Source organism: Pseudomonas ovata (assembly GCF_003131185.1).
In the GTDB taxonomy this organism is placed as follows: domain Bacteria; phylum Pseudomonadota; class Gammaproteobacteria; order Pseudomonadales; family Pseudomonadaceae; genus Aquipseudomonas; species Aquipseudomonas ovata.
The window spans coordinates 1-57671 of record NZ_QFFU01000003.1; the positions used below are offsets into that span (position 1 = coordinate 1).

At 61.2% G+C, this 57671-nt stretch carries 48 protein-coding genes (1 of these 48 running past the window's edge); 17 read left to right on the top strand and 31 right to left on the bottom strand.

Going from position 1 to position 57671, the window contains the following annotated elements:
• Positions 1–1407: calcium-binding protein (locus DGA31_RS05375; protein WP_161959153.1), on the top strand; the 1407-nt coding region annotated here is incomplete at its 5' end.
• A gap of 89 nt (positions 1408–1496) precedes the next feature.
• Here DGA31_RS05375 and DGA31_RS05380 read toward each other — a convergent pair.
• The 9 genes from DGA31_RS05380 to DGA31_RS05420 all read right to left on the bottom strand — a co-directional run bounded on the left by DGA31_RS05380 (position 1497) and on the right by DGA31_RS05420 (position 16521).
• Positions 1497–4418 (bottom strand): TIGR00180 family glycosyltransferase, encoded by a 2922-nt coding sequence (locus DGA31_RS05380; RefSeq protein WP_109511858.1) that lies wholly within the window; start codon positions 4416–4418, stop codon positions 1497–1499.
• An 18-nt stretch (positions 4419–4436) separates the two neighbouring features.
• Positions 4437–8015, bottom strand: coding sequence for a glycosyltransferase (locus DGA31_RS05385; RefSeq protein ID WP_109511859.1), 3579 nt, complete (start codon positions 8013–8015; stop codon positions 4437–4439).
• A gap of 80 nt (positions 8016–8095) precedes the next feature.
• Positions 8096–9685 (bottom strand): flagellar hook-associated protein 3, encoded by a 1590-nt coding sequence (locus tag DGA31_RS05390; RefSeq protein WP_109511860.1) that lies wholly within the window; start codon positions 9683–9685, stop codon positions 8096–8098.
• Positions 9686–9698: 13 nt separating this feature from the next.
• Positions 9699–11732, bottom strand: coding sequence for a flagellar hook-associated protein FlgK (gene flgK, locus DGA31_RS05395; protein WP_109511861.1), 2034 nt, complete (start codon positions 11730–11732; stop codon positions 9699–9701).
• A gap of 11 nt (positions 11733–11743) precedes the next feature.
• Entirely contained in the window at positions 11744–13027 is a 1284-nt protein-coding gene (gene flgJ, locus DGA31_RS05400) for a flagellar assembly peptidoglycan hydrolase FlgJ (protein ID WP_056838666.1), read from the bottom strand.
• Positions 13028–13037: 10 nt separating this feature from the next.
• A complete protein-coding gene (locus tag DGA31_RS05405) occupies positions 13038–14147 on the bottom strand; it encodes a flagellar basal body P-ring protein FlgI (protein WP_056838664.1) in 1110 nt (369 codons plus the stop codon).
• A gap of 13 nt (positions 14148–14160) precedes the next feature.
• On the bottom strand, positions 14161–14874 hold the full coding sequence (gene flgH / locus DGA31_RS05410; RefSeq protein WP_056838662.1) for a flagellar basal body L-ring protein FlgH: 714 nt from the start codon (positions 14872–14874) through the stop codon (positions 14161–14163).
• A 71-nt stretch (positions 14875–14945) separates the two neighbouring features.
• Entirely contained in the window at positions 14946–15734 is a 789-nt protein-coding gene (flgG, locus tag DGA31_RS05415; protein WP_056838660.1) for a flagellar basal-body rod protein FlgG, read from the bottom strand.
• A gap of 49 nt (positions 15735–15783) precedes the next feature.
• Positions 15784–16521: a flagellar basal body rod protein FlgF gene (locus DGA31_RS05420; RefSeq protein ID WP_056838657.1), complete on the bottom strand. Its 738-nt coding sequence runs from the start codon at positions 16519–16521 to the stop codon at positions 15784–15786.
• Between the two features lie 277 nt (positions 16522–16798).
• Here DGA31_RS05420 and DGA31_RS05425 point away from each other — a divergent pair, with 277 nt between their 5' ends.
• Positions 16799–17002, top strand: coding sequence for a hypothetical protein (locus DGA31_RS05425; RefSeq protein ID WP_109511862.1), 204 nt, complete (start codon positions 16799–16801; stop codon positions 17000–17002).
• A 442-nt stretch (positions 17003–17444) separates the two neighbouring features.
• Here the strand turns inward: DGA31_RS05425 and DGA31_RS05430 are convergent, their stop codons facing one another.
• The 7 genes from DGA31_RS05430 to DGA31_RS05460 form a co-directional block, all read right to left on the bottom strand.
• Complete coding sequence (locus DGA31_RS05430) at positions 17445–19238, bottom strand: flagellar hook-basal body complex protein (protein WP_109511863.1); 1794 nt, start codon at positions 19236–19238, stop codon at positions 17445–17447.
• 257 nt (positions 19239–19495) lie between these two features.
• Positions 19496–20821, bottom strand: a complete 1326-nt coding sequence (gene flgE, locus DGA31_RS05435) for a flagellar hook protein FlgE (RefSeq protein ID WP_109511864.1) — start codon at positions 20819–20821, stop codon at positions 19496–19498.
• 28 nt (positions 20822–20849) lie between these two features.
• The gene (locus DGA31_RS05440; RefSeq protein WP_109511865.1) at positions 20850–21533 is read right to left on the bottom strand and encodes a flagellar hook assembly protein FlgD; all 684 of its coding nucleotides are present in this window, start codon (positions 21531–21533) and stop codon (positions 20850–20852) included.
• Positions 21534–21547: 14 nt separating this feature from the next.
• On the bottom strand, positions 21548–21991 hold the full coding sequence (gene flgC / locus DGA31_RS05445) for a flagellar basal body rod protein FlgC (RefSeq protein ID WP_056838647.1): 444 nt from the start codon (positions 21989–21991) through the stop codon (positions 21548–21550).
• Between the two features lie 3 nt (positions 21992–21994).
• Positions 21995–22405, bottom strand: a complete 411-nt coding sequence (gene flgB / locus DGA31_RS05450; RefSeq protein ID WP_056838645.1) for a flagellar basal body rod protein FlgB — start codon at positions 22403–22405, stop codon at positions 21995–21997.
• Positions 22406–22644: 239 nt separating this feature from the next.
• Positions 22645–23472 carry a protein-glutamate O-methyltransferase CheR gene (gene cheR, locus DGA31_RS05455; protein ID WP_056838643.1) on the bottom strand — a complete coding sequence of 276 codons (828 nt, stop codon included), beginning with the start codon at positions 23470–23472 and terminating at the stop codon, positions 22645–22647.
• A 92-nt stretch (positions 23473–23564) separates the two neighbouring features.
• Entirely contained in the window at positions 23565–24497 is a 933-nt protein-coding gene (locus DGA31_RS05460; RefSeq protein WP_056838641.1) for a chemotaxis protein CheV, read from the bottom strand.
• A 79-nt stretch (positions 24498–24576) separates the two neighbouring features.
• On the opposite strand from DGA31_RS05460, the gene flgA reads away from it, so the two are divergent.
• From flgA to DGA31_RS05480, 4 genes are all read left to right on the top strand, one after another.
• Complete coding sequence (flgA, locus tag DGA31_RS05465; protein ID WP_056838639.1) at positions 24577–25335, top strand: flagellar basal body P-ring formation chaperone FlgA; 759 nt, start codon at positions 24577–24579, stop codon at positions 25333–25335.
• Positions 25336–25506: 171 nt separating this feature from the next.
• Positions 25507–25815, top strand: coding sequence for a flagellar biosynthesis anti-sigma factor FlgM (flgM, locus tag DGA31_RS05470; protein WP_056838637.1), 309 nt, complete (start codon positions 25507–25509; stop codon positions 25813–25815).
• 44 nt (positions 25816–25859) lie between these two features.
• Entirely contained in the window at positions 25860–26327 is a 468-nt protein-coding gene (locus DGA31_RS05475; RefSeq protein WP_056838635.1) for a flagella synthesis protein FlgN, read from the top strand.
• 82 nt (positions 26328–26409) lie between these two features.
• Positions 26410–27156, top strand: a complete 747-nt coding sequence (locus DGA31_RS05480) for a flagellar brake protein (protein WP_109511866.1) — start codon at positions 26410–26412, stop codon at positions 27154–27156.
• Positions 27157–27201: 45 nt separating this feature from the next.
• Here the strand turns inward: DGA31_RS05480 and DGA31_RS05485 are convergent, their stop codons facing one another.
• The 5 genes from DGA31_RS05485 to DGA31_RS05505 form a co-directional block, all read right to left on the bottom strand.
• Positions 27202–28620: an MFS transporter gene (locus tag DGA31_RS05485; RefSeq protein ID WP_109511867.1), complete on the bottom strand. Its 1419-nt coding sequence runs from the start codon at positions 28618–28620 to the stop codon at positions 27202–27204.
• A 78-nt stretch (positions 28621–28698) separates the two neighbouring features.
• Positions 28699–29940: a glutamine synthetase family protein gene (locus DGA31_RS05490; RefSeq protein ID WP_161959159.1), complete on the bottom strand. Its 1242-nt coding sequence runs from the start codon at positions 29938–29940 to the stop codon at positions 28699–28701.
• Between the two features lie 219 nt (positions 29941–30159).
• Positions 30160–30852, bottom strand: a complete 693-nt coding sequence (locus DGA31_RS05495; RefSeq protein WP_109511869.1) for a sensor histidine kinase — start codon at positions 30850–30852, stop codon at positions 30160–30162.
• A complete protein-coding gene (locus DGA31_RS05500) occupies positions 30845–32449 on the bottom strand; it encodes a tetratricopeptide repeat-containing response regulator (protein ID WP_056838625.1) in 1605 nt (534 codons plus the stop codon). Before DGA31_RS05500 ends, DGA31_RS05495 begins: the two co-directional genes overlap by 8 nt.
• Positions 32450–32724: 275 nt before the next feature.
• Positions 32725–33405: a TIGR04211 family SH3 domain-containing protein gene (locus DGA31_RS05505; RefSeq protein WP_056838623.1), complete on the bottom strand. Its 681-nt coding sequence runs from the start codon at positions 33403–33405 to the stop codon at positions 32725–32727.
• A gap of 335 nt (positions 33406–33740) precedes the next feature.
• Here DGA31_RS05505 and ppnN point away from each other — a divergent pair, with 335 nt between their 5' ends.
• Positions 33741–35114 carry a nucleotide 5'-monophosphate nucleosidase PpnN gene (gene ppnN, locus DGA31_RS05510; protein ID WP_056838621.1) on the top strand — a complete coding sequence of 458 codons (1374 nt, stop codon included), beginning with the start codon at positions 33741–33743 and terminating at the stop codon, positions 35112–35114.
• Between the two features lie 292 nt (positions 35115–35406).
• Here the strand turns inward: ppnN and DGA31_RS05515 are convergent, their stop codons facing one another.
• Positions 35407–36279 carry a helix-turn-helix domain-containing protein gene (locus DGA31_RS05515; protein WP_056838619.1) on the bottom strand — a complete coding sequence of 291 codons (873 nt, stop codon included), beginning with the start codon at positions 36277–36279 and terminating at the stop codon, positions 35407–35409.
• A gap of 167 nt (positions 36280–36446) precedes the next feature.
• Here DGA31_RS05515 and pobA point away from each other — a divergent pair, with 167 nt between their 5' ends.
• Complete coding sequence (gene pobA, locus DGA31_RS05520) at positions 36447–37631, top strand: 4-hydroxybenzoate 3-monooxygenase (protein WP_109511870.1); 1185 nt, start codon at positions 36447–36449, stop codon at positions 37629–37631.
• Between the two features lie 138 nt (positions 37632–37769).
• On the opposite strand, the gene DGA31_RS05525 is transcribed toward pobA, so the two are convergent.
• The 3 genes from DGA31_RS05525 to hpaA all read right to left on the bottom strand — a co-directional run bounded on the left by DGA31_RS05525 (position 37770) and on the right by hpaA (position 40892).
• Positions 37770–39116 (bottom strand): MFS transporter, encoded by a 1347-nt coding sequence (locus DGA31_RS05525; protein WP_109511871.1) that lies wholly within the window; start codon positions 39114–39116, stop codon positions 37770–37772.
• 175 nt (positions 39117–39291) lie between these two features.
• Positions 39292–39714: a homoprotocatechuate degradation operon regulator HpaR gene (hpaR, locus tag DGA31_RS05530; protein ID WP_056838613.1), complete on the bottom strand. Its 423-nt coding sequence runs from the start codon at positions 39712–39714 to the stop codon at positions 39292–39294.
• Positions 39715–39989: 275 nt separating this feature from the next.
• Entirely contained in the window at positions 39990–40892 is a 903-nt protein-coding gene (hpaA, locus tag DGA31_RS05535; protein WP_056838611.1) for a 4-hydroxyphenylacetate catabolism regulatory protein HpaA, read from the bottom strand.
• Positions 40893–41079: 187 nt separating this feature from the next.
• On the opposite strand from hpaA, the gene DGA31_RS05540 reads away from it, so the two are divergent.
• The 8 genes from DGA31_RS05540 to hpaI all read left to right on the top strand — a co-directional run bounded on the left by DGA31_RS05540 (position 41080) and on the right by hpaI (position 48781).
• A complete protein-coding gene (locus DGA31_RS05540) occupies positions 41080–41751 on the top strand; it encodes a fumarylacetoacetate hydrolase family protein (protein ID WP_109511872.1) in 672 nt (223 codons plus the stop codon).
• Positions 41748–42527 (top strand): fumarylacetoacetate hydrolase family protein, encoded by a 780-nt coding sequence (locus DGA31_RS05545; protein WP_056838608.1) that lies wholly within the window; start codon positions 41748–41750, stop codon positions 42525–42527. The genes DGA31_RS05540 and DGA31_RS05545 overlap by 4 nt, the downstream gene beginning before the upstream one ends.
• Before the next feature lie 5 nt (positions 42528–42532).
• Positions 42533–43993, top strand: a complete 1461-nt coding sequence (hpaE, locus tag DGA31_RS05550) for a 5-carboxymethyl-2-hydroxymuconate semialdehyde dehydrogenase (protein WP_056838606.1) — start codon at positions 42533–42535, stop codon at positions 43991–43993.
• Between the two features lie 273 nt (positions 43994–44266).
• Positions 44267–45190 (top strand): 3,4-dihydroxyphenylacetate 2,3-dioxygenase, encoded by a 924-nt coding sequence (gene hpaD, locus DGA31_RS05555; protein WP_109511873.1) that lies wholly within the window; start codon positions 44267–44269, stop codon positions 45188–45190.
• A 57-nt stretch (positions 45191–45247) separates the two neighbouring features.
• The gene (locus tag DGA31_RS05560; protein WP_056838603.1) at positions 45248–45658 is read left to right on the top strand and encodes a 5-carboxymethyl-2-hydroxymuconate Delta-isomerase; all 411 of its coding nucleotides are present in this window, start codon (positions 45248–45250) and stop codon (positions 45656–45658) included.
• 47 nt (positions 45659–45705) lie between these two features.
• Entirely contained in the window at positions 45706–47016 is a 1311-nt protein-coding gene (locus DGA31_RS05565) for an MFS transporter (protein ID WP_109511874.1), read from the top strand.
• A 12-nt stretch (positions 47017–47028) separates the two neighbouring features.
• Positions 47029–47832 (top strand): 2-oxo-hept-4-ene-1,7-dioate hydratase, encoded by an 804-nt coding sequence (hpaH, locus tag DGA31_RS05570; protein ID WP_056838599.1) that lies wholly within the window; start codon positions 47029–47031, stop codon positions 47830–47832.
• Positions 47833–47980: 148 nt separating this feature from the next.
• Entirely contained in the window at positions 47981–48781 is an 801-nt protein-coding gene (hpaI, locus tag DGA31_RS05575; protein ID WP_056838597.1) for a 4-hydroxy-2-oxoheptanedioate aldolase, read from the top strand.
• A 477-nt stretch (positions 48782–49258) separates the two neighbouring features.
• Here hpaI and DGA31_RS05580 read toward each other — a convergent pair whose 3' ends face one another.
• The 5 genes from DGA31_RS05580 to DGA31_RS05600 form a co-directional block, all read right to left on the bottom strand.
• Positions 49259–50797 (bottom strand): DHA2 family efflux MFS transporter permease subunit, encoded by a 1539-nt coding sequence (locus DGA31_RS05580; protein ID WP_109511875.1) that lies wholly within the window; start codon positions 50795–50797, stop codon positions 49259–49261.
• 75 nt (positions 50798–50872) lie between these two features.
• The gene (locus DGA31_RS05585) at positions 50873–52078 is read right to left on the bottom strand and encodes an HlyD/EmrA/EmrK family protein (protein ID WP_109512047.1); all 1206 of its coding nucleotides are present in this window, start codon (positions 52076–52078) and stop codon (positions 50873–50875) included.
• A gap of 93 nt (positions 52079–52171) precedes the next feature.
• The gene (locus DGA31_RS05590) at positions 52172–52669 is read right to left on the bottom strand and encodes a MarR family winged helix-turn-helix transcriptional regulator (RefSeq protein WP_109511876.1); all 498 of its coding nucleotides are present in this window, start codon (positions 52667–52669) and stop codon (positions 52172–52174) included.
• A 151-nt stretch (positions 52670–52820) separates the two neighbouring features.
• On the bottom strand, positions 52821–53432 hold the full coding sequence (locus tag DGA31_RS05595; RefSeq protein ID WP_056838591.1) for a MiaE family protein: 612 nt from the start codon (positions 53430–53432) through the stop codon (positions 52821–52823).
• Between the two features lie 314 nt (positions 53433–53746).
• On the bottom strand, positions 53747–54226 hold the full coding sequence (locus DGA31_RS05600; RefSeq protein ID WP_109511877.1) for a DUF1289 domain-containing protein: 480 nt from the start codon (positions 54224–54226) through the stop codon (positions 53747–53749).
• Between the two features lie 403 nt (positions 54227–54629).
• Between DGA31_RS05600 and acnB the strand changes: the two genes are divergently transcribed.
• A complete protein-coding gene (acnB, locus tag DGA31_RS05605; protein ID WP_056838588.1) occupies positions 54630–57239 on the top strand; it encodes a bifunctional aconitate hydratase 2/2-methylisocitrate dehydratase in 2610 nt (869 codons plus the stop codon).
• Between the two features lie 116 nt (positions 57240–57355).
• On the opposite strand, the gene DGA31_RS30460 is transcribed toward acnB, so the two are convergent.
• A protein-coding gene (locus DGA31_RS30460) for a methyl-accepting chemotaxis protein (protein ID WP_109511878.1) crosses the window boundary here: on the bottom strand, positions 57356–57671 show its end. The gene runs 671 nt beyond the window's last position; 316 of the gene's 987 nt are visible here — the last part of the coding sequence; its start codon lies beyond the right edge, outside the window — the gene reads right to left on this strand; it ends in the stop codon at positions 57356–57358.

Consider the following 57671-nt stretch of genomic DNA (forward strand, 5'->3'; position numbering starts at 1 on the left):
GGCAACGACGAAGTACGCGTTTCGGTACCTCATGCCAGCGCCACGCTTCTGGCTGACAACATCGAGCGCCTGACCTTTGTCGGCAGCAGCGCCTTCAAGGGCTACGGCAACGCCAGCAATAACATCATCACCGGCGACTCGGGCAATGACACCCTGTACGGCGGTGCCGGTGCCGACCAGTTCATCGGCGGGGACGGCTATGACACCGTAGGCTACCTCGACAGCAAAGTGGCCATGACCATCGACCTGAAAACCGGCATGCATTCCGGCATTGCAAGCGGTGATACCTACACCAGTATCGAAGCGATCGGCGGGTCGAATTTCAACGATATTTTCTATGCCGCCAGTTCGCCCATGGGGCTGGAAGGTGCAAGCGGCACGGACCTGGTGACCTATGTAAAATCCAACAGTGCGGTGACCATCGACCTGAACACCGGTGCCAACGCGGGTGATGCCGCAGGTGACACTTACACCGCCATTGAAATTTTCCAGGGCAGCAACTTCAACGACACGCTATCAGGTTCGCGTCTGGTAGACATTTTCGTGGGGGGTGCCGGGGCCGATAGCATTGATGGCCGCGAAGGCCTGGACAGCGCCTGGTATATCACCAGTACTGCCGGGGTCACCGTCAACCTGCAAACCCAGGTCAATACCGGTGGCGATGCCGCAGGTGATGTGCTGACCAATATCGAGCGTGTGGTAGGCAGTCACTTCAACGACACCCTGACCGGCGACGCTGCCACCAACTATCTTGAAGGGGGACTGGGCAACGATGTCATCAGGGGCGGCGATGGCAACGATTACCTTTATGGCGGGCTGACGTCGCAGATTGGTCCCTTCACACTGGCGGGCGTGAATAACGGACCACAGGCTGATGTGATATACGGCGGCAATGGTAACGACACCATTGTCACCGCTGCCGATGATCGGGGTAGCAAGGTTTACGGTGAAGCCGGCGGTGACGTCATCACTGTGGCCAGTGGCACGGCCGATGGCGGCGAAGGCAACGACCTGCTGACCGGCACGGGCCTGGACTTTTCACTGCTGGGCGGCGCCGGTGATGACAGGCTGGTACTGAAGGGCAGCGGTTTGGCCAATGGGGGTCAAGGCAATGATATGTATACCGCCGATACGGCGAAGCTGATGACGATTCAGGATGACGGCACCAGTAACGGCGACACATTAATCCTGTCGTACATCAGCTACAGTGAACTCATGATCACCAAGGCTGACAACGACCTTTACTTCCACCGATCAGGTTTTGCTGCGGGCGAAACGCCGCAAGACGGTGTACGCCTCAAGGACTGGTTTAACGGTTACAACACCATCGAAGAGTTACAGACAGCCGATGGACAGCTCGTCATGTTGACAGGCATTAACAGTGAGATCGCTTATCTGTTCGGCTGATTGACGTTGCACACCGCTGAATCATCAGCCAAGGGGATGTATCCATTACGGATACATCCCCTTTCTGCTGGCATTGACGCCAGACAGCATCAGCCTTGGGAACTGTCACCCAGGGTAAAACCACTCCCCTTGAGGGAGAGGTGTCGGTTATAGGCCGTGTCATGCTCGAACGCCGCCGGCCACTTGCTGCGCAGCGCTTCAAGTGCATCAGCCGATTGCACTACAGTGCCTGGATGCACAACCTGGACCTGAGGCGTCCACACTGTCAGGTAGCCGGCTTGTCCTGCCTTCAGACAGAGGTCCACATCGGCGAAAGCCTCGGCAAAGTCGCCCTCGTCCAATCCTCCAAGTCCCTCGAACAGCGCTTTTTCGATCATCAGGCAGCTCATGGAAACGGCCGAGTAATTCTGCTCCACCGTCAGCCGCTGCATGTAGCCTTCTGACTGCATGGGCTCGCCTACGAAAGCGGAGCCGACACTGCCATCGAAGCCAAGAATCAAGCCCGCTTGCGTCACACTGCCTTCTCGATCCACCAGCTTGGCACCCACTATGCCAACCTCGGGACGCTGGGCCTGGTTGAGCATCGACTCGATCCAGCCAACATTGACAATTCCGCTTTGAGCATCCAACAAGACTAGATATTCACCTTCGGCCTGTTGGCAAAGCTGGTTATACATGGCCACAGCGCTCATTGACTGATCGGCGCGAAATACACGAATCCGGCTGGACACTTGTTCTTGCTGATCCAACCAGGCCATAAGCGTCGGGTCGCTGCTGTTGTTATCACCAATCAACACTTCGTAACGAGGGTAACGCGTGCGTTGCAGAAGATTGTGGAGGCAGAACTGCAGGTCCGCGAGGTTATCCTGGCTATGGACAAGAATCGAAACGACAGGGCGGTGAGCATGGCGGTAGTCGATTTTCCACCCGCCTGAAGGCACCGCAATGACCTCGGCCTGATAACCACGCGTTCTCAGGTGACGGGTCATGGCTTTTTGCTCGTCATCATTAACCGCCAGCTCCGGGGCCTGACAGATCATTACCGGCTCGCTCAGATGAGCCAACCCGGCCATGCCACCCTGCTCGATCAGGCGCAGCAAGAGATCAAATTCCAGGGCCGCTGGAAAATCGCGTGAATACCCACCAGCCTCGATGAGTGCGGTACGCCTGATCAACCAATGACGTGCTACATACCCTGGCAGCCCCAACAGCAAGTCGAGGTTGAAGTCCGGGAACAGCGCGGGCTTGAGTGTGCCATCGGCCTGACGGTGAATGGCATCGACTGCGACCGCACGGCACTGATCAGCGCCGGTCAATTCGTCAGCGGCCAGCAGTAGGCCGGATGCCGTAAATTGCTCGCCTGCCATTGCCAGCATCAACCAGTCACTGGTCGCCTGCTTGACGGTCTGGTTTATGCGGTCGATGTAGTTGCTACTGCTCACTTTCACGAAGTGCAAGGTGTGCTGCAAGGTGGTGGCCGCTGGCAATTCGCTGCTGGTGAATACGATAACCTTGAAGTTGCGATAGTGGCCATTGATCAGGCTGTCGAAGGTGGCCTGTAGCTTGAAGATGTCGCCCTCAAGGTCCAGCAGCAAAATACCGATTTGCGAACCTTCTGGCCGAGTGCCTTGGCGCGCCAACAGTTGTTGCAGGCTGGCCGCTTCAGGGGTCCGCGATTTCAGCCATTCAAGCACACGCCCCGAAGGCAACTGATCAAGCAAGGAACCATTGTCATGGAAACTGACCGCTCGCAGTCGCTCATCCCAGGCGGACAGTTGCTCGATCTGCTCCACAAGGTCTTCTTCAGTGGACGATGGGTCACGCGGCTGGGTTTTCAGTTCATGGACCAGCGTGCGCACAATATCCGCATTGAAGGGATAGGTGGCGTAGGCTTGCCACAGCCTGTTGAGTAAGGATTCAGCATCCGGATTGTTCTGCAAGCCTGCCAGTTCGACTTGCCGAAGCAAAGCGGCCTCCAGTTCTTTGATTTGTCCATCGCCCGCTGGCAAGGCATGAATCAGAAACTCGAGACGGACCAGTTCGTCAAAGAAATCCTGCGTATAAAAGGGCATTTCCAGAAATTGTCGAGGCTCGAAATTCGGCTCTCCCACTTCCAAGGCCAGGTTCCAGACGGAGCTGACAATTTTTACCCGGCTTTGACGCGGGCGTGTTTTGAGGCTTTCAGCCAACACCCGAAGCCCTTCATGAAGCGAGTCTGCATCAATGTCAGGCTTGTCGACCAACACTGCGCTTACGTGCGCAACCCAGGCATCACGTTTCGACCGCGCAGTCGGATCGTTGTGCAGCACAATATCCTGCAACGCTGCCGTATCCCGGGCCAGCACGTCAGGAGGCGTCAGGTGCAGGGCGTAAGGCATGGGCAGAACGCGCACCCGCGCAGCATTGATCAGGTACAAAGTCTGGCCAATGTCCAGCATCAGATCACTGCCATCGACCGGCATTGCGTTGTACCAGGCTTGAAGTACGGGCGTACGGGTCACAGCATGGAGCAACGGTACGCTTTGCTCCATGAAACGCTCGAGCCGCTCAACCCGGCCTTCAGCATCGTGATCGTCGAGCACCTTGTGGTCACGAAGATAATAGTCGACCCGTCCCAGATGGGCTTCGTAGGTCAGGCTGTAACCCTGGGCGGCGTTGTAATCAGGATGACCGTCAAGAAACTGTACGGCCTCACTCAGCGCTTGCGGCAGCAAAAGGCTTTCGACATCGACCCACACTGCGTAGGGCGTTGCCACGGCACGCAATCCTTCGTTGACACGTGCAGCCAGGCTGGCCTGTCGCAGTGCGGGGTGATGGCAATACTCGACATGACCCAGCGCCGCTATTTCATTATCAGCGTTCATAGAGGCATCGCACACCTTGATGACCACAGGCAGATCGCAATACCAAGCCAGTGCGCGGCGCAGAAAATCCGGTTGCTCTTTGGCAATCAGTACCAAGGTCAGGCGTGGGTCCAGAGATGCAACTGCATTGCCATTATCGCTAAACATAATTCGTCCTATCGCCTATTAATCGGGCAACCAACCGCTGGCCCAATACTGCAGATTCTCGCCGCGCAGCATGAAGTCGCGTAGCACGGTCTGGCGCAGCTCATCGCCCATCCGGTAACTGGCAGCCGGATCGGACAAGTGCATGCGGATTGCGTCAAGCCACTCACGTGCACTGTTAGTCAACACACGGGTTGCCGGCAAATGCCCACGATACGCTTGCGTGTCGGAACAGACGACCGGGTAACCACAGGCCCCATACTCCAGCAGTCGCAGGTTGCTTTTGCAATCATTGAAAATATGAAGTTCCAGAGGGGCCAACGCCAGATCGAGATTCAGGCTGGCGAGCTTGGCAGGATAGTTATCCAGACTGACCGCGCTATGAAACTCGTGGATGTAGGGCCGCAACAGTTCCGGGCACATGCCAAAGAACACCCATTCGACTTCATCGGCCAGCTCACGAATGACATCGACAATCAGCTCTAGGTCACCACGATGGCTGGTTCCTCCGCCCCAGCCGATTCTGGGTTTGCCCGAGGCACGACGCACACTCTTGAGGTTGTTCCAAAGATGCGGGGCCAGCATGTTTGGCACTACCCGTATATCGTTGTGCATCCGTGACAAGGCATCGGCGAGGGGCTGGGTCGACACCACCAGCCGGTCACACATGCCAATGCCTCGGCGCAACACGCTTTCCATGTTTTCCGGCATGCTGCGGCGGTGCTCGTTCTTTTCCGGTACATCGACAATGTAATCATCGAGCTCAAAGATGCGCAGGGCATTGGAAAATACCTTCACCTGCTCGATCTCATGCAGCCTGCTTTCACTGTAACGCCCCTGGATCACGATGACATCAGGTCGCTGCTGCTCCACCTCGGCGATTGTGGGTGTTTCATAAGTCAACTTCCCAAGGATGCGCCCGGCCGTCTCCAGCTCGATCAGCGGCTGGGTGAGCCGATAGTGGCCGACGGCACCGGAGTTCACCGTCATTCCCAGAATCGAAGGCAAGTGCTGGGTACAGAACGGATTCCAGCCGGTACGCAGACCTGGTTTAAGGTCATAGGAATGTGCTTCGGTCTGCATCAGGTTGGGGTTGTAAGCCGGATCCCGGGCAAATTTAGGTAGCCACTTAAGGCACAGCGCCTTTTGCGCATTGAGGACCTGCGCTTGACGCTCAGGCGTTCGTACAGGGCCTGCTGCCTCGTCCAGCACAATCCGCGTGGCCGGGTCCCAGACCGCCAGATACCCTTGCTGGCCCGCACGCAAGCACACATCAAGGTCGTTGAGCCCCTGTGTGAAGGTCGTTTCATCCTGCGGCCCCAGCGTGTCCAGAACGTCCTTGCGAACCATCATGCAATGGCCACTCAACACGGTCCAGTTCTGGGCCGCCTTGAGCCGCTGCATGTAACCCTCGGAGTCTGGAGAGGCATGTAACGACGGTCTGCCCGCAACCCCTTCCATTCCCAGCACCCTGCCGGCGTACTCAATTCTATCTTGCGAATCGAGTATCATCGGCCCCACTACGCCCACCTCGGGGCGCTGCGCATGATTGAGCAGGCCTTGAATCCAGCTGTCCTGGCTGACGCGGGTATGCACACTCAGAAACAGCACATAGTCGCCTCGAGCCTTTTGTGTGGCCAGGTTCCAGGCTCCGGCCTCGTTATCACCATCAACTGTACTGACGATGCGCAGCTTGTCAGAGTTCATCGCGCCCATGGCGGCAAGCCAGGCAAGCGTCTGCTCACCCTGGCTGCCATGATTGACGATCAACACTTCGTAACGAGGATAGGTCGTCTTGCTGAGCAGGCTGTCCAGGCAGCGCTCAAGGGCATTAAGGTGATCACGAACGATGATGACGATCGTCACCAGCGGCTGGGTGCCGTGCTGGTACTGAACCCTGTTGAGCAACAGTCCGTCATCGTGATGAATAACGTGCGGGACACCCATACGCTGCAGATGACCGGCCGTCAGTGGCTCACTGGCCTGAATGACGGCAGGTAATGACAGCCAGTCAGCGAACGCCAGACTTGATTCGACCAGGACCTCGGCAATATGCTCGACCGCCTGCGGGCCTGCACTTTCCACGATGCGCCAGATCACATCATGCGGCGCCAATTCGCCGTATGCTGCATCGAAACCGCCAAGATCGAGCACACCGCGACGCTTGAACGCCAAGACCCGCCCGACATAAGGGTAGCTTCGCATCAGGTCCAGATTGAAGTCTGGCTTGAATACCGGATCCCTGGACTCGTCTTCATGCAAGGCACCCTCATCGCTGTAAACGCATGTGAGGCCCTGCATTTGAGCCACTCGCTCAGCCAAGATCAGCAGCGCAGGCTCAATCAGACGGTCACCGGCATGTACCAGATAGACCCAGTCCGCGTGCTCGAGCATGGCCAGCACGTCGTTAAGTTGCTGAACCCAGTTGGCCTGCAAGGGAATGTGCAAAACCTGAGGCTGCATCGGCACGGTTTCACGCCCCAGTACGACGATGGACTCGGGTGCATAGTCTTGCTTGTCAAGACTGGCGAGGGTGATTTCCAAGAAGTCCGGATCGCCGGAAAAGTCCATGACGATGGGCACGATTCGAGGACGGGTATGCCACGAAGCAATACGCTGCGGTAATAGTTTTTTTTGTGCAGGCGTGTACGTTCGACAAGCCAGCCATTGCGCATACAGTTCGGCATAGCTGTTGGCGTAAGAGCCCACCCTGTTGCGCATGATGCCCTGACGCGTGGCGGCCAACGCATAAAGGCCTACCTCGTCCCATTCACGCGGTTCAACCTGGGCCTTGTGCAAGGGTACGAACCGGGCCCAACCAAGCAATGACTCTACTTTTTCCTCGCGCACGTCGAGCATCTGCCGCAACCACCCCTTCTCAACCTGAGCGGCACTGGTGGCTTTTGCGCTGCTGCTCAATCGGTCCGGATGCAACCGTTCTGTCGCAGCGACCGTGTGCAGCGCAACAAGGTGGGTACGCCGCAACAGGCAGATGAACAGGGCAAAATCCAGAAGAGCCATGAATCCGTGACCGTCCTGAATCAATGCAGGGAGATACTCCAACACATTGTCCCTGCGCATCAGGGCGGCGCTGAAACCGCCCAGGTCATTGCTCAACAGCTTGTCGAACTCACCCAGCATGTCCACGCCATTGAAAAGCGCGTCATAGGGCACCAGGCCTGCATTCTCCATTCGCCCTGGCAGGACATAGTCATTGGCATCAATGAAGTTTCGGCGTGAAATGACCAACCCGACATCAAGGTTCTGACTCAGCGCCTGAGCCTGCCTGGCAATGCAAAACGGCAAAAGCTGATCGTCGTCACACAAAAACTTGATGTACTCCCCACCCGCCTCTTCAAGGCACTTGAGCAGGTTGCCCTGAAAGCCCAATCGTTGCGGATTGGCGACATAGCGCGCACGCGGGCTGCCAGCCTGGACAAGCTCATCGAAAACGGTCTTGATCTCGCCGGTCTGGCAGTCATCGCATACGATGATCTCCAAAGGCTCGTAAGACTGATCAAGCGCGCTTTGCAAGGCGGCCCGAAAGAAGCGGGGATTAAAAGCGGGGATAACAAGACTGACGAGAGGAGCTGAATTCACAGTGCGGACTCATGGGCTACGGGAGTCAGCAAGCGACTCCCTTGCTACCAAAAAAGGCTGAAGCGTCTGATTGCAAGGCATCAGATCTGGCTGAACAGGTTCAGCTTGGAGGCCTGGATAAAGACCTGCTGGGACGCTTGCAGCATGTTTTGCTGCAAGGTCAAACGGGTCGCGGCTTCAACGCCGTCAGACTTGGTAAAGGTCTCTGACTCGGTGACGTTGTTGCCCTTGATCATGTCGTTGGTCACCCCTTGATCAATCGCCGCCTTTTGCCGTGCACCACTGGCCGAAATCGCAGTCGCCAGTTGCTCCCTGCCACTGGCCAGGTTACCCAGTGCCGAGCTGAGCGAAGCCTGCAGCTTTTGCAGGCCCACCCCGTCATTGTCGACCTTGGTATCGAGGGCGGTAATGATGTCCGTCAGGGTGTTGAGAATGTTTTTGGTCTGGTGCGTGCCGGACTCGATGATGAACTGGTCGCCTTGCTGCGGCGTACCACTGACAGTGAACCTGGCGCCGGCGGCATTGATCTGCGGACCAAAACCACTGCCGGTGGCCACGGGCGGGTTGCTATTGCTGACCGGCGAGGCATACAGCTCATAACCACTGTTGGTGAACTTGAGAATCGCGCCACCGGTAGGAAAGGCGTTGTTGTACAGGGCTTGCTCGGCTGCCGTAGTCCCCACTGCTGCCTGGGTAATGGTTGCAGACGAGGTGTTGCCGGGACTGCGTGTCGCACTGATGCTGCTGGGTGTAGAGGTCAGTTGGTAGGTACGGTTCTGCAACGCCGTTTCGGCCGCGTCGGCACTGGCCCGCTCAGTCGCCGACAGGTTGACGTTCAGGGTCATGTCCACGCCACGGAAGATAAAACCCTGGCTGGCTGAGCTGGCGTAATCAAACTTGCCGGCCGTGGAGGCATCGGCCGTGACATCGTTACCCGCGTTATCAGTGATCAGCATCTGCGGACCATCAACGAATGACAGGGTATACGGCTGGCCCGCGACATAGCTGGCATTGTAGGTGCTGGTGGACGACACGCTGCCACTGGACAGGTTGATCTTGCCATCATCAACAGCCGGACGGGTCAGGGTTGCAGAGGTGCGCGTCGTGTTGACCGCCTGCTCGAACGCTTCCCAGCCTGTGGTGATGCTGTTAAGTACCAGGCCATCACCCACTTCCAGCGAGACGCCGTTCTGGTCGCCCTGATAGCTGTAAGTGCCATCGGAGTTACGAATGTACGGCGGCTGCGCCGAATCGGAACCGGAAAACAGATAACGACCGTTGGCATCCTGGCTGTTCATCAGGCCCATGATCTGGCTCTGCAACTGCACCAGCTCCTGGGAGTTGGCCAAACGGTCAGAGTCAGTCTGACCACCGTTACCGGAGCTGATCACCAGTTCGCTGGCACGTTGCAGCGCGGTGATGATGCTCGTCATCGCCGTTTCGGTATTGGCCGTGTTGTTGTTCACGATGGTGATGTTATTGGCGTACTGCTCAAGCATCGCATTCTGCTGAGCCAGCTGCAGCACACGCGCCGCACCTACCGGGTTATCACTGGCGGTGTTGAGCTTGGTTTCGCTGCTGACTTCTTCGCCGGTCTTGACGTACTTGGCGTAGTTACGCTGGTAATTGGCTGCCGAGGTCTCGTAAATCTGGCCGGTGGAAATGCGCATGGTCTACGACTCCTTAAAGACTGTTGATCAGCGTGCTGAACATGGTCTGCGCCGCCTTGATGATTTGCGACGAGGCCGTGTAGTACTGCTGATACTTGATCAGGCTGGCGGCTTCTTCGTCCAGCGAGACGCCGGACACCGAGTCGCGCGCCGATTTGGACTGGGCCAGCACTGCTTCGGTGGCGGTCACATCGCTTTTGCCCTGGCTGGCATAGGTGCCGACGCTGGACACGATACTGGCGTAGGACTGGGTCATGCTCACGCCGACGCTGCCATTGGCCACGCCCACGGTGCGCTCGGTCTGCAGGCCCATGACGGCTGCGGCGTTGCGGTTGTCCGAGGAGCCGGCACCGGTCAGGCTGATGCTGAAGGTGTCCTTGGGGTTGGAGGTGCCCGACAGGCTCATTTCGAACCCGAACGAACTCGCTCCCGTCCCTACGTTGAATTTCAGCGTGTTGGTCTGGCCCTGGATCACGGTACCGGTGATGGCGTTGCCACTTGGGTCCCTCACGGCCACGCCTTGGGCGTTGACCAGGCTGTAGCCCTGTACGCCGCCATTGACGTCGCCCATGACCAGGCGCATCGGCGTGGCGTCCTTGATGCCGCTCTGCAGGTTGTTCAGTTCCGTGGCGTTGTAGATGTTCGGGGTCGTGGTCAGGACCGGCTGGGTAAAGCCACCGGTGCCGCTGTTGCTGACGCCGGCAGCGGCGGTCAGGGGCGCGGCGGCGGCAATGTCCTGCGGGTCGGTCATGACCACCGAGATACCGGAGGCGCCGTTACGGGTCGGGGTCACCTTGAAGGTGTCGCCGGCGGCCATGCCGCCACCCTGCAACGACAGGGAGAAGCCCTCGAAGGTTGGCGCCGGGTTGTCGGTCAGGTTGCCGGTGCCCACGCTTTCACCATTGGGCAGGCGACGCACGGTGTAGGCGCTGCCGCTGGTAAAGGTGACTTCGTAGTCGCTGGTCGACAGGACACTGGTGTCCTTGATGGTGACATTCAGGTTGCCCGAGCCTGGGCTGTTGCCCGTCTGGCCAAGGCTGCGCTGGCCGATGGCGGCCGTCGAGTTGATGTCACTGAACAGCGCGCTGCCGAAATTGCCCTTGAGGTCGATGCCCTGGGCCAGTTGGGTGTTGACCTGATCGGCCAGCACCAGGCCGATACGGCCCAGTTCGTTGCCCGCCGGTTGCAGCACGTCGGCGCGATAGCGCAGCAGGCCACCGATGGAACCACCGGTGACCACAGTAGAGACGTCGGTCGCGCTGTTGCCGTAGGTGACCTGCACGGTGTACTGCGAAGGGTCGTTGGCGCCGGGCACTGCGCTCATCTTGAAAGACGAGCCGCCCACCACCAGCGACTGGCCGGTGCCGGTGTACACGTCGTAGCCGCCGTCGTTTTCGATGACCTTGACGCCGACCAGCTCATTGAGTTTGCGCACTGCTTCATTGCGCGAGTCGAGCAAGCTGTTGGGCGAGGTGTTGCCGCCGGAAGCCTGGGCGATCTGCTTGTTGAGGCTGGCAATGGTCGTCGTCAACTCATTGACGCCGTCGGTGTAGCTGCTGAGCTGGATATTGAGGTTGTCGTTCTGGGTGCTCAACTGCCCGGCGATGGAGTTCATGCGCGCGGCCAGCGACGACGCCTGGGTCAGGAACGCGGTGCGCTCGGCCGACTGGGTGGCGTTGCCCGACATGGTTTGCAGCTTGGTGAAGAACGACGACAGCTGCGCCGTCACACCCGTGGTGCTGTCGGACAGCAAGGTGTCGGTACGGCTGGCCTGGCTGGAATAGGCGGCGGCATCGGCCGTCAGCGCCGTGCTGTTGTGCAATTGGGTTTCCAGGTAGCCGTTGTAGATGCGACGCACATCCTGCAACGTGGTGCCGGTGCCGACATAACCGATGCCTACACCGACGCTGATCTGCACCGCTGCGGTCGTTCGCACTTGCTGGCGTGAATAGCCATCGGTGTCGATGTTGGCGGTGTTATTGCCGATGGTGTTGATCGCGGCAGTACTGGCATTCAGCCCTGAGAGCCCAATAGAAATCAGCGACATGGTTCAAGCCTTTATAAAGTCGTGGAAGAGCCCGTCACGGCGGCGTAGTTCTGGTAACTCTTCATCTGCTTAGCAATCTGGGTAATCTTGCTGGCGTAGTCCGGGTCCGTGGCATACCCGGCCTTTTGCAGCTCTTTTACAAACTGTTCCGGTTTATCGGCCGAGTTGATCACTTCTTTATAGCGACTGTTGTTCTGCAACAGGCTGACCAGGTCATGGAAGCTGTCGGCGAAGGAGTCGTAGGCGCGGAAGTTCGCCGTTTCCTTGACCATCTTGCCTTCACGGAACTCGCTGGTGATGGCGCGCGCCTCGGCGCCCTGCCATTTACCCATGGCCTTGATGCCGAACAGGTTGTGGCTGCTGCTGCCATCGCCCTGGCGCATGATCGATTTGCCCCAGCCGGTTTCCAGCGCCGCCTGGGCCACCAGCATGACCGGGTCGACGCCAATGCGAGCGGCGGCTTCCTTGGCCAGCGGCAGCATGGTCTCGACGAACTGGTCGGCATTGCTGAACGCCCGCTTGGCCGGGGCCAGCGGTGGCTGGGCCACGGTACGGGTCGACTCGATCGCCGGCGCTGCCAGGCTGGGGTCCAGGGTCCAGTCGCCATTGCCGCGGGCCACCAGTTCCTTGTGATTGCCAGCGCCGGTGGCACCGGGCACGTTGATGCGATGATTGGCCTGATCCTGGGCGGTGGCCGCCGACGGCACGATGCCGGCCAGCAGGCGGTCGGTGAGCTTGCCGGGCAGCGACAGGCGCCGTGTATTGAGCATGGCCATGTCGTTGCGGGCATGACCGGACGCGTCGGTGGCCGCCAGGGCTTGAGCCGAATTCGAGCGACTGGCCCACAACGGCTGCTGGTAGATGCCCGAGGCCAGCCCTGGACGCGGGGCTTTTTCACCGGCGGCGTCAGTGGCCTTGGTGGCGGCAGCAGGATCGAGCTGGGTGGCCGGCGCGTGATTCACGCCCTTGTCCTTGGACAACTGGCGCATCAGCACGTCCTGCAGGCCGATGCCGTTGCCACGGGTCGACAGGGTCACGGCCAGTTGCTGGTCGTACATGTCCTGGTACTGGCGGGTGGCCGCGGTGTTCATCGGATTGTCCTTGGCCAGCACTTCGTTGGCCGAACGCATGGCCTTGAGCATCTGGCTGACAAAAAGCGATTCGAACTCGCGGGCGACCTTCCTGAGGTTTTCCGGGCTGTCCTTGTCACCATTTTTCAACGAGGCCAGGCGGGTGACGTCGGTGTAGGCACCCGAATCAACCACACCGGACCCTGCGCTCTTGGGCATATCCATGGACGCCTCCTCAGATCACGATCAGGTCGGCCTGCAAGGCGCCGGCCTGTTTCAGGGCTTCAAGAATGGCCATCAGGTCGCCGGGCGCGGCGCCTACCTGGTTGACTGCACGCACGATCTCATCAAGCGTGGTGCCAGGGCCGAACTTGAACATCGGCTTCATTTCCTGCTGTGCATTCAGGCGCGAGCGCGGCACTACCGCCGTCTGGCCGCCGGACAGTGCGCCTGGCTGGCTGACGATCGGGTCTTCGGTGATGGTCACGGTCAGGCTGCCGTGGGTCACGGCGGCCGGCGAGACCTTGACGTTCTGGCCGATCACGATCGTGCCGGTGCGCGAATTGATGATCACTTTGGCAGCGGTCTGGCCCGGGTCGATTTCCAGGTTTTCCAGGATCGACAGGTAGTCGACGCGCTGACCCGGGTCCAGCGGCGCGGTCACCCGCACCGAACCTCCGTCCAGGGCCTGGGCAACGCCCGGACCCAGCAGGTCGTTAATCTTGTCGACCACGCGCTTGGCGGTGGTGAAGTCGGAACGGTTGAGGTTCAAGGTCAGCGAGTTGCCCTGGTTGAAACCGCTCGGCACCGAACGCTCGACGGTTGCGCCCCCTGGAATACGGCCAGATGACGGAACGTTGACGGTGATCTTCGAGCCGTCACGGCCTTCGGCATCGAAGCCGCCGACCACCAGGTTGCCCTGGGCCACGGCATAGACGTTGCCGTCGATACCCTTGAGGGGTGTCATCAGCAGGCTGCCACCGCGCAGGCTCTTGGAGTTACCGATCGAAGACACGGTGATGTCCACTTGCTGACCAGGCTTGGCAAACGGCGGCAGGTCGGCATAAATGGCCACGGCGGCCACGTTCTTGAGCTGCACAGTACCGGAACCAGGCGGCACCTTGATGCCGAACTGCGCCAGCATGTTGTTGAACGTCTGCAAGGTAAACGGCGTCTGGGTGGTCTGGTCACCGGTGCCGTTGAGACCCACCACCAGGCCGTAGCCGATCAACTGGTTGGTCCGCACGCCGGAGATGCTGGCAATGTCTTTCAAGCGTTCGGCCTGCGCAGCCAGAGGCGCGCAAATCAGCAAAACGGCAGTAATCAGTTTATTGAGCGTGCGCATGGCTATCCCGCGATCAGAAAGGGAACAACGGGCTGAGGAAGAACCGGTCGAACCAGCCTGGCTGGCTGGTATCGGCAAAGGCCCCAGTACCTGAATAGGTGATGCGCGCGTCCGCTACCCGCGTCGACGACACGGTGTTGTCGGTGGCGATGTCATCGGCACGGATCAGGCCGGCAATCCGCACCAGCTCATTGCCGGTGTTAAGTGTCATCCACTTTTCACCCCGCACCGAAAGGATACCGTTGGGCAGCACGTCGGCGACGGTGACGGTAACCGAACCGGTCAGGCTGTTGCTCTGCGCCGCCTTGCTGTCGCCTTCGTTGGCACGGGAGCCTTCGTAGCCGGCGCTCAGGCTCAGGTCATTGCTGCCGATCGGGTTATTGGTGGTCAGGCCGGAGCCGAACAGTGAGGTCAGGCCGACGCTGGTATTGCTTTTCTTGTTCATGTCGGAGCTGGCCGCCTTGCTGGCCGCCATGCGCTCGGACAGGGTGATGGTGATGATGTCACCGACCCGGAAAGCCTTGCGGTCGCCGTACAGGTTCTGCTCGAAGCCGGCCTGGTAGATGGCGCCATTGTTGGCCGCCGCCGACATCGGCGTGCGGGGCAGCACCGGAGCGTAATAAGGGTCATCGGGCTTGGCCGCCGGTGCTACGCAACCTGTCAACAGGGCAGCGGCGCACAGCGGAGCGATCAGCACTGGAAAACGCGAAACGGAGAAGCGTTTCATGACTCTTGAAACCTCGCGGTGAAGCCGGCGCCGGACAGGCGCCGTGTCGGATTGAGCTGATCCATCAGGGCTTAAAGGGTTTGCACCAGGTTCTGCATCATCTGGTCGGCGCTGGAAATGACCTTGGAGTTCATTTCGTAGGCACGCTGGGTGGTGATCATGTTGACCAGTTCCTCGACCGTGCTGACGTTGGAATTCTCCAGGGTGTTCTGCAACACCGGGCCCAGGCCGTTCAGGCCAGGCTGGCCGACTTGCGGCGCGCCGCTGGAAGCAGTTTCCAGGAACAGGTTGCCACCCATGGCCTGCAGGCCGGCCGGGTTGATGAAGTCGGTGGTCTGGATGTTGCCGATCACCTGTGGCGTGGCAGTAGCGCCTGCCAGGGTCACGGTGACGGTACCGTCCTGGCCCACGGTGAAGGTCTGGGCGTTTTGCGGCACAACCACTGCAGGCTCCAGGGCAAAACCGTTGGAGGTCACGATCTGGCCCGTGCTGTCCAGGTGAAAGGTGCCATCGCGGGTGTAGGCGATGGTGCCGTCAGGCTGCATGACCTGAAAAAAGCCGCGACCGTTGACCGCCAGGTCCAGCGGGTTCTCGGTGGTCTGCAGGCTGCCGGCCACGAAGCTTTTCTGGGTGCCGACGATGCGCACACCGGTACCCAGTTGCAGGCCCGATGGCAACTCGCTGTCCTGGGTCGACTGGGCACCTGGCTGACGCTTGATCTGGTACAGCAAGTCCTGGAACTCGGCGCGGTCGCGTTTGAAGCCTGTAGTCGAGACGTTGGCCAGGTTGTTGGAGATGGTCGTCAGGTTGGTGTCCTGAGCGGCCAGACCGGTCTTGGCGACGTAGAGAGCAGGAAGCATGGGGTTTCTCCTCAAGCGCCGGTTTGTCGGCGCAGGCTGTCAATGGGGGTCAGATCTGCAAGACGCGAGCCATTGCCGCATCGTCTTCTTCTGCTGTCTTCATCATTTTTACGTGCAATTCGAACTGCCGGGACAAGGCCAGGATCGAGGTCATTTCCTCGACCGCATTGACGTTGCTGGCCTGCAGAAAGCCGGACTCGACCCGTACGTTGGCATCCACCGGGGCGGCCTGGCCGCTCTTGGTGTGGATCAGGCCATCGGGGCCTTTTTCCATGGTCGAAAGGTCAGGGTTGACCAGCTTGATGCGGTCGATCTGCGCCATCACCTGCGGGCTCTCACCCAGGGCGCGGACGCTGATGGTGCCGTCGGAGCCGATTTCGATCTGCTGCTGGGGCGGCACGGCAATCGGGCCGCCGTTGCCCATGACCGGCAAACCGCTGCCGTCGCGCAGGATACCCAGCGCGTCGATGTTCATGCCGGAGGTACGGGTATAGGCTTCACCGCCATCAGCGGTCTGCACGGCAATCCAGCCATCGCCATTGACCGAGATGTCCAGGTCGCGCCCGGTCTCGATCAGGGTGCCGCTGGAAAAGTCGGTGCCGGGACGCTCGGTCAAGGCGTACGCCCGCGACGGCAGCGCCTCGCCAAACACCGGCATCGACCGGGCCTGCTCGAAATCGCGCAGAAAGCCATTGGTCGACACGTTTGCCAGGTTGTTGGCACGCGCCTTTTGCGCAACGGCGTTTTCCGAAGCACCGGTCATGGCCACGTAAAGCAACTTGTCCACAGTCTTCCTCCTCTGACAGACGTTTGCCGCCTGTAGCTGTTATGCCATTACCCAGCAAGTTTCGGACCAGTTTTTCAAAGCCGATACAAAGTTGCCTATCGGCAGCAATGACAGGGCCCTGCCGAGACGGGCCGTAACGGGGTGCGCGGCAAGGCGGCGACGAACTGCCGCCAGGCGCCAAAAAAACTTCATGGACGGCGCTTGGCGAATGCGCGAGGGGCGCTTATCGTAGTGGCCATTGTTTCAGCATTCTGAGGTTTGCCTCCTGGAGAATCGCATGCAACGCCTTTGTGGCTGGCGCCACGGCATCACCGGCCTGCTGGCCGCCAGCCTGCTCACCTGCGCCGCCCTCGCCCATGCAGCGCCTGCCCGCTATTACAAATGGCAAGGCGCCGACCGTGTGATCTGCGCCCAGACCAGCCCAGGGCATGGCTGGACACGGCTGAATGGCTTTTACGTCAAGTCCGACTGCTCGATCTGACGCCCCCGTATCACTGACACCGCGCTGCCTCACAGCAAACATGGGGCCCTGGTAGGAGCGCGCTTGCCCGCGACCGAGTGCGTAGCGCTCGCAGAAATCTGCGAAACGCTGCAAATTTACGACTGCTAACGCAGCCGGTCGCGGCTAAAGCCGCTCCTACGCCGCCCTTATGTTTGCTGCGCAACAGCGCTCCGCATTGGCGTGGGTCGCGCTTGGGCGACCGAGTGCGTAGCGCTCGCAAAATCGCGGAAACGCTGAAAATTTACGACTGCTGCGCAGCCGGTCGCGGGCAAGACGGATGGCCGCCCCCGCGCTCCTACAGGGGTGGATTCAATATTCAATAGAATCAGTGAGTTATTTGTGCCTGAGAGCGGCTTCAGCCGCTGACGGCACGAATGAGATCCGTGTTCGGCTGAAGCCGGTCCTACCGCCCAGCGTATCGCTATGTGGACTGGATCAGGGTCTGCAGCAGGTTGGTTTCGGTCGAGATCACCTTGGAGTTGCCCTGAAAAGCGGTTTGCGCCTGCACCAGCTCAACCAGCTCAGCGGTCAGGTCCACATTCGATGCCTCCAGCGAGTTGGCCACCAGACTGCCCACACCCCCCTGCCCTGGCGTCTGATAATCAGCAATGCCCGAGGCATGGGTCTGGCGCCAGCGGGTTTCGCTCTGCGGGATCAAGCCCTGCTCGTTGCTGAACCGCGCCAGCATCACCTGGCCGACGGGCCGGTACAGGCCATTGCTGAACGAAGCCTGCAACACGCCGTCACGCCCTACGCTGATGCCGGACAAAGCACCGGGCGCATGGCCGTCAACGTGCACCGAGCTGCGCGCAGTGTCGGCATTGTGCTGGGTCAGGCGGTCGATCTGGATCCGCAGGCCGTCGGGATGCGCCGTGGCACCATTGGGCGCCCACAGCGCCTCTCCACGACGTGGCTGCCACGCCGGTAGCCAGCCGTGCACCACCAGCGCATCGCCATCAAGTTCAAGCCCTGGGCTGCCGGTGACGCTGCTCAGTTGGCCACTGCTGTCGAACAACAAGCTGGCAGTCATCGGCTCGCTGCTTTGCGGGTCGACCGGATTGCGATCATTGACCAGCACATGCAGCTTCCAGCTATTGGTGCCGTCCTTGACGAAGTACTGCCGCAGGTCATGGACATTGCCCAGCGAATCATGAATCGCACTGGAAAACATCTTGCTGTAGGCCCCGACATCACTGGGACGAAACGCCGGCAAAGGACGCGTCATGAGCGGGTCGGCTTCATCGATCAGGCTCAACCCCCCGTCGAGCAATGGCAAGGCCACCTTGCCACCGTTGCCGGCAGGACTGGCCATCCATTGCCCGTTGACCTGCCGGGCAGGCTTCCAGCCACTGAGGGCAAATTCGGTGTCCGAGACCTTGCTGACCTGCTGATTGCCGCCGGCCAGCACAACGCTGCCATCGCTGTGCCGGCGCACGGCCCATTGCAGCGGCGTACTGGCCGTCGGGTCCAGCGGGTTGCGCCCGTCGACGGTGACGTACACCTCCCAGCGATCGGCATCGGTCTTGACGAAATACTGCTTGAATTCATGATCAGCCGGCGGCACGGCCGGACTGCCGGGACGAATGACCACGCCGCCGGCATCGACCAGCTCAGGCACCGCCGCCACGCCCTGGTCCTGGATCGTGCGTGTCACCACCCGCGTATAAGTGTTGGGGTCACCGGCATCGAATGGCCGCAGCGTAGCCAGCGAAGGCATGCCGGCACCGAGATTGACCGCCTGCTTGAGTTCACGACTGGCGGCCGGCTGCATGACCGAGGTGTCGATCTTCAGGTCGCTGCGCACGCCATTGATGATTGCGCCCTGGGCATCCACGCCATACCCCTGCAGACGGTTGCCGTCACTGTCGACAATGAAGTCCTCGGCATCCTTGTGAAAGGCCCCGGCGCGGGTATAGGCCAGCGAGCCCTGTTCGCTGACCACGAAAAAACCGTTGCCCTGGATACGCATGTCCAACGGCGCGCCGGCACTGCTCATGGCCACGCCAGAGCTGAAGTTCTGCGCGATATTGGCCAGGCGCACCCCGTCACCTGCAGCGTTCTGGCCGCCACCCAATTGCGCGGCCGAATACAGGGCGGCAAATTCTGCCCGGGAAGACTTGAAGCCGACCGTGCCGACGTTGGCAATATTGTTACCCGCCACTTCAAGGCGCTTGTGGGCCGCGCGCAGCCCGCTCATGGCAACATTGAATGTCATGGAAACTCCTGAGCCGCCTGGCGCGGCCGTTCATTGAGAGGCTTGAGGGTTCGCTCTTCGGCACCGGCATTCGTCACGAATCACCCGGCCTGAACACCTGCGAATTTCAGTCTCGCATCAATGAAAGTGGGAATTTCCACTGTTAAAAGTAGGAACTTTCCTGGGACTTTTAAGTTAACGACACCATCACATTTTTAATCCCCGGACGCAAAAAAGCCCCTGCAGGCAGGGGCTTTTCGAGACTCACGCAACAGACATTACATCTGGATGGTGGTCTGCAGGATGGTGCTCTGGGTGGAGATGGTCTTGGCGTTCGCCTGGTAGTTGCTTTGCGCCTTGATCAGCTCGACCAGCTCGGACGTCAGGTCGACGTTGGACTCTTCCAGCGCCTGACCGGTGACATAGCCCAGGGTACCGGTTTGTGGCGCGCCACTGACCGGCACGCCCGACGAGAACGTCTCGCGCCAGTTGGTGCCACCGGCCGCTTCCAGGCCCTGCACGTTGGCGAAGGTGGTCAGCGAGACCTGGCCGATGACTTTCGACTGGCCGTTGGTGTAGGTGGCGAACAGGCTGCCGCTGGCGTCGACGCTCATGGCGCTGACTTGCCCGGTGGCATAGCCGTTCTGGGTCTGGCTGATCAGGCCGGACGCTGCGGCAGTCTGCTTGACGTTCGTCATGTCCAGCTTGATGCCGGTGGGCGAACCGGCAGCGCCGTTGGCGGCCCAGGTCGCGGTGGTGCCGGTGCCACTCTGTACGCCGGGGACCCAGCCATTGACCTGCAAGGTGCCGTCGGCATTGAGGGTCACGGCGCCCGAGGTGACCGGTGCACCGGTGCCCGAGTTGATCAGGTTACCGCTGGAATCAAAGGTCAGCTTGGTTTCAGTCGTGGTTGTCGTCGTCGGATCGGTGATGTTGCGACCGTTGACCAGACTGTGCATCGACCAGGTGTTGACGCCGGTCTTGACGAAGTAGTTTTCCAGCTTGTGCTCGTTACCCTGGGTGTCATAGATCGGGGTGTCGTACTTGAAGTTGTACGACTTGGTGTCGGTCGCGTCGAAGGTCGACAGCGTCGGCAGGGTAGTCGAGGAGTTCAGGTTCGCGGAGTTGGTGATCTGCGACGTGGTGTTGGGCACCAGGTTCGAGGTGTCAATGCGCATCCGGCCCAGCGTACCCACACCGATCGCGCCATTGCCGTCGACGTTGTAGCCCTGCAGGTTCATGCCTTCGCTGTTGACGATGTAGCCTTCACGGTCAGTGTGGAACGCACCGGCACGGGTATAGAGCTTCTCGCCGTTGTTGGTCAGCATGAAGAAGCCGCTGCCGTTGATGGCCATGTCCAGGCTGTTGCCGGTACCAGTCGCCAGGTTGCCCTGGGTGAACTCCTGCGAGATAGCGCCGATGGCCACGCCGCTGCCGGTGCTGACGCCGCCGGAGGTGGCACGAATCGATTGGGCATACTGGTCGCGGAACTCGACACGCGACGACTTGAAGCCATTGGTGGCGACGTTGGCAATGTTGTTGCCGGTGACGTCAAGATGCTTGTTGGCCGCAAAGAGACCACTAAGACCGATATTGAAAGACATTTACAACTCCTCGCCGTCTGCCCGGCTCTTACAATCCGATGGTCTGAACTTTGGACAGGGCGATGCTGCTGCCGCCGGCCAGGTTAAGGGTCATGTCGCCGCCTGTGGTCGCGGTCGTCACACTGTTGACGGTGGCCGGCAGGTAGGTGCCCAGGGCGGTGCCCTCGCCATTGATCGACGCATTAACCTTGAAGGTGTAGTTGCCGGCCGGTGCTGCGCTGCCGTCATCCTTGATGCCGTCCCAGGTGAAGCTTTGGGTACCAACCGGCAAGGCGCCCAGGTCGACGGTGTCGGCCAGAGTGCCGCTGGCATCGTAGACACTGAGCGTGGTGCTGGTGGTGGTGGCCGGGACGACCACCGAACCGGTCAGGCCCTTGCCGGCATCAACGTGCACACTGCTGGCCTCGACAATCACCGAACGCCCGACCAGCGACGAGGCCTGCAGGGCCTGCGACGACTTGTAGATGGTGGCGATGGAATCGACCGTGCCGGTCAGGTTCTGCATGCTTTCCAGGCTGCTGAACTGCGCCAGCTGGGCCACGAACTGGGTGTTGTCCTGAGGATCCAGAGGGTTCTGGTTCTTCATCTGGGTCACCAGCAGTTGCAGGAACGCGTCCTTGCCCAGGGCACTGGTGCCGTCGTTGGTCTTGGTCTTGGTCGGGTTCTGCAGCGAATTGATGAATTTCGCCGATACATCGTTTTCAACAGCCATGGTTCATGCCCTCATTACTGACCCAGGGTCAGAACCTTCTGCATCATGGTTTTGGCGGTGTTCATGATTTCGACGTTGGTCTGGAACGAACGACTGGCGGAAATCATGTCGGCCATTTCTTCCACGACATTGACGTTGGGGTAGTAGACGTACCCGTTGCCGTCGGCAGAAGGATGATTGGGCTCGTAGCGGGCTTCAAGGTTGGAGGTGTCCTCGATGATGCCCGAGACCTGCACGCCCTGCCCGGCCTGACCCTGGTCCTGGAACAGGGAACCACCACCGATCGACTGCTGGCCTTCAAGCACGGTGGCGAACACCGGATGACGGGCACGATAGGTCTGATCCATGCTCGACGACACGGTTTCAGCGTTGGCAATGTTACTGGCAGTGGTGTTCAGACGCGTGGTCTGGGCACTCATGGCGCTGCCGGCAATGTTGAAGACATTCGATAGCGACATGAATCACTCTCCGCGCAGGGCCGATACCAGCCCTTTGAACTTACTGTTGAGCAGCGTGAAGCTGGCCTGGAACGACATGGAGTTCTGGGTGTAACTGGCCTGCTCCACTTGCGAGTCGACGGTGTTCTGGTCCAGCGACGGCGCCGACGGGGTGCGATACAGCAGCACGCCCTCGTTGTCGCTGCCGCTGCCCTGAGCCTCGATATGGCGACCGTTGGTGGTGTTCATGGCGAACTGGCCCTTGTTGACCTTCTCGGTCTCGGCCGCCAGCACGGCAGAAAAATCCAGGTCACGCGCCTTGTAGCCCGGGGTATCGGCGTTGGAAATGTTGTTGGCCAACACCTCGGCCCGCTGGGCGCGGAAATTCAGGGCTTTTTCGTGGATGCCAAGTGCTTTATCGAAATTGATGCTCATGTCGGGAAACCTTTACCGGTTGACCTGATGTACGTATCACAGACAAAGCAATCGGCATGCCATGTTGTCGAACGCCATGTTTGCTAGGGTTTTGCCACGCACAGGCGGCAGGCATGCCAGAAAAGCGGCAAGGGATTACCGCCAGGAGGGAGGCGGCGGCAAGCGGAGTGTCGTTTTTTTGCCAGAAGATGGCACGAGGGTTGCCGCTGCGTGGCAGATCACGCAACGGCAAGGGCGGCTTATTTGGCCTTGTAGATGATGCCCGGGCTGCACTGGACCATCTGGTAATGATCCGGCAGGCCGTTAAGCGCTTCGGAAGCCCCCAGGAACAAATAGCCACCCGGCTTGAGCACACTGTGGATGCGCAGCAGGATGTCCTTCTTCACCTCGGCGGAAAAGTAGATCAGCACGTTGCGACAGAACACGATGTCGAACTTGCCCAGGCTGGCATAGCTGTCGAGCAGGTTGAACGAACGGAATTCGACCCGACTCTTGATCGGTGCCTTCACCGCCCAGCGCCCCGGCGTCTTGACGTCGAAGTACCGCTGCAGGCGTTCCGGCGACAGGCCGCGGCCGATGGCCAGGCTGTCGTATTCGCCGCTCTTGCAGTTATTGAGCATCAGGCTGGAAAGGTCGGTGGCCACGATCTGCACACCGGTCTTGAGCTGCCCCGGGTTACTGCGCTCGAACTCGTCGATCGACATCGACAACGAGTACGGCTCCTGCCCGGAAGAACAGGCCGCCGACCAGATACGCAGGCGCTGGCCAGGGCTGGCCTTGATCTGCTCGGGCAAGACCTTGTTCTTGAGCACCTCGAACGGATAGGTGTCGCGAAACCACAGGGTTTCGTTGGTGGTCATTGCGTCGACCACCTGCTCGCGCAGCCCGCTGCGCGGCTGGGACTGCATGCGCTGCACCAGTTCGCCCAGGCTCTTGATGCCCTGCTGCTCCATCAGCTTGTTGAGGCGGCTGGAAACAAGGTACTGCTTGTTTTCACCCAGCAGGATGCCACAGGCTTTTTCCAGAAAGACCCGGAACTGTTCAAAATCCAAATTACCCGTAGACAAAAGTACCGCCTCTCAAATCATGTGAACGTGCAGGGTGCATGACCCTGGTGGGACGGCTCGCAGGTGCGCATGCAAGCCTGCGACCCACTTTGCTAGCTTTGGTCTGCTGCCTTGATCCGGGACACAACGCGTGCCGCCAGGTCATCGGGCCGGAATTTCGCCAGGAAATCATCGGCACCGACTTTTTTGACCATTGCCTGGTTGAACACCCCCGACAACGAAGTGTGCAGGGTGATGTGCATCTTGTTCATCCGCGGATCATTGCGTATGGCTGCCGTCAAGGTATAGCCATCCATCTCCGGCATTTCAATGTCGGAGATCATCATCAGGAATTCTTCTTCGGGTTTCTTGCCCTCGGCGATCAGCGCCAGCAGGTAATCGAGCGCCTGGCGACCATCATTGAGCGCGACCACTTCTACACCGACTGTTTCCAGGCAACGGCTGACCTGCTTGCGCGCCACGGACGAGTCGTCGACGGTCAGCACCCGCAGCGAGACAGCCTTATGATGAGTGTCTGCATCAATCACACCGACCGACACGGCTTCGGAGATCGGCGCCACCTCGGCCAGGATTTTCTCGACGTCGATGATTTCCACCAACTGATTGTCGACGCGCGTGACGGCGGTCAGGTAATGGTCGCGACCGGTGCCCTTGGGTGGCGGATGAATCTCCTCCCAGTTCATGTTCACGATGCGTTCGACCGAATGCACCAGAAACCCCTGCACCTTGGTGTTGTACTCGGTGATGATGACGAAGGTGTTTTCCAGCGAGATCATCCCGGCGGAACCGGTGGCCATGGCCAGGTCCAGAATCGGAATCGTGCCACCGCGGATATTGGCCACACCACGCACGATCCTGCTCGATTTGGGCATGATGGTGAGTTTCGGGCATTGCAGTACTTCTTTGACCTTGAAAACGTTGATCCCGTAGAGCTGCTTGCCTTGCAGGCGAAACAGCAACAGCTCCAGGCGATTCTGACCAACCAGCTGCGTGCGCTGGTTTACCGAATCCATTACACCTGCCATGCCCTGCCCCCCTTACCTCAACCATCGATTACCACATGCCAGGGATGGCAAGCGGCACGAGCCTTGCTTTTTATACGTCATGAACGACAAGACGACAATTTTTCGACACGCCGCATTAGAAACCCGCCACTGGCTGGGCGCAATCGTCATGCTGTGCCTGTTGTGCACTGCAAATCCCGGTCGAGCCGAGAATTTCACACTGCCTGAACAGCTTATCGGCGTCACCGAGGGGTTTCTTGAGTACACCGTACAAGAGTATTTGGCGAGCAGCCAGATCGAGGGCCGCCATGAGATTCAGGTCCGGCAACTGGACCCGCGCATGCGCCTGGCGTTTTGCGACAAGGATTTGACAGCGACACTGGAGAGCCAGCGCCCGGTAGGCCGGGTCACCGTGCGGGTACGCTGCGAGGGCTCATCCCCTTGGACTGTCTATGTGCCGGCCCAGGTGCAACTGTTTCGCACCGTGGTCATCGCCACGCGACCGCTCAAGCGTGACACGGTCATCAATGAGCAAGACATTGCCTTGCGCGAGCGGGATGTCGGCACGCTGAACCAGGGCTTTCTGCCATCACTGGACCTGGCCATCGGGCAGAAACTTGTCCGACCAGCGGTCGTCGATCAGGTGCTGTCGCCCACGTTTCTCGAACAACCCGCCATGATCCGCAAGGGTGACCAGGTGGTGATTATCGCGCGCAGCGCCAGCCTGGCGGTGCGCATGCCGGGCGAGGCACTGTCCGATGGCGGGCTCAATGAACAGATACGGGTACGCAACCTCAACTCCAAGCGGGTGATAAAGGCCAGCATTACAGGCCCCGGGCAAGTGGAAGTGGCCATGTGAACGGCATTGATATCGATTGAAGCTGGTGTGTGGCGCCGGTTTTTTCTAGACTGCACCGCATATCCAGGCGCGCAATGCCTGCTGTCCAGGCTTTGCAACATTGCGCCTAAAGTTTTCCATGGGTTAGCCGAAAACAAGGCAAGCGTCCAAAATACCCAGAGGTTTTCAATCATGCCCATCGATTTCAGTCGACTTAGTAACTCACAGTCCGTAGGCAGTACTTCGCGCACCAGCGGCGCCAAGGAAACCGGCAAGGCCGAGAGCTTGCCTGCGACGGCCGCCACCAAGAATGCCGGCGAATCAGTACACCTGAGCAGTGAGGCTCAACAGCTGCAGAAGATCACCGACAAGCTGGCTGATCTGCCGACCGTCAACAGTGCCCGGGTTGCCGAGCTCAAACAGGCGATCGCAGACGGCAGTTACGTGGTCGACAGCAACCGTGTAGCCAGCAAGCTGCTCGGCTTCGAAGCCGCGCGCTAAGTCTCGCGCGGGACTTTCTGGACGCTTGAAAACCAGAGCATGCGATGCAAGACACTACTTTGCTGCAGATGATTACCGATGACATGGTCCCGACCCGCCAACTGCTGGAGTTATTGCAGAGCGAGTCGCTGGTACTGCACGGTCGGGACATGACCGAGATGGAGCGAATCCTCGCGCAGAAGCAGGCGCTGGTGATCCAGCTCGAGCAACACGGCCGGAGGCGCAGCCAGGTGCTGGCCAGCCTGGGCCTGCCGACCAACCGCCAGGGCCTGGAAACACTGGCCGGCCAGTCCTCTGTAGGCGAGCAATTGCTTGAAGCCGGTGACGAACTGGCGACTCTCATCGGCGAATGCCAGGCACTCAACGAACAAAACGGCAAGCTGATTCAGTTGCAGCAGATGACAACCGCTCATCAATTGCGCATTCTGAACGGCGGCGAGACACCCTCGCTATACGACAGCCGGGGCTCAACAGCCGGTAGAGCCAAGCCGCGCCCTCTCAGCCAGGCCTAACTTGCTGTTTAAAGCCGCCCCACATGATGGCAGAATGCCCATCATTGCGTTGCCGTAGTATTTTGCCTGGAGATACTTAAAAGTGAATGGCTTAGCCGCGGATGATGCTCCGCAACCCCCGAAGGTTCTCAATACGCCTTTGGAAATTGCCGCCAACCTGCGGTTACTCATGGAAAACCACGATCCCCTGATCATTACTTTCCATGAGCGCTCCCAACGCTTCCAGAGTTATCTGGTCAAAGTTGACCGCGACACCAACCTCATCGAGCTGGATGAGATGATCCCGCGCGACGGTGAACGCTTCCTGAGCAACGGCGAGACCTTCCGCGTCGAAGGCTTTCATGATGGTGTGCGCATCGCCTGGGAATGCAGTGCGCCGATGAACATCGTCGACACCCCCGGCCAGCGCCTGTACAGCGGCCCGATGCCTTCGGAAGTCATCTATCACCAGCGCCGCAACGCGTTCCGTGCCGCCCTCAAGCTGTCACAGCTGGTCGACATCGACCTTGACGGCGACAAGCTCAAGTTCCCGATCAAGGGCAAACTGCTGGACATCTCGGCCACCGGCTGCAAGCTGCGCTTCGAAGGCGACATCTCCGAACGCGTACAACTGGGCCAAGTGTATGACCGTTTCGTCGCCAGGCTGCCTTTCGGCGCCATGACCTCCGCCGTTGAACTGCGCTACCTGCACTTCGAAGAGCGCTTCAACACCACCTTTGCCGGCGTGCGCTTCCACAATGTCAGTGGCCTGGTGCAGCGCCAGGTCGAACGTTTCGTCTATCAGTTGCAGCGTGAAGCACGCCGCTTCGACAAAGACGACGACTTCTGATGGCAAAGGCCGCGCTGCCTGATACAGCGCGGCCCTGATCGTGACCTACGGGCATCCACCGTAGGGTTTGTCCAGCTCCTCTTCCTTTTTCCGATCCTGATCCTGATCCTGATCCTGTGTGGACGGGGCTGCAGGCTCGCCCGTCGATTCTGCTGGCGACGCTGTCTGCAAGTCCGACTCTGACTCCGGTATTGGCTCCACCGTAGTGTGCATCTGGTCATGCACCACCTGCTCGTCGACCCGCGGGTCAAGTGCGACCACCAGCGGCGAGCTCGCCATGCTGTCGGGCATGGCCACGTGTTGCAGCGGTGCGTTCTCGACCTCATGCAGACGCGTAACCGCCTTGGGCCGAATCATCACCACCAGTATCCCGGCCGTGACGCAGATAAAGGCGTACAGCATGTTGCCGCCAAACGCCTGCATCAGCACCCCGGCCAGCAGCGGTCCGACGCTGGCCCCGATGCCGTAGGTCATCAGCAGCATGGCCGTCAGCGATACCCGGTTTTCAGCCTCGACATGGTCATTGGCGAAGGCCACTGCCAGCGGGTAGAGGCTGAACTGCATCAGGGAGGCGATAAAGCCGATGATGAACAGCGCCTCTGCCGGCACCCCGGTGAGCACGATCAGCGGCAGGCTGGCCACGCACAACAGGCCTGCGAACACACGAATCAGTTGCGAGCGGTCATAACGGTCCGACAACAGCCCCAGCGGCCATTGCACGACAAAACCGGCCATGATGCAGCAGCCCATGAACAGACCCACCTGCTCGGTGGACAGGCCATGGCTGGCGGCATACACCGGCGCCAGGCCATAGAAGGCGCCCAGCCCCAGCCCCGCGCCCAGCACCGTGGTCAACGATTGCGGCACCCGCTTCATGAAGAACAGTGGCTCCAACGGCGCCGGGTGCAGCGGTGCCGGGTGAATGCTGCGTGTCATGGCCACCGGCACCAGGCACAGTGCAAAGCACATGGCGACCAGCATCAGCAGTTCCGGCCCCAGTTGCGGGTGCACGACCAGGATCAACTGGCCGAGCACCAGGCCCAGGTAGGACGCAATCATATAACCGCTGAAGACCATGCCACGCTGACTGACATTGGCCTGCTCGTTGAGCCAGCTTTCGATGACCATGTACTGGCACATCATCCCCAGGCCCACAATCATCCGCAGCCCCAGCCAGGCCGGCAGCCAGTCGGTCATGCCATGCCCGAGCACCGCCGCGCCGACAATCCCGGCGCAGGTGGCATAGGCGCGGATATGCCCGACCCGGCCAATCAGCCGGTGACCGATCTTGCCGCCCAGCACCAGGCCGAAATAGTTGGCGGCCATCAATGCACCGACCCACAGGCTGTCGACCTGATCAGCCGCCAGGCGCAAGGCCAGGTAGGTGCTCAGCAGGCCGGAACCGATCAGCATCATCAGTGAAGCAAAGTAGAGCGCTCGAAAAGACTTCCAGATTTGGCGCATGGTATTCCCGACTAGAAAGAGTCGCCCGGATGGGCGTGGTCGAACATTCAGGGTCCTGCCAGCCGGCAGGATTCACAATCAGATCTGGCTGCCCAGCACCCGTCGCTCCCAGGGTGTGATCTCGTCCAGAAAGCTGGTCAGCTCCAGGGTCTTGCTGGCGATGAAGCCTTCGATGAACGGCTGGCCGAACAGTTCCCGCGCCCGTGCACTGCGTCCAAGACGCCTGAGGGCCGATTGCAGGGTGTCGGGCAAGGCCAGGCTGTCGGGCACCTCGATTTCGCCTTGCAAGGCCGGTGTCGGCTCAAGCGCATGTTCGATGCCATAGAGGCCGGCAGCCAGGCTGGCGGCAATGGCCAGGTACGGGTTGGCATCGGCCCCCGGCAGGCGATTCTCGACCCGCCGCGCCTGGGGCACGCTGGCCGGGATGCGCAGGCCGGCGGCGCGGTTGTCGTGCGACCAGCAGGCATTGTTGGGCGACGCATAGGGGTGGAACAGTCGCTGGTAGGCATTCACATTCGGCGCGAACAGGGCGGTAAAGTCCGCCAGGCACGCCTGCTGCCCACCAATGAAGTGCCGGAAGGCCGCCGTTGGCTGATCGTCGGTATCGTTGAATACATTACGTCCCGAGCGGACGTCCACCACGCTCTGGTGAATATGCATCGAACTGCCGGCTGCGTGCGCCAGCGGCTTGGCCATGCACACCACGGTCAAGCCATGCTTGAGCGCCACTTCCTTGAGCAGGTGCTTGAACAGAAAGGTCTGGTCGGCCAGCAACAGCGCGTCACCATGCAGCAGGTTGATCTCGAACTGGCTGACGCCCATCTCGTGCATCACGGTGTCCAGCGGCAGCCCCAGGGCAGCCATGCAGGCCCGTACCTCGGCAAAAAAGGGTCGCAGGCCGTTATTGGAACTGACACTGAAGGCCGAAAAACCCTGCTCGCGGCGCCCGTCCAGCCCCGCGGGCGGCAGGAATGGCTGGCCGGGATCGGGGTTATGGGCAAACACATAGAATTCAAGCTCGGTCGCCACGACCGGCGCCAGGCCGCGCTCGGCATAGCGCGCCAATACGGCCTTGAGCTGCGCCCGGGTCGAGAGGCTGCAAGGCTGGCCGTCGATCTCGTCGGCGGCGCAGATGGCCAGTGCCCGCGGCGTGTCGCTCCAGGGCAAACGATGCACCTGCTGCGAATCAGCCACCAGTGCCAGATCGCCGTCATCGCTGCCGTAGAAACGCGCCGCAGGATACCCACCCATGACGCATTGCAACAGGACGCCTCGCGCCATTTGCAGACGCCGCCCGGCCAGAAAGCCCTCGGCGGTCATCACTTTGCCTCGCGGTACGCCATTGAGATCCGGCGTAACGCATTCCACTTCATCCACCCCGTCCAGTAACCCGGTCATGTCAGGGTGCTCATTGCAGGCCATCTTTCGATCCTTCGTTCACGCAAACCGCCCGGCGGCAAGGTGTACACCATAGGCAGCGGGCCTCAAGGATTTCAAGCACTGCAATGAAATTGCGCAAGGTCAGTGACTGCACCGGCCTCACGGCAGGAAAATACTGAACCGCCCGCCTCCCAGTGCCCCGCCATTGGCGATTTCGATGCGTCCCTGTACACCGTTGCGCTGGTGCAGCCGGGCGATATGGGAAGCGAAGTACAGGCCAAGGCCGGTGCTGCCGCTCATGGCATTGATGCCCTGGACATAATCGGTCTGCTTTTCGATCATGTGCACCGGGTAACCGGGGCCGTCGTCGTTAATGGTGATGCACAACTGGCCGTCCTGCTCGCCGATCTCGACGGCGATTTTCTCGCGGGCGAAACGGATGGCATTGACCAGGATGTTGCTGACCACCGAGCCGATCAGTTCGCGGTCGAAGAAGCCCAGCGGGATGAGCCCGTCGAGCTCGAAGCTGGCGCGAATACTCCGGCTTTCGAGCACGTCCTGGTGGTGGGCCAGTTGCGCCTCGATGAAGTCATCAAGCTCATGGTAGTCAGGCCGCAAGGGCAACTGGTTGACGCCCAGCTTGTACAGACCCAGCAGTTGCACCAGCATGCCGTTGAGGTTGGCGAACTCGTATTCGATCACGCCATGCCCGGCTGAACGACGCTGCTCGACCGGCAACTGTGCCTGCCACTCGCTGTGGGCCCGGGTCAGGGTTGCCAGCGAGTTCTTCATGTCGTGCACGGTGGAGGCGATCACCATGGAAAAGTCCAGGCCTTGCTCTTTATCATTCATCGCCGAACGCCCTGTCTTTGAGTTTCTGATAACGATCGAAACGCGGATCGGTGTCGGGCATCTTGCCCACCATACTCAGGCAGGCCCGGCACTCCTGGTTCGCTTCAGGCCCCAGGTTCTGTCCGGGGTGCAACAGTGACTGCGCCAGGTTCAAGGCAATACTGATGTTCTTGGGTTGCAACGCCAGGGCCTTGCGAAACAGGGCCTGGGCCTCGCCCAACTGGCCGGCCTTGTAACAGCGTACACCCTGGATATTGAGGTCGATGGCCGCCTTGTTGGCCCCCAGGATTTCGGGGTCATCGGTCAGGCGCGCCAGGCTTTTCATCACCTGGGGGTCGTCGCCGTAGATTTCTGCCGTGCTCTTGAGCACGCTGGCGCTGGCCTCGGCCTGCCCCAGCTGCCCCAACTGGGTGGCCACCGTCAGGGCCGCCGGCGCACTGAGGAACTGGCTCATCTTGTCCAGGCGCCCGACCGCCTGCTCGGTCAGCTTGACTGCCGTCTCAGGATCCGACTGCTGCAGGCTGGTGGCTTTCATCAGCCGTGCACGCACTTGCAGGCCTTCGTCGTCGGAGTTGTCCTTGGCGACTTCACCCAGCGCCTGGTTGATCTCTACCCGGGTACGGGCATCCAGGCCCATGTCGCCGCTGCGGCTGATCAGCGCCTGGGCCAGGCCCAGGTTGGTTTCCGGGTCCTTGAAACGGGAATGGCGCCCCTGGCTGACCGCCTGGCGATAGGCTTTCGAAGCACCGTCGAAGTCGTTGTTGTCCAGCGCCAGCTTGCCCAGCAGCGTCTGCCGGCGAACCGCCAGCGGTGACAGGCGCACGGCCGCTTCCAGTACGTTCTGCGCGCGCTTGACCTCTCCGCGCGCAACCAGCACGTCAGCCAGGCCATCGAACAGCGCCGGGAACATCGAGAACGCCTTGGTGGCCTGCTCGTAGACCGCCAGCGCCTCGCTGGTCTTGCCACGCTTGAGCAACAGGCTGCCGAGCATGCCAAACGCCCAGGGCGTGGGCCGGTCAGCGATGATCGAGGTCAGCAGCTTGTGCAATGGCTCGAACTGGTTCAGGTCGCGCAGGGCCGTGGCTTTGTAGCGCAGGCACAAAGGGGCCAGGCGCGGGTCTTTCTGGGTCAGTTGGGTGCAGGCGGTGAGCACCTCGATCGGCTTTTGACGGTCCAGGGCCTGGAAGATGGGCTTGAGCAGGGTCTTGCGCTGCACCAGCTTTTCCAGGCGCTGCGACAGGCCGGCACGGTTGAATGGCTTGGTCAGGTAGCCGTCCGGTTCCCATTCCAGCGCACTCATGACCATGGCCTGGCTGTTTTCAGCCGTCACCATGATGAACACGCTTTCGTGACTGAGCAGCCGCTCGGTCATCAGGTCTTCAAGCACCTGCTGGCCATTCTTGCGGCCATCGCCCAGGTTGAAGTCGTGCAAAACGAAGTCGTAACGTTTTTGCGAGCACTGGCGCAAGGCCTGCTCGCCGGTGTCGGCGGTATCCACTTCCTTGACGCCCAGCTCACGCAGCATGGACCTGACCGAACTGCGAAAGTCGGAAAAGTCGTCAACGATCAGAAAGCTTTTTTGGTTGTACGCCAGCATCCAGAATCCTGTTTTTCAAGAGTGCAAAGCCGTGCTCGACTGCCTGGGCTCAGACGTTCGGTCGGTTGCTAGGGCGCAGATGATAGCTAACGGCAACGTGCCATCAAACAGTTTTCCACACATCCTGTCGCACCTGCAGGCTTGCATGTTCCTGAAGGTTTTCGACCAAAGGTGGGGAAACTATAGAACCAGATCTTGCTGCGCGAGACATTGCGTCCGCGCAGCGGCTGAAAAAGAGACCTGGGTCACCCTGTCAAAGGGTGAAAAGGGAGGTGTTATGACCAACCATCGTTGCGTTTGCGGCGTCGGGTCAGCGAGGGCAGGATCAGGCCGACCAGCAAACCGGCGCCGGCAATGCTGCCGCCGTAGACCATATAGCCCATCAGGGCCTGCTGGTTTTCATTGCCCAGGCGTGCCTGGGCGTCGCGCAGTTGCGATTGCGCCTGGGTCAGTTGTTCGTTGAGTTCCTTGTTGCGCGTCTCCAGTTCGTCGATCAGTGCCTTGCGCGTATCCAGGGTTTCCTGCATGCCCTGCACGCGAACCTTCCAGGTGTCGTCGATCTTGGCCAACTGATCGGTCAGTTGCGCCACCTGGCCGGTCAGTTGCGGCAAGCGCTCGGACTGGCCCGGCTCGGCCTGCAGGTCACTGCTGAGAATCCAGACGGTGCTGCCGCCTTCGCCGCGAATCCGGCTGTAGTCGCCCTGGGTTTCCAGCAATTCGACTTTCTGGCCGGACTTGAGCGTGCCGACGATCCGGTGGCCGTCGGTCGGGCCACTGCGTACATAGGTATTGAGGCTGTCGCTGATCCAGCGGTCGTTGCCGGCCGCTTGCAGCGCCTGGGGTGCCAGCAGGCCAAACAGGCCGATCAACAGCCCGCGCTTGAGGGTGCGGCGCGTGGTCGCGAGAGAGAACAGGCCGGAAGCTGGAGCCCGCAGTGCGAAAAAATGACGAGGCATGGCAATAACTGTCTTGGCTGGATAAAACAAAGGCCGCGATGAACGGGCCGGCGCACGATGGGCATCAAGTGGCGGGCCGTGACCTGCAACACCACCAGGGTCTGCAGAACAGGCGCACATCCATCAGCCTACAGACCCTGCAAAACGGCTCAGGTTCATTCTTGGCCTGGCAACGCTTACCCGATAGTCTCCAGGCATGGTTTGGTTTGCTTTCCTGTCCGGCTGCCAGCAAGAATACCGGTCAGGCGTGAACATCCTTGATGCTCACCATCCGGATGCCTGCCCCACCGGGCCTTGAGCCCAGGCCGCACGGCGTCGATCCAATGGAAAATAGAATGATCCCAAGAAACGTGATTAATGCCTCGGTCAGCCCCAAAGGCAGCCTTGAAACACTGTCCCAGCGTGAAGTGCAGCAACTGAGCGCCGCCGGTTCCGGCAGCGTCTATACCCTGTTTCGCCAGTGCGCCCTGGCCATTCTCAATACCGGCGCCCATGTCGACAACGCCAAGACCATCCTGGAAGCCTACGAGAGCTTCGAAGTGCGTATCCACCAGCAGGACCGTGGCGTACGCCTGGAACTGCTCAACGCCCCGGCCGACGCCTTCGTCGATGGCGAAATGATCGCCAGCACCCGGGAAATGCTGTTCAGCGCCCTGCGTGACATCGTCTACACCGAAAGCGAACTGGACAGCCAGCGCATCGACCTGAGCAGCTCGCAAGGCATCACCGACTACGTGTTCCACCTGCTGCGCAATGCGCGCACCCTGCGCCCGGGCGTGGAACCGAAGCTGGTGGTGTGCTGGGGCGGTCACTCGATCAACACCGAAGAATACAAGTACACCAAGAAGGTCGGCCACGAACTGGGCCTGCGCAGCCTGGACATCTGCACCGGCTGCGGTCCTGGCGTGATGAAAGGCCCGATGAAGGGCGCCACCATTGCCCATGCCAAGCAACGCATCCACGGTGGCCGCTACCTGGGCCTGACCGAGCCGGGCATCATCGCCGCCGAGGCGCCGAACCCGATCGTCAACGAACTGGTGATCCTGCCGGACATCGAAAAGCGCCTCGAAGCCTTCGTGCGCGTTGGCCACGGCATCATCATCTTCCCGGGCGGCGCCGGCACGGCTGAAGAATTCCTGTACCTGCTGGGCATCCTCATGCACCCGGCCAACCATGACCTGCCCTTCCCGGTCATCCTCACCGGCCCGAAAAGCACCGAACCCTACCTGCGCCAGCTGGATGCCTTCGTGCAGGCGACCCTGGGCGAGGACGCCCGTCGTCACTACCAGATCATCATCGACAACCCGTCGGAGGTGGCACGCCAGATGGCCCAGGGCCTCAAGGCGGTCAAGCAGTTCCGCCGCGAGCGCAACGACGCCTTTCACTTCAACTGGCTGCTCAAGATCGACGAAAGCTTCCAGCACCCGTTCGATCCGACCCACGAGAACATGGCCCAGCTCAAGCTCAGCCATGCCCTGCCGCCCCACGAACTGGCCGCCAACCTGCGCCGCGCGTTCTCCGGCATCGTGGCCGGCAACGTCAAGGACAAGGGCATCCGCCTGATCGAAGAACACGGCCCGTACCAGATCCACGGCGACCCGGCGATCATGCAGCCGCTGGACAAACTGCTGCAGGCGTTTGTCGAGCAACACCGCATGAAACTGCCCGGCGGTGCCGAATACGTACCCTGCTATCAGGTCGTAAGCTGACACAGGGCCAAGGCGGAGCGCTGTCGCGCAGCAAACAGGGGACCCGGTAGGAGCGCGCTTGCCCGCGACCGAGTGCGAAGCGCTCGCAGAAATCTGTGAAACGCTGCAATTTTACGACTGCTACGCAGCCGGTCGCGGGTAAACGCGCTCCTACCGGGCCAGTGTTTGCTGCGCGAAAGCGTGCTGCCTTGGCGCGGTGCCAGTGACACAGGATCATCGCCTACAGATGTGAATTTAATATCCAATAAAATCAGTGGCTTATTTTTCAAGGGAAAGGCATTTCAGCACCGTGTCAACGTGGGTGGCGAAACTGCCGGGGTGACAGGCCGGTGGCGCGCTTGAAAAAGCGCGTGAAATACGCCGGCTCCGAGAAGCCCAGGCTGTCGGAGACCTGATTGATGGTCATGGCGGTGTACACCAGGTTGCGTTTGGCCTCCAGTAGCAGGCGCTGGTTGATCACCTGCAACGCCGACTGATCGCACAATCGACGACACAACGCGTTCAGGTGGGCAGCGCTCAGGCCCAGGCGCCGGGCATGTTCGTCGATGGGCCAGTGCAGGCGAAAGCTCGACTCAAGCTGGTGCATGAACGCCTGCAGATGCTCGCGACCGCGGTCTGGCGTGCCCGTCTCGTGCCCCGCTGCCTGCGCCTGATGACGCCGGCTCAGCCAGACCATGAGCATCGTGATCAACGCGTGCAGCATCAGGTCGCGGCCGCTGCGCGGCTGGCGGTATTCGTCGGCGATGGCATTGAATAGCTGATCCAGTTGCGCCGGGTCATCATCGGGCACGTGACACTGCGCCACGCCCAGGCTCAAGCCGTCGAGCACCGCTTCGAGCTGCTCCACCAACGGGCTGGCCAGACTGAGGATGTGGCCCTGGATATTCTCGGCAAAACGGAAGGTGTGCACGCTCAGGGCCGGCACCACCTGCAGCACCGGGCCCTGCACCTCGCGCACCTCGTCCTCGACCTTGAGCAGAGCCTGACCCGATTGCACGTACAGCAACTGCACCAGGTCGCCGTGCCGATGCGGCTTGATTTCCCAGTCATGCAGGCTGCTGCGCTCGGGGATCGTCTCGCAGTGAATCAGGTCCGGCGTGGGCCAGGCGGCCGTTTCGCCGTACAGCTTGAACACCGGTACCGGATTGACGACACGCTTGGACATGGTCACTCCCCTTACCTTGCCAATGGGCAAGGCAATCCTTGAAAAGTCCAGATAATGGCCTCGATAGTGCCTTCTTATGCACTGTGCATCCATTAAAAATGCAGGAGACAAAAACAACGACATCCCGCAAGCCCCAGGTTGCCGGGATCACAGACAGGACAACAACCATGAAAACCCAAGTCGCAATCATCGGCTCAGGCCCGTCCGGGCTGCTGTTGGGTCAGTTGCTGCAGCGTGCCGGCATCGACACCATCATCATCGAACGCAAAGACCCCGACTACATTCTGTCGCGCATCCGCGCCGGCGTGCTCGAACAAGGCATGGTCGACTTGCTGCGTGAAGCCGGCGTCAGTGCGCGCATGGACGAACAGGGCCTGGTGCACGACGGCTTCGAGCTGGCCTTCGACGGACGTTGCGAGCGCATCGACCTCAAGGGCCTGACCGACGGCAAGACCGTGATGGTCTACGGCCAGACCGAAGTCACCCGCGACCTGATGGAAGCCCGCCAGGCGGCCGGTGCCCTGACCCTGTATAACGCCGAGGACGTGCAGTTGCACGAACTCAAGGGCGAGCGTCCGTACGTGACTTTCCGGCAAGGCAACGAAACCGTGCGCATCGACTGCGACCACATTGCCGGTTGCGACGGTTTTCATGGCGTGTCGCGCCAGTCGATCCCCAGCGACAGCCTCAAGGTTTTCGAGCGCGTCTACCCGTTCGGCTGGCTGGGCGTGCTGGCCGATACCCCGCCGGTCAACGAAGAACTGGTCTACGCCAACCATCCGCGTGGCTTTGCCCTGTGCAGCATGCGCTCGGCCACCCGCACCCGTTACTACGTGCAGGTCGGCGCCGAAGAGCAGGTCGAGAACTGGTCGGACGAACGCTTCTGGACCGAACTCAAGACCCGCCTGCCCACGCACCTGGCCGAGCGCCTGGTCACCGGGCCTTCGATCGAGAAAAGCATCGCCCCGCTGCGCAGCTTCGTGGTCGAGCCGATGCAGTACGGCCACCTGTTCCTGCTCGGCGACGCCGCGCACATCGTGCCGCCTACCGGTGCCAAGGGCTTGAACCTGGCCGCCAGCGACGTCAGCACCCTGTACCACATCCTGCTCAAGGTCTATCGCGAAGGCCGTACCGACCTGCTGGAGCGCTACTCGGCCATTTGCCTGCGCAGGGTCTGGAAGGCCGAACGCTTCTCGTGGTGGATGACCTCGCTGCTGCACAAGTTTCCCGACACCGACGCCTTCAGCCAGCGCATCCAGCAGACCGAACTGGACTACTACATCGGCTCGCAGGCCGGGCGCCAGACCATTGCCGAAAACTATGTGGGACTGCCGTACGAGGCGGTTGAGTAGCGGCGCAAGATCGCAGGAGATCACCAGCCGCCTTGGCGTGCCGCAAACACCCGTGCAGGAGCGACCAACGGTCGCGAATAGGCCTTCGCGAGTAAAGGTCGCAAATAGGCCTTCGCGACCGTTGGTCGCTCCTACTGTTCATACGTTGGGGTCGCTAAGCGCTGTTTCGGCGGCGCGTTGCGCAGTCGACTGACGGCTCAGGCGCAGGGCGATCAGGCTGCCGACGATGGTCAGTGCCGCCAGCGAGTACAGCGCCACGGTGGTCGAGCCGGTCTGATCCTTGATCCAGCCCACCAGGTACGGGCTGAGAAAGCCCGCCATCTGGCCGATGGAGTTGATCAGGGCCAGGCCGCCGGCGGCAACGCTGGCGCTCAGCAGCGCGGTCGGCAGTGGCCAGAACATCGGCAGGCTGGTCAGCGCACCCATGGTGGCGATGCACAGTCCGGCGATGGCAATGACCGGCACAGCCGCGAAGTTGGCCGCGATGATCAGCCCGGCGGCGCCCATCAGCATCGGTATCACCAGGTGCCAGCGGCGCTCGTTGCGCAGGTCGGCCGAACGCCCCACCAACAGCATGAACACCCCGGCCAGCAGGTACGGAATGGCACTGATCCAGCCAATCACCAGCGCATCGTTGAAGCCCAGGTTCTTGATGATCGAGGGCAGCCAGAAGTTGATCGCGTACACGCCACTCTGAATACAGAAATAAATGAAACCCAAGACCCAGATGACCGGCATGGTCAGTACGCTGGCGACCGATGAAGCGGCCTGTACGGGGCGATTGAGCTCATCGTTGGCCACGTCAAGCCTGACCCGCTGGCGTTGCTCGGGCGTCAGCCAGGCAGCGTCTTCGACCTTGTCGCACAGCAGCTTGAAGGCCAGCACGCCCAGCGCCACGGTCGGCAGACCCTGGATCAGGAACATCCACTGCCAGCCCTGCAGGCCGCCCTGCCCCAAGGCAAAGTGGTTGAGGATCCAGCCGGAGAACGGTCCGCCCAGCAGCCCGGAGACCGGGATGGCGCACATGAACAAGGCCATGATCCGGCCACGGCGCTGGTTGGGGTACCAGCGCGAGAGGTACAGCACGATGCCGGGGAAGAAGCCGGCTTCGGCCATGCCGGTCAGAAAGCGCAGGGCATAGAACTCCACAGGCGTCGTGACGAACAGCAGGCAGGTGGAAAAAGTGCCCCAGGTGATCATCATCAGGCCGATCCAGCGCCGCGGCCCGAAGCGGTTGAGCGCAAGGTTGCTGGGCAGGCCGCACAAGACATAGCCGATGAAAAAGATCCCGGCACCCAGGCCGTACACTGTTTCGCTGAAATTCAGGGCCTCGAGCATCTGCAACTTGGCAAAGCCGACGTTGACCCGGTCCAGGTAATTGAACAGGTAGCAAATGAAGATAAAGGGGATCAGACGCTGGGTGATCAGGCGATAGACCTGATTGCCTTGCACGTCTTGAGCCTCGCGAGTCGGCGAGTGGGACATGGGAGATTCCTCAAAGCTTGTTGTTTTTATGAAGCTTGCGGGGCAGCCAGCCGATCATAAAAGGGCATCAATCAAAACGCTTTGGAGGTTTGCACCACAGCGGCGAGGTTTTGCTGTGTGTTTGCACAATGACAAGCCACCCGCGCGCTTGAGCCTTGCACGGGTGGCTGTCGGGTCAGGGCTCGATGCGCTTGAGGTCACGCAGCAGTTCGAGCAGTTGCTGCATCTTTTCTTCGCCGAACTGCGCCTGGATGCGCTGATAGTTGCGCTCCATGTCTTCGCTCATCGACACGAAGCACTGCTGGCCCTGCTCGGTCAGGCCGACCAGCATGCGCCGCTGGTCGTGGGCCGGCTTCCAGCGCCGCACGATGCCATCGCGCTCAAGGCGTGCCAGCACACCGGTCATGCTCGGCTTGAGGATGCAGGCCTGGTCGGCCAGTTGATGGCTTTCCATCTCGCCCTGCTGGCGCAGGATGCGAATGACCCGCCATTGTTGTTCGGTCAGGCCATGCTCGTTGAGCGATGGACGAAAAAAGGCCATCGCGGCCTCACGGGCCTGCAGCAGGGTAAGGGTCAGGGAAGGTCTGGGGGTCGGCATGAGCGTTCGCGGTTCGGATAGTCAAACAATGGGCTGGGACTATAGCCGACACGTAATTAACAAGTAAACGAACAGTTCAGTGTTTGCATGGCCCGCGAAAAGTGCAATCGGTTCTGTCGAAAAGCCATTTCCGGCATCACTGCCGATGCCCATCATGGCCATGAGCGAACCTGATGCCTGGAACAGACGGCCAAGCCTCGGGCAACGGCAACATTCTCATTACTTCGGCCGCGCTTGCGCGGCTTTTTTTTATCCGGCCATTCACCATGCCCGCTTTACCGCAAGCCGGGTTGCCGCTGGCGATACTCCCCCGGCGTCACGCCCGCATAACGATGGAAGAAGCGACTGAAATACGCCGGGTCCTTGAAGCCCAGGCGGTAGCAGATCTCGTTGGCCGACAGCCCGGTGAACAGCAGCAGGCGCCGGGCCTCCTGCATCAGGCGTTCCAGGATCAGGCGCTTGGATGGCAGGTCGGCGATGCGCCGGCAGACATCATTGAGCCGCGCCTCGGTCACGCCAATGCCGCTGGCATAACGCGACAGTGCCCAGTGCTGCAGGTAATGGGCCTCGATCAGCTCATTGAAACGGTGAAAGATCTGCAAGTCCTCATGCCGCGCCGGGCGTGCCTGCAACGAGCGCGCACAGAGCCTGAGCAGGCTGGTCATGATCAACTGGGTCAGGCTGTCCAGCGCCATGCCGCGTCCGGCGCGCTGGCCGTTGATTTCCTCGCGCAGTTCTTCGAACAGAAACCCCAGGCGGCGGATCTCGCCGGCAAATTCCGGCCCCAGGCGCGACAACGCGACACAGGCCGCCGGCAATTGCGGACCAGGCGCCAGCGTCGGGTCGGCCTCGATCAGTGCCCAGACCAGTTGCTGGCGCACGGTCAGCACGTGGCCATCGCTGTCCGGCTCGGTGACGAACGAGTGGGGAATGGTCGGCGGCGTGAGAAAGAACATCGGCCCGGACTCGACGTACTGCTGGTCGTCCAGGTACACCCGCACGGTGCCGCTGTTGACGTAATGCACCTGGAAAAAACGGTCGTGGCGGTGCACCGGCATATTGCGCCCGAAAAACCCGGCCAGGTTGCCGAGCTTGTCGTAGTGCACCTCGGCATCGCTGTAGCGCTGGTCATAGACCTGGCCAATGTTGATGTTAGGGATCGGCTGTCGATCATTCATCGGAGCGTTCTCTTTTTGTTGTCGGCCTGCGGACGAAACGAGGCTCATGCTCCGCCTTTTTTGTGGCGCCGAACAGTGGAGCGATGGTTCGCACTTGACGATCGTTAACATCTTAACTTATAAAGTTAACACATTAACAAAATCATCGACCCGGCAGCCGCTGCCCGGTCACCGCCAGGAGAAAAGCATGAGCCGTGCCCTGCACGACGTTGCCAACGGCACCCTGTTCGGCGTAGCGCTGAACTACCAGGGGTTGCTGGGCCAACGCCTCGCCGAATTCGAGCAAGCGCCCTACCAGAAGCCGCCGGTCAAGCCGGTGCTGTTCATCAAGACCCCCAACACCCGCAACAGCCATGAGGGTGAGGTGGTCTACCCGGCGGGTGTCGAGCGCTTGCAACCGGGCCCTGCACTGGGCGTGGTGATCGGCAAGCGCGCCAGCCGGGTCAGTGAGGCCGATGCCCTTGCGTATGTGGCCGGCTACGTGATCGTCAATGAATTCAGCCTGCCCGAAGACAGCTACTACCGCCCGGCGGTCAAGGCCAAGTGCCGCGACGGCTTCTGTGCCCTGGGCCCGGAACTGGTGCCGGTCGGCCAGATTGCCGATGCCGGCCAGTTGACCCTCAAGTTGTTCGTCAATGATGAACTGCGCCAGGAAAACACCACGGCCAACTGGGTGCGCAACGTGGCGCAACTGATCGCCGAAATCAGCGAGTTCATGACCCTGCACGAAGGCGATGTGCTGATCACCGGCACCCCTGAAGGCCGCGTCGATGTACAGCCCGGCGACCGTGTCAGCGTCGAGATCACCGGTTGCGGCCGCTTGAGCAACACCATCATTGCCGAGGAGCTGCGCCCATGAAACACGCCCGTATCCGTTTCGAGGGTCAGGTGCAGGCCGTTACGGTCGAAGACGGCAACAGCGTGCGCCTGGCCGACGGTCGTCTGATCGCCGAAGACCAGGTGCAGTGGCTGCCCCCGGCCACCGGCAGCATGTTCGCCCTGGGGCTCAACTACGCCGACCATGCCGCCGAGCTGGCCTTCGCCCCGCCCACCGAGCCCTTGGCCTTCGTCAAGTCGCCGGGCACCTACACCGGCCACAACCAGGTCACCTGGCGCCCGGACAACGTCAAGTACATGCACTACGAGTGCGAACTGGTGGCCGTGATCGGCAAGCCGGCGCGCAACGTCAAGCGCGAAGACGCGCTGGAGTACCTGGCCGGCTACACGGTGTGCAACGACTACGCGATCCGTGACTACCTCGAAAACTACTACCGCCCCAACCTGCGGGTGAAGAACCGCGACGCCACGACCCCGGTCGGCCCGTTCATCGTCGATGTCGCCGATGTGCCGGATGTATCCGACCTCAAGTTGCGCACCTGGATCAACGGTGAGTTGAAACAGGAAGGCAGCACCAAGGACATGATTTTCGACATCCCTTACCTGATCGAATACCTGTCCGGTTTCATGACCCTGCAACCAGGCGACATGATCGCCACCGGCACGCCTGAAGGCCTGGCCGATGTGGTGCCGGGCGATGAAGTGATCGTGGAAGTCGAAGGCGTGGGCCGTCTGGTCAACCGTATTGTCAGCGAAGCCGAGTTCTTCGCCTTGCCAACCCAACAACAAGAGGCGTGAACCCCATGATCAAGCACTGGATCAACGGCCGTGAGGTCGAAAGCAAAGACGTGTTCGTCAACTACAACCCGGCCACCGGCGAGGCCATCGGCGAGGTCGCCAGCGGCGGTGCCGAAGAAGTTGCCCAGGCCGTGGCAGCGGCCAAGGAAGCGTTCCCGAAATGGGCCAATACCCCGGCCAAGGAACGCGCCCGCCTGATGCGCAAGCTCGGCGAGCTGATCGACCAGAACGTGCCGAAGCTGGCCGAGCTGGAGACGATGGACACCGGCCTGCCGATCCACCAGACCAAGAACGTGCTGATTCCGCGCGCCTCGCACAACTTTGACTTCTTCGCCGAAGTCTGCACGCGCATGGACGGCCACAGCTACCCGGTCGATGACCAGATGCTCAACTACACCCTGTACCAGCCAGTGGGTGTGTGTGGCCTGGTGTCGCCGTGGAACGTGCCGTTCATGACTGCCACCTGGAAGACCGCGCCGTGCCTGGCGCTGGGTAACACGGCGGTGCTGAAGATGTCCGAGCTGTCGCCGCTGACCGCCAACGAGCTGGGCCGCCTGGCCGTCGAAGCCGGCATTCCCAACGGCGTGCTCAACGTGATCCAGGGCTACGGCGCCACCGCCGGCGACGCGCTGGTTCGCCACCCGGACGTACGGGCGATTTCGTTCACCGGCGGCACCGCGACCGGCAAGAAAATCATGCAGACCGCGGGCCTCAAGAAGTACTCGATGGAACTGGGCGGCAAGTCGCCGGTACTGATTTTCGAAGATGCCGATCTGGAGCGTGCGCTGGACGCGGCCCTGTTCACCATCTTCTCGCTCAACGGTGAACGCTGCACCGCCGGCAGCCGGATTTTCATCCAGGAAAGCGTGTACCCGCAATTTGTCGCCGAATTCGCCGCCCGCGCCAAGCGCCTGATTGTCGGTGATCCGAGCGACCCGAAGACCCAGGTCGGCTCGATGATCACCCAGGCCCACTACGACAAGGTCACCGGCTACATCAGGATCGGCCTGGAAGAAGGCGCCACCTTGCTGGCTGGCGGCCTGGAACGTCCGGCGAACCTGCCGGCGCACCTGGCACGCGGGCAGTTCATCCAGCCCACCGTGTTCGCCGACGTGAACAACAAGATGCGCATTGCCCAGGAAGAAATCTTTGGCCCGGTGGTCTGCCTGATCCCGTTCAAGGACGAAGCCGAAGCCCTGCAACTGGCCAACGACACCGAATACGGCCTGGCCTCCTACATCTGGACCCAGGACATCGGCAAGGCCCACCGCCTGGCCTATGGCATCGAAGCGGGCATGGTGTTCATCAACAGCCAGAACGTACGCGACCTGCGCCAGCCGTTCGGCGGCGTGAAAGGCTCGGGCACCGGCCGCGAAGGCGGTCAGTACAGCTTCGAGGTGTTTGCCGAAATCAAGAACGTGTGTATATCCATGGGCAGCCACCACATCCCGCGCTGGGGGATCTGAACGGCCGCCTGACCTGCCGCTCCTGACACGTAGGAGCGCGCTTGCCCGCGACCGAGTGCGTCAGCGCTCGCAAAATTTCGGAAACGCTGAACGTTTACGGCTGTAGATCTGCGAAAGGCTGAACGTTTACGGCTGTAGATCTGCGAAAGGCTGAAAATTTACGGCTGTAGATCTGCGAAAGGCTACGAATTTACGACTGCTGACGCACTCGGTCGCGGGCAAGCGCGCTCCTACACAGGGGGCGGCGTCAATAAGAACAATCTGGAGATCACCATGGGCAAACTCGCTCTCGCTGCCAAGATCACCCACGTGCCGTCGATGTACCTGTCGGAAATGCCCGGCCCTCGCCAGGGCTTTCGCCAGGCGGCCATTGACGGTCATTACGAGATCAGCCGGCGTTGCCGCGAACTGGGCGTGGACACCATTGTGGTGTTCGACACCCACTGGCTGGTCAACGCCAACTACCACGTGCTGTGTGGCCCGCACTACAAAGGCGTGTACACCAGCAACGAACTGCCGCACTTCATCAGCAACATGGAATACGAGTTCCCTGGCAACAAGGAACTGGGCCTGCTGCTGGCCGAAGAATGCAACCGCTTCAATGTCGAGACCATGGCCCATCACGCCACGACGCTGGGGCCTGAATACGGCACCCTGGTGCCGATGCGCTACATGAACCAGGACCAGCACTTCAAGGTGATCTCGGTCTCGGCGCTGTGCACTTCACACTACCTCAACGACAGCGCCCGCCTGGGCTGGGCAATGCGCAAGGCCGTTGAAGATCATTACGACGGCACCGTGGCGTTCCTGGCCAGCGGCTCGCTGACCCACCGCTTTGCCCAGAACGGCCAGGCGCCGGATTTCTCGACCAAGGTCTGGAGCCCGTTCCTGGAAACCCTCGACCACCGTGTGGTGAAGATGTGGGAGAACGCCGAGTGGCCCGAATTCTGCGGCATGCTGCCAGAGTACGCCTCCAAGGGGCACGGCGAAGGCTTCATGCACGACACCGCCATGCTGCTCGGCGCGCTGGGCTGGTCGAACTACGACGGCAACGTCGAGGTGCTGACGCCTTACTTCGGCTCCTCGGGCACCGGGCAGATCAACGCCCTGTTCCCGGTCACCCCGCAAGATGGCTCGGCCATTCCGGCGGCACAGGCCGCCAACCCGGCTGCGGTGGTGTCCACGAGCCGGTTGTAATACGCAGGATCTCGCGCACGATGCGCGTCCCAAGCCACCCCTCACGGAGAACACCCCATGCCGCATCTGGTATTGCTCTACACCCAGGACCTGGAACGCGACGCTGATATCAGCGGCCTGTGCCGCGCCCTGGCCGACACCATGCTCGAACAGCGCGATGAAAGCGGCAAGGCAGTGTTCCCCACCGGCGGTACCCGGGTGCTGGCCTACCCCGCCGCCCACAGTGCGGTGGCCGATGGCAAGGGCGACTATGGGTTCATCTACGCCAACCTGCGCATGGCCGCAGGCCGCAGTGCCACGGTGCACAAGACCACCGGCGACAGCCTGCTGGCCGTGCTGCACCAGCACCTGGACCCGATCGTGCAACAACGCCCCATAGGCATCACCTTGCAGATCGACGAAAGCGTCGGCCAGGTCTACGACGGCAAGCACAGCAGCCTGCACCCGTTGTTCAACAAGGCCCTCTGAACCTGCGTTTTCCCTGTGCCGTTTCACTCAATAAAAAGTACAAGACCATGAGCACTGTTCAATCCGCCCACACTGTCGGCACGCCTCACGCCGTCAGCGATTCGACCCACCGCACCGTGACCTGGCGGCTGATGCCGCTGTTGCTGGTGTGCTACCTGTTCGCGCACCTGGACCGCATCAACATCGGCTTTGCCAAGATGCAGATGAGTGCCGACCTGCAGTTCAGCGACACCGTGTACGGCCTGGGCGCCGGTTTGTTCTTCGTCGCCTACGCGCTATTCGGCGTGCCGAGCAACCTGGCCCTGGACCGCGTCGGCCCACGGCGCTGGATCGCCACACTGATGGTGGTCTGGGGCGTGATGTCCACCGGCATGTTGCTGGTCGAGACCGCCAGCGGTTTCTACACCTTGCGCTTTCTGCTCGGGGTGGCCGAAGCCGGGTTCTTCCCCGGCATCCTGGTGTACCTCAACCGATGGTACCCGGCCAGCCGCCGGGCACAGATCACCGCGCTGTTCGCCATTGCCGTGCCCATGGCCGGGGTGATCGGCGGGCCGTTGTCCGGGATGATCCTGGAAAACCTCAACGATGCCGGCGGCCTGCGCGGCTGGCAGTGGATGTTCTTGCTCGAGGGCTCACCGGTGGTGCTGCTCGGCCTGCTGGTCTGGCGTGTCTTGCCCGAGCGCTTTGATCAAGTGAGCTGGCTGAGCCGCGAGCAGAAGCAGCGCCTGGGCGACGAACTGAAGGCGGAAGAACAACGCAAGACCATCACCTCGTTCGCCGGCATTGTGCGTGACGGGCATGTCTGGCTGCTGGTGGCGATCTACTTTGCGGTGATGCTGGCGGTCAACACCCTGGCCTTCTGGATGCCGACCCTGATCCACGGCGCCGGTATCGCCCGTGACAGCCTGGTCGGCTGGCTCAGCGCGTTGCCGTACCTGGCCGGCGTGTTCTTCATGCTCGCCTGCGGGCGTTCTTCAGACCGCCATCGCGAACGCCGCTGGCACCTGTGTGTGCCGCTGTTGATGTGCGCCGTCGGCATTGCCACCGCCGGCATCGCCCCTGGCAGCACGCTGCCAGTACTGGCCGGGCTGATCGTGGCCGGCATGGGCGCCAGCGCGGCATTGCCGATGTTCTGGCAACTGCCGCCGGCGTTCCTGTCGAGCCGCACGCAAGCGGCCGGTATCGGCCTGATCAGCTCGTTCGGCAGCATCGCCGCGTTTCTCGCGCCCTACCTGATTGGCTGGATGCGCGACACCACCCACAGCGCCAGCCTGGCCCTTTATGTGCTGGCACTGCTGATCGCCCTGGGCAGCCTGCTGGTGTTGCGCACCCCGGCCGCCATCGTCAACCCGCAATAAGGAACGTTTCCGATGCTTGATAAACACCTCATCCAGCAAGCCGCCGAGCGGCTTGACCAGGCCGAACGCTCCCGCGAACAGGTCGGCCAGTTCTCGCTGCAATACCCGGACATCACCATTGAGGACGCCTACGCCATTCAGCGCGCCTGGGTACAGCGCAAGATCCAGGACGGGCGCAAGCTGGTCGGCCACAAGATCGGCCTGACCTCGCGGGCCATGCAGGTCTCTTCCAATATCACCGAGCCTGACTACGGCGCGTTACTCGACGACATGTTCTTCGACGAAGGCACCGACATTCCCTTCAATCGCTTTATCGTGCCGCGCGTGGAAGTGGAGCTGGCGTTCATCCTCGGCAAGCCGCTCAAGGGCCCGAACGTGACCGTGTTCGACGTGCTCGATGCCACCGAGTGGGTGATCCCGGCGCTGGAAATCATTGATGCGCGCATCCAGCAGGTCGACCCGCAGAGCAAAGTGACGCGCAAGGTGTTCGACACCATCTCGGACAACGCCGCCAATGCCGGCGTGGTCATGGGCGGACGGCCGGTGCGGCCCAATGACATCGACCTGCGCCGGGTGCCGGCGGTGCTGTACCGCAATGGCGTGATCGAAGAATCGGGCGTCTCGGCGGCGGTGCTCAACCACCCGGCCAAGGGCGTGGCGTGGCTGGCCAACAAGCTGGCGCCGTATGACGTGACCCTGGAAGCGGGCCAGATCATCCTGGGCGGTTCGTTCACCCGTCCGGTGGCAGCCAACCCCGGCGACACCTTCCACGTCGACTACGACCAGCTCGGCAGCATCGCTTGCCGGTTTGTCTGACCCCCCTCGATCGGTAGGAGCGCGCTTGCCCGCGACCGGCTGCGTAGCAGTCGTAAACTTTCAGCGTTTCGCAGATTTTTGCGAGCGCTGCGCACTCGGTCGCGGGCAGAGCGCGCTCCTACCGGGGTGCGCACCCAAGGAGCTGAACATGGATATGCCTATCAACACCTTCAAGCAACGCCTGCAAACCGGCCCGGCACAGATTGGTCTGTGGCTGGGCCTGGCCGATCCGTATTGTGCGGAGCTGGCGGCCAATGCCGGTTTCGACTGGCTGCTGATCGACGGCGAACACGCCCCCAACGACCTGCGTGGCTTGCTGGGCCAGTTGCAGAGCGTGGCGCCCTACCCGAGCCAGGCCGTCATCCGCCCGGTGATCGGCGACACTGCCTTGATCAAGCAGATCCTCGACATTGGCGCGCAGACGCTGCTGGTGCCGATGGTCGAAAGTGCAGACCAGGCCCGTGAACTGGTACGGGCCATCCACTACCCGCCCAGCGGCATTCGTGGCGTGGGCAGTGCGCTGGCGCGGGCGTCGCGCTGGAACACCATCCCCGGCTATCTGGACAAGGCCGATGAGCAGATGTGCCTGTTGGTGCAGATCGAGAACCTGCAGGGGCTGGCCAATCTGGATGCGATTCTGGCGGTAGACGGCGTGGACGGTGTGTTCATCGGGCCTGCCGACCTGAGCGCAGCCATGGGGCACCGTGGCAACCCTGGCCACCCTGATGTGCAGGCGGCCATCGAGGACGCCATCGTACGGATCGGTAAGGCCGGCAAGGCGGCGGGCATTCTCAGCGCCGACCAGAACCTGGCGCGGCGCTATATCGAACTGGGGGCCCGGTTCGTGGCGGTTGGCGTTGATACCACGGTGCTGATGCGCGGCCTGCAGACCCTGGCCGGCGCCTTCAAGGACGCGCCGGCACCGACCAGTGGTGGCGGGGTTTATTAAGACGGGGTTGATGGTTTTTTTGAGGTCTGGGTTGCTCGGGCTTTCTGCAGGGGTCTTTCAGAAAGATTAAGCCCCTTTCCGGGCCGGGTTCCTTTCGGCGCCACTCCATCGGGCCGCGCCCAGGTCGCGAACGGTGTTGTCTGTGAGATTTGCGTAGAAGAGCAAGAGCAGGCAGAAGCAAAAGCTCTTGCTTTGCTTTTCATGCGCGATAGTACAGGCGGCACAAATCGCGACTTGTGCAGGCCGAGTGGAGGCGTTGCGCAGGGGGAAAAGGGCTAGGGTCTGTTAGCCGCTTGGGCCAGGGACGGCCCATAAGCGGCGCCCCCCGGAGCGACGCCGGAAGGAGGGGACCCCGAAGGGGCCGGAACCAGGAGCAATGGCTTTGGTTACTTTGGCCGTAACCAAAGTGACCCGACCCGGAGAGGGTCGGAATCTATCTCACAGATCACCACAAAATCTCTAAACACCCATACCCCCTCAATGCCCTCCCCCCGCCGCCGGTCCGGCCTTGGCCGCGAACGGGGGCCTGGCCAGCCACACCAGCAGGATCAACCCCATGAACCCCCAGGCCAGCAAGTAGAAATAATCCACCGTCGACATCATGTAGGCCTGGCTGTTGAGGGTCTGTTCAAGCCGCGCATACGCCTGCGGACCGGCGCCGCCCAGTGTGTCCAGGGTCTGGCGGGTCACCGGGTCATACGTGCTGATGTGCTCGCTCAGGTAAGCATGGTGCTGGTCGGCACGACGGATCCAGATCCAGGTGGTCAGCGACGCGGCAAAGCTGCCGCCCAGGGTTCGCAGGAAGGTCGCCAGTCCCGAGCCATCGGCAATCTGGTGCGGCGGCAAGTCCGACAACAGAATGGTCAGGGTCGGCATGAAGAACAGCGCCACGCCAATGCCCATGAACATCTGCACCAGCGCGATATGGGTAAAGTCCACCTCGTTAGTGAACCCCGAGCGCATGAAGCACGACAGCCCCATGGCCAGAAATGCCAGGCCCGCCAGCAGGCGCAGGTCGAAGCGGTGTGCGTACTTGCCCACGAACGGCGACATCAATACCGGCAGGATACCGATCGGCGCTACTGCCAGCCCCGCCCAGGTCGCGGTGTAGCCCATCTGTGTCTGCAACCATTGCGGCAGAATCAGGTTGATGCCGAAGAACCCCGAATAACCGCACACCAGAACGATGGTGCCAACGCGAAAATTGCGATAGGCGAACAGACGCAGGTTGACGATAGGATGACGGTCGGTCATTTCCCAGATCACGAACGCCGCCAGCGCCACCACCGAAATCAACGTGCCGATGACAATGAAACCCGACTCGAACCAGTCCATGTCATTGCCCTTGTCGAGCACCACCTGCAAGGCACCCACGCCGATGATCAGGGTCAACAGGCCGATGTAGTCCATCGGCTGGCGACTGGTGTTGACCGGTCGCTTGGCCATCTGGGTCTTGACCACGAACGCAGCAAACAGGCCGATAGGTATATTGATGAAGAAGATCCACGGCCAGCTGTAACTGTCGGTGATCCAGCCGCCTAGAATGGGACCGGCAATCGGCGCCACCACCGTGACCATGGCCAGCAACGCCAGTGCCATCCCCCGTTTGGCCGGTGGATAGATGGCGATCAGCAGGGTCTGGCTCATGGGGTACAGGGGGCCGGCAACCACGCCTTGCAGCACCCGAAAGCCCACCAGCTCGGGCATGGACTGGGAAATGCCGCACAGGAACGAGGCCAGCACGAACAGCAGCGTGGCCCAGAGGAACAGCTTGACCTCGCCAAAACGCCGGCTCAGCCAGCCGGTCAGGGGCAAGGCGATGGCGTTGCTGACGGCGAACGAGGTGATCACCCAGGTGCCCTGCTCGGAACTGACCCCCAGGTTGCCGGAAATGGTCGGCAGCGCCACGTTGGCGATGGTGGTGTCGAGCACTTGCATGAAGGTCGCCAGCGACAGGCCGATGGTGCACATCAGCAGGCTGGGTGGCGTGAATGAAGCGGGTGCGTTCTGACTCATCGCAAATCCCTGGATACCGGAAGAGACGCCCGGGCACGCGCACAGTGTCGGCGCCCTGGCAGAACAGCAGGTTGATCAGCGCTGTGCGGTGGCCTTGCTGCCGGCGGCGCTGTTTTCATGGATCAGGCGTGCGATCAGTGCGTCAGCCTCAGCCAGTTGCTCGTCATACACCGAGGTGCTGAAGCTCGCCTGCCTGGGCGGCTGCTGGGCCAGCACCGGGCCGCTCTGGTCATGCAGGTCGACCTCCACGGTGGTCGACAGGCCAATGCGCAACGGGTGATCGGCCAGTTCGTCGCGGTTGATGTGGATACGCACCGGCACACGCTGGACGATCTTGATCCAGTTGCCGGTGGCGTTCTGCGCCGGCAGCAAAGCAAAGGCACTGCCGGTACCGGCGCCCAGGCTGTCGATGGTGCCGTGGTAGGTCACGTCGCTGCCGTACAGGTCGGCGTGCACTTCGACCGGCTGGCCGATGCGCATCTTGCCCAGTTGGGTTTCCTTGAAATTGGCATCGATCCACAGCTGGTCCAGCGGAATCACGGCCATGGTCGCAACACCCGGCTGCACCCGCTGGCCCAGTTGCACATTGCGCTTGGCCACGTAGCCGGTCACCGGCGCCACCAGTGTGGTGCGGGCATTGGCCAGCCAGGCCTGACGCAATTGCGCGGCGGCAGCCTTGACGTCGGGGTGCGAGGAAACCTGTGTGTCGTCCACCAGCGCCACGCTGCTGGCCAGTTGCTGCTGGACATTGCTCAGGGCGCTCTGCGCGCTGACCAGGTCATCCTTGGCATGCGACAGCTCTTCCTGCGAGATCGCCCCGCTGGCGGCCAGGTTGCGCCGCCGGGTGTAATTGTCCTGGGCTTTTTGCACCGCCGCGCGCTGGGCCGCCAGTTGCGCTTTCATGCCGTCGACATTGCTGTACAGGCCGCGCACCTGGCGCACCACCTTGCCCAGGTTGGCCTCGGCACTTTGCAGACCGACAGCGGCATCGCTGGGGTCGAACCTGAGCAGCACCTGACCTTCGCGTACCAGGTCGCCATCGTCGGCGCCGATGCTGATCACCGTGCCGGTGGTCAGCGGCGTGATTTCCACCACGTTGCCGCTTACATAGGCATCGTCGGTGCTTTCGCCCCAACGGCCATACAGCTCATGCCAGGCCCAGAAACCCAGGCCACCGGCAATCACCAGCAACAACAGGCCGAGCAGGAGCACCTTGCGTTTGCCGGAGCCCTGTTCCCTGGCGGGGCTGGCGGATGAAGAATCGGGAGCATCAGTGGCCATGGCGATTACCTTGTAGTCTGCAAAACGGTTGGAACCCGGGAGCCCGGCATCGTCGGCAAAGCCGCTGCCAGGCACATGACGTGGCGATTCACCTCACGGCTTTTCATGGGCACCGGCGGATCTGAAACTCAGACGCGTCAGGGTGAGGTGGTCATCGGCAGCCACCAGCAGCTTGGTCAGGATGCGCTGCAGGGTTTCGATCTCTTCCTTGTCCAGCGCGGCGAACGTGTCGTTCATGGCATCGGCGCCAATGCTCGGCAGCAAGTCGGCGATGGCCTGACCCTTTGCGGTCAGCACCACCTTGACCTGACGCCGGTCGGCAGCCGAACGGCTGCGCACCACCAGGCCCTTGTGTTCGAGGCGATCGAGCATGCGCGTCATCGAACCACTGTCCAGCGACAGGTGCCGGCACAGCTCGACCGGGGTGTCGGAGGAGAACTGGGCAATGACGATCAGCACCTTGAACTGGGCAAAGGTCAGGTCGTGTGGCTCCAGGTATTTGTCCAGCATGCGGTCCTTGAGCGCATTGGTACGCCCCACCAACAGGCCGATCAGGCTGGAGTCGAAGTTGTCCGCCGAAAAATGTTTCAAGAATTCACCAGAAAAGCTGCTTAGGCAGTTATTGCAAAATATTACTGCCTGGGCAGCCAATGTCAAAGCCTTCGTTAGCTTGCTTATTAATTACCCATAAAAAAACGACCGGTGGCGAGCCGGTCGTTTTCGAGGGTGCTGCCCGTGTCGATTACGCCGCGATCGGCACGCCGCTGTGGAAGCGAAAATCTTCATCGGGACTTTCGATCAGCTCGCGCTCGGCCAGGCGGATCTCTTCGATCTTGGCGTCGACGTCAGCCTTTTCGCCATAGGCATAGGCCAGCTTGAGGTAGTCCTGGAAATGCCGGGACTCGGACTTGAGCAGGCTGGCGTAGAACTTCGACAGCTCTTCATCCAGGTGCGGCACCAGGGCGGCGAAGCGCTCACACGAGCGCGCCTCGACGATGGCGCCGACGATCAGCGCGTCGGTCAGCCGGTACGGGTTGTGGTTGCGCACATGTTTGCGCAATGCCCCGGCGTAGCGCGCCGAGCTGATATTGGCCATGGGGATCTGGCGCTTGCGGATCAGGCTGATGACCTGCTCGAAGTGACGCAACTCTTCACGCGCCAGGCGCGACATCTTGGCCTGCAGGTCAAACTTGTCGTTGTACTGGAACATGAACTGAAACGCCGCGCCGGCCGCTTTCTTCTCGTTGTTGGCGTGGTCGATCAGCAAAATATCCAGGTTGCGCAGCGCCGCCTGCACCCAGGCATCGGGGGTGCGGCACAGCAGAAAGGCTTCGATTTCAGGGATCGGGTACATAGGCTCACGAGGACGGCTGGGCAAAGCGGTGCATTATACGAGCCATAGGCGCCACTCGCGATACAAAAACTCACGCCTGCCGCGCAGGACCAATGCCCGTCAGTCAAGCCGGTTTTCACCCGTTTTTACGCCTGACACTCAACAGTGGGAGGCAGCAACTGCTGGCAATGGCTATGAGAAAGGCGCACCAGGTGTGTGGGCCTTGCTGGCGTCATCGCCGGCAGAGCCGCCTCCCACAGGATTGATGTTGTTCTGGATCTCGTGCCTGACATCAGACTGTGGATCACCGGATTCGCCGGCATCACCCTTTACGCCTATGGCGTGGTGCGATCAAACGCATCGCGCAAAAAGGCCGGGGCGATGTAGCGGTCATAATGCGCATCGGACAGCAGGAAGAATTCCCGGTCGATGGCGTCGCGCAAATCCGGCAGCGCCCAGTCGCGAAACTCGGGCAACAGCACAAAGCCATAGGCCTCGACCTGATTGATCACCCGTGCGCCACGGGCAATCAACTGGTAGGCCCAGCAGTATTCGGACTGGTGCGCCACAAAACGGATCTTGCGCATCGTCAGTTGCCCGCGCAGTTTTTCCACATCGAAGATTTCGACCTTGGCGGTCATGACCTGCACCAGCAACTGTTCGAGGCGCAGCCACACGGCGCGCTTTTCGTCTTCGTTGTAGGCGTTCCAGTTGACGATTTCGTGGTGGAAACGCTTGCAACCACGGCACACCCGGTCGCCAAAGACGGTGGAGCAAAGGCCTATGCAAGGCGTCTTGATGATCTGATCAGGCATGAAGGGCGGGCAGCGGCTGGTGGAACGAGGCGTCATGTTAGCCCTTTGTCTAACCAGGGTCACCCCTGAACATGTAGGGGCTAACTTACCTTTGTTGAAGTTTTCCCGTAGAATCACCGGGCCTTATAAGGCGCCAATGTCCGTCGGAAGCTGTTTTCAAAGCGTCACGAGCACAGTCAAGTTATCCCGCCGTCCGGTGTCGACCCGGCCATTCCCTCATCACGAATGGCCGACCGACTGTCCCACCCAGCCGTTCAGCAGGCGTAAAACTTTGAAAACAGCTTCGTAAGATAAGGTCGTTACCTTGGTCAGCATGCTCGAAAAGCATCCACACACAGGGTACGACATTTATCTGGATGAGCGTCCCGGACACCCTTTTGGGACCACTGATGAGGGTAATACTGTGCTTGAAGCCTACCGTAAACATATCGAAGAGCGTGCCGCCCAGGGCATCGTGCCCCAGCCGCTTAACGCCGAACAAACCGCAGGCCTGGTCGAGCTGCTGAAGAATCCCCCGGCTGGCGAAGAAGCTTTCCTTGTCGACCTGATCACCAACCGCGTACCACCAGGCGTTGACGAAGCGGCCTACGTCAAGGCCGGTTTCCTGTCTGCCCTGGCCAAGGGCGAAGTCACCTCCCCGCTGATCGACAAGAAGCGCGCCACCGAACTGCTCGGCACCATGCAGGGCGGCTACAACATCGCCACCCTGGTCGAACTGCTCGACGACGCCGATCTGGCCACCGTCGCTGCCGAACAGCTCAAGCACACCTTGCTGATGTTCGACGCCTTCCACGACGTAGCCGAAAAAGCCAAGGCCGGCAATGCCAATGCTCAGGCTGTCCTGCAATCGTGGGCCGATGGCGAGTGGTTCAAGAAGCGCCCGACCCTGGCCGACAAGATCAGCCTGCGCGTCTTCAAGGTCACCGGCGAAACCAACACCGACGACCTGTCGCCGGCGCCTGATGCCTGGTCGCGCCCGGACATCCCGCTGCACGCCCTGGCCATGCTGAAAATGGCCCGCGAAGGCATCGTGCCTGACGTGCAAGGCTCCATCGGCCCGATGAAGCAGATCGCCCAGATGTACGGCGACGGCTTCCCGGTCGCCTACGTCGGTGACGTGGTCGGTACCGGCTCCTCGCGCAAATCGGCGACCAACTCGGTGCTGTGGTTCTTCGGCGACGACATTCCGTACGTGCCGAACAAGCGTGCCGGCGGTTTCTGCTTCGGCACCAAGATCGCACCGATCTTCTACAACACCATGGAAGACGCCGGCGCCCTGCCGATCGAATTCGATGTCTCGAACATCAACATGGGTGACGTGATCGACCTGTACCCGCACCAGGGCAAGGTCTGCAAGCACGACAGCGAAGAAGTCATCACCACGTTCGAACTCAAGACCCCGGTCCTGCTGGACGAAGTCCGCGCCGGCGGCCGTATCCCGCTGATCGTCGGCCGCGGCCTGACCGAAAAGGCCCGTGCCGAACTGGGTCTGGGCCCGACCGACCTGTTCAAGCTGCCTGAAGCCCCGGTCGACACCGGCAAGGGCTACACCCTGGCACAGAAGATGGTCGGCAAGGCCTGCGGCCTGCCAGAAGGCAAAGGCGTGCGCCCTGGCACCTACTGCGAACCGAAGATGACCACCGTCGGTTCCCAGGACACCACCGGCCCGATGACCCGCGACGAGCTGAAAGACCTGGCGTGCCTGGGCTTCTCTGCCGACCTGGTCATGCAGTCGTTCTGCCACACCGCGGCCTATCCAAAGCCGATCGACGTCACCACCCACCACACCCTGCCGGATTTCATCCGCACACGTGGCGGCGTGTCCCTGCGTCCTGGCGACGGCATCATCCACAGCTGGCTGAACCGCATGCTGCTGCCTGACACCGTCGGCACCGGCGGCGACTCGCACACCCGCTTCCCGATCGGCATCTCCTTCCCGGCCGGTTCCGGCCTGGTCGCCTTCGCCGCCGCCACCGGCGTGATGCCGCTGGACATGCCCGAGTCGATCCTGGTGCGCTTCAAAGGCAAGATGCAACCGGGCATCACCCTGCGTGACCTGGTCCATGCCATTCCTTACGTCGCCATCCAGAAAGGCCTGCTGACCGTCGAGAAGAAAGGCAAGATCAACGCCTTCTCCGGTCGCATCCTGGAAATCGAAGGCCTGGACGAACTGACCGTCGAGCAGGCGTTCGAACTGTCCGACGCCTCGGCCGAGCGCTCGGCTGCCGGTTGCACCATCAAGCTGCCAGAGAAGCCGATCGCCGAGTACCTCAAGTCCAACATCACCCTGCTGCGCTGGATGATCAGCGAAGGCTACGGCGATGCGCGGACCATGGAGCGTCGTGCCCAGGCGATGGAAGCCTGGATCGCCAACCCGCAACTGCTGGCTGCCGACCCGGACGCCGAATACGCCGAGATCATCGAGATCGACCTGGCGGACATCAAGGAGCCTGTGCTCTGCGCCCCGAACGACCCGGACGACGCCCGTCTGCTCTCCTCCGTACAGGGCGAGAAGATCGACGAAGTGTTCATCGGTTCGTGCATGACCAACATCGGCCACTTCCGCGCAGCGGGCAAGTTGCTGGACAAGGTCAAGGGCCAGTTGCCTACACGTCTGTGGCTGTCGCCGCCGACCAAGATGGACGCTCACCAGCTGACCGAAGAAGGCTACTACGGCATCTACGGCAAGGCCGGCGCACGCATGGAAATGCCAGGCTGCTCGCTGTGCATGGGTAACCAGGCACGTGTAGAGCCGAACTCCACCGTGGTGTCGACCTCGACCCGTAACTTCCCGAACCGTCTGGGCGACGGCGCCAATGTCTACCTGGCCTCGGCCGAGCTGGCATCGGTTGCCTCGATCCTGGGTCGCCTGCCGACCGTCGAGGAGTACATGGAATACGCCAATCAGATCGACACCATGGCAGCGGACGTGTACCGCTACCTGAGCTTCGACCAGATCGCCGAGTTCCGTGAAGCGGCCGCCAACGCCAACATCCCGGTCGTTCAAGCCTGATTGACTGACCTGGCGTAATAAAAAACCCCGCACGCGTGCGGGGTTTTTTTATGCCCTGAAAACCGGCGCCAGGCCATTTGCCGCGTACCAAGATGGCGAATGATCCCCTACCCAGGTCAGGGTGCCCTTTTCTTATGCACCAGCATCGTCTGAATCTGCTGGGTCGCATGCCGGGTGCTTTCGGCGAGTTTCTTGACCTCATCGGCCACCACCGCAAAACCTCGCCCCACATCCCCGGCACGCGCCGCCTCGATGGCAGCATTCAGGGCCAGCAGGTTGGTCTGGTCGGCAATACCCTTGATGACGCCGACCACCGTGGATATCTGCCCGTAGGTGGCGTCGTTGTGCTCCAGCATCTGTGCATGACTGGCCTTGGCCGAGCGTTCGTCGCTGATGTCGCGCACCGCGCCCATCACCCGTTGCAGCACACCG

Bases quoted from the DNA above. Each gene is read 5' to 3' on its own strand.
- DGA31_RS05380 (WP_109511858.1), bottom strand. From the start codon at position 4,418: ATGTTTAGCGATAATGGCAATGCAGTTGCATCTCTGGACCCACGCCTG.
- DGA31_RS05390 (WP_109511860.1), bottom strand. From the start codon at position 9,685: ATGCGCATTTCCACCGGCCAGATTTACGAGACCTCGGCAGCCAATTAC.
- flgK (WP_109511861.1), bottom strand. From the start codon at position 11,732: ATGTCGCTGATTTCTATTGGGCTCTCAGGGCTGAATGCCAGTACTGCC.
- flgJ (WP_056838666.1), bottom strand. From the start codon at position 13,027: ATGGATATGCCCAAGAGCGCAGGGTCCGGTGTGGTTGATTCGGGTGCC.
- DGA31_RS05405 (WP_056838664.1), bottom strand. From the start codon at position 14,147: ATGCGCACGCTCAATAAACTGATTACTGCCGTTTTGCTGATTTGCGCG.
- flgH (WP_056838662.1), bottom strand. From the start codon at position 14,874: ATGAAACGCTTCTCCGTTTCGCGTTTTCCAGTGCTGATCGCTCCGCTG.
- flgG (WP_056838660.1), bottom strand. From the start codon at position 15,734: ATGCTTCCTGCTCTCTACGTCGCCAAGACCGGTCTGGCCGCTCAGGAC.
- DGA31_RS05425 (WP_109511862.1), top strand. From the start codon at position 16,799: ATGCAACGCCTTTGTGGCTGGCGCCACGGCATCACCGGCCTGCTGGCC.
- DGA31_RS05430 (WP_109511863.1), bottom strand. From the start codon at position 19,238: ATGACATTCAATGTTGCCATGAGCGGGCTGCGCGCGGCCCACAAGCGC.
- flgE (WP_109511864.1), bottom strand. From the start codon at position 20,821: ATGTCTTTCAATATCGGTCTTAGTGGTCTCTTTGCGGCCAACAAGCAT.
- DGA31_RS05440 (WP_109511865.1), bottom strand. From the start codon at position 21,533: ATGGCTGTTGAAAACGATGTATCGGCGAAATTCATCAATTCGCTGCAG.
- flgC (WP_056838647.1), bottom strand. From the start codon at position 21,991: ATGTCGCTATCGAATGTCTTCAACATTGCCGGCAGCGCCATGAGTGCC.
- flgB (WP_056838645.1), bottom strand. From the start codon at position 22,405: ATGAGCATCAATTTCGATAAAGCACTTGGCATCCACGAAAAAGCCCTG.
- DGA31_RS05460 (WP_056838641.1), bottom strand. From the start codon at position 24,497: ATGGCAGGTGTAATGGATTCGGTAAACCAGCGCACGCAGCTGGTTGGT.
- flgA (WP_056838639.1), top strand. From the start codon at position 24,577: ATGAACGACAAGACGACAATTTTTCGACACGCCGCATTAGAAACCCGC.
- flgM (WP_056838637.1), top strand. From the start codon at position 25,507: ATGCCCATCGATTTCAGTCGACTTAGTAACTCACAGTCCGTAGGCAGT.
- DGA31_RS05475 (WP_056838635.1), top strand. From the start codon at position 25,860: ATGCAAGACACTACTTTGCTGCAGATGATTACCGATGACATGGTCCCG.
- DGA31_RS05485 (WP_109511867.1), bottom strand. From the start codon at position 28,620: ATGCGCCAAATCTGGAAGTCTTTTCGAGCGCTCTACTTTGCTTCACTG.
- DGA31_RS05490 (WP_161959159.1), bottom strand. From the start codon at position 29,940: ATGACCGCCGAGGGCTTTCTGGCCGGGCGGCGTCTGCAAATGGCGCGA.
- DGA31_RS05495 (WP_109511869.1), bottom strand. From the start codon at position 30,852: ATGAATGATAAAGAGCAAGGCCTGGACTTTTCCATGGTGATCGCCTCC.
- DGA31_RS05500 (WP_056838625.1), bottom strand. From the start codon at position 32,449: ATGCTGGCGTACAACCAAAAAAGCTTTCTGATCGTTGACGACTTTTCC.
- DGA31_RS05505 (WP_056838623.1), bottom strand. From the start codon at position 33,405: ATGCCTCGTCATTTTTTCGCACTGCGGGCTCCAGCTTCCGGCCTGTTC.
- ppnN (WP_056838621.1), top strand. From the start codon at position 33,741: ATGATCCCAAGAAACGTGATTAATGCCTCGGTCAGCCCCAAAGGCAGC.
- DGA31_RS05515 (WP_056838619.1), bottom strand. From the start codon at position 36,279: ATGTCCAAGCGTGTCGTCAATCCGGTACCGGTGTTCAAGCTGTACGGC.
- pobA (WP_109511870.1), top strand. From the start codon at position 36,447: ATGAAAACCCAAGTCGCAATCATCGGCTCAGGCCCGTCCGGGCTGCTG.
- DGA31_RS05525 (WP_109511871.1), bottom strand. From the start codon at position 39,116: ATGTCCCACTCGCCGACTCGCGAGGCTCAAGACGTGCAAGGCAATCAG.
- hpaR (WP_056838613.1), bottom strand. From the start codon at position 39,714: ATGCCGACCCCCAGACCTTCCCTGACCCTTACCCTGCTGCAGGCCCGT.
- hpaA (WP_056838611.1), bottom strand. From the start codon at position 40,892: ATGAATGATCGACAGCCGATCCCTAACATCAACATTGGCCAGGTCTAT.
- DGA31_RS05540 (WP_109511872.1), top strand. From the start codon at position 41,080: ATGAGCCGTGCCCTGCACGACGTTGCCAACGGCACCCTGTTCGGCGTA.
- DGA31_RS05545 (WP_056838608.1), top strand. From the start codon at position 41,748: ATGAAACACGCCCGTATCCGTTTCGAGGGTCAGGTGCAGGCCGTTACG.
- hpaE (WP_056838606.1), top strand. From the start codon at position 42,533: ATGATCAAGCACTGGATCAACGGCCGTGAGGTCGAAAGCAAAGACGTG.
- hpaD (WP_109511873.1), top strand. From the start codon at position 44,267: ATGGGCAAACTCGCTCTCGCTGCCAAGATCACCCACGTGCCGTCGATG.
- DGA31_RS05560 (WP_056838603.1), top strand. From the start codon at position 45,248: ATGCCGCATCTGGTATTGCTCTACACCCAGGACCTGGAACGCGACGCT.
- DGA31_RS05565 (WP_109511874.1), top strand. From the start codon at position 45,706: ATGAGCACTGTTCAATCCGCCCACACTGTCGGCACGCCTCACGCCGTC.
- hpaH (WP_056838599.1), top strand. From the start codon at position 47,029: ATGCTTGATAAACACCTCATCCAGCAAGCCGCCGAGCGGCTTGACCAG.
- hpaI (WP_056838597.1), top strand. From the start codon at position 47,981: ATGGATATGCCTATCAACACCTTCAAGCAACGCCTGCAAACCGGCCCG.
- DGA31_RS05580 (WP_109511875.1), bottom strand. From the start codon at position 50,797: ATGAGTCAGAACGCACCCGCTTCATTCACGCCACCCAGCCTGCTGATG.
- DGA31_RS05585 (WP_109512047.1), bottom strand. From the start codon at position 52,078: ATGGCCACTGATGCTCCCGATTCTTCATCCGCCAGCCCCGCCAGGGAA.
- DGA31_RS05595 (WP_056838591.1), bottom strand. From the start codon at position 53,432: ATGTACCCGATCCCTGAAATCGAAGCCTTTCTGCTGTGCCGCACCCCC.
- DGA31_RS05600 (WP_109511877.1), bottom strand. From the start codon at position 54,226: ATGCCTGATCAGATCATCAAGACGCCTTGCATAGGCCTTTGCTCCACC.